Raw genomic sequence first — 52,992 nt, 5'->3', positions numbered from 1 at the left:
CAAAAATGCCAGAACATTTGTTCTGGCTTTTTTATATCTTCATATCTCAACGCTACGAATAAACGTTCTGAGTTACGCAGCACTCGGACGACGCGTGCGAACAAATGGCGTTCCATTTTCATCGGTAAGAACGTCAGCTTCCACATGATAAAGCTCGTGGATCAGTTCGCTAGTTAAAAGCTCTTGCGGGCTACCAAACGCTCTCAACTCACCCTGCTTTAATATCAGAAGATTATCGGCATATTGAGCTGCCAAGTTAAGATCATGCAGAACCATTAATGTGGTGTAGTTTTGCTGTTTGGTTTGTGTGACCAGATGGTTGAGCAAGACATGTTGATAGTGTAAATCCAATGCGCTGACAGGTTCATCAAGCATTAGAATTTCAGGACTACGCATCAATGCTTGTGCAAACAATATCATCTGACACTGACCACCACTCAATGTTCTCACATCTCTATTAGCAAGATGTTCTAAACCAATGCTCTGCAAAATGCCTAACGCCTCTTCCAACATTTTGGTTTCAATACGCATGCTAAGAGCATCAAGTCTACCCAGAAGAACAACTTCGATGACCGTCATATTCACATCAAGGTGAATATCTTGCGGCATATAACCAAACTTCGTACGCCAAGCACCAAGAGACTTTTTAGAAAGAACGTCTTTGCCGTACTGAATCTCGCCACTTTCGGTTTTGACATCGCCAAATAAGGTTTTCAGTAGTGTACTTTTACCAGTGCCGTTCGGGCCAAGAATAACGTTAACCTGCCCTTGTTTAAGCTTAAAACTGATATCTTTTGCTAAAACTAACTCACCTAACCGTACGTTAAGCTTCATTACTTCCAACATAGGGATTACTTCAAGCATCTTATCTTCTCCTTGCGATGATGAGCCAGAAGAAGAAAGGCACACCGATAATGGCGGTCACAATACCAATTGGGAACAGAGCGCCCGGTACAATCACTTTTGATAACACGGATGCAGTAGAAAGCAAAAATGCACCGATAAGGAAAGAAAGCGGAAGGAAGAAACGCTGATCTTCACCCACCAATATCTTGGCGATATTAGGTGAAACAATACCGATAAAACCGATGATGCCAACAAAACTGGTGACCGTTGCAGTCATCACAGCAACAATCAACAAGGTTTTTAAGCGCAGCTTGACGATGTTTACGCCAAGACTTTTTGCCCGCTCTTCGCCAAGTTTCAATGCGGTCAGTTTCCATGAGTCCTGAAGTAACAAGAACAAGCTAGCCATCACTACTGCTGCGGTAATCGCTAAGTTTGTCCACGTCGCTTTTGAAAGACTACCGAATAGCCAGAACAAGATCTGTTGGCTCAACTCAGGTGACGAAATAAACTGCACAAGAGATAACAAAGATTGGAATAGGAACAGCAGCGCGATACCAGCTAGGATCAATTGCCCTGAACCGATATGACGAACTGACGCCAGCGCAAAAAGAAAACACGCCGACAGCATACAAAAGACAAACGCGCCAATAGGTACGGCTATATTGCTATCGATACCCAAAGAACCAGTGTAAAGCATTAATGCTGCACCGAAACCCGCTGCTGCAGCCATACCTAATGTATAAGGGCTTGCCATGGAGTTATTCAGCAAGGTCTGCATTTCTGCCCCGCCCATTCCCAACGAGCCACCCACAAAAATCGCCATCAGAGCAATCGGCAAACGTAAGTTACTGACGATGACTTGCGTTGAATCATCCACTTGGAATGGTAAACCTGCCCACTGAAGCAGAGCGTAAATCACTGAGCTCGCATCAATCATTGAAGGGCCAGTCATAATATCGAGAACAAAAGAAGCGGCGAGTAAAACGCCAAAACTGGTTAATATCATTCCTCGACGCTTTTCGCTTTTTCGCTGCGCCTCAACGGCCTGCTGTAATACATCCGATAGCATCTTAACTCACCAAATTTATAGATAGTGCTTATTCTCCAAACCTTGTTTTCTATAGCTTCCAGCCTTAGATACGCCACAAGGTTCGGTTAAATTTTTACGGTCAGATGTTAACATTATGCAAATGATAATTGCTAGTATTTATAGTTTTATTCGCAAGCAAAAAAACGGCTCCAAAGTCTATTTTCATAGGTCTTTAGAGCCGTTACAGAGCTATACAGAAATTAACGTTAGAACATCACTTCAAGTGTTAGTCTCGTGTATATAACTGTTCTTGTACCGATTTGGAATTAGAGCTTAGTCACGCACTAAACATGGACGTTTAGGGTCGAATTTCCAATCTTTAATCAGATATTGCATACCGATAGAGTCATCACGCGCACCTAGGCAGTTGTCCATGTAAAGCTTGTGTGCTTCTTCCACTTTTTCCATATCCAGTTCAACACCTAGACCTGGTTTATTTGGTACTTGCACTTTACCGTCAACGATTTGGAAAGGCTCTTTAGTTAGACGTTGGTTGCCTTCTTGCCAAATCCAGTGAGTATCAATTGCAGTAATATTGCCAGGCGCCGCTGCCGCTACGTGAGTAAACATCGCAAGCGAAATATCAAAGTGGTTGTTTGAGTGTGAACCCCAAGTGTAACCAAACTCATGACACATTTGAGCAACGCGCACTGAACCTTCCATTGTCCAGAAATGAGGGTCAGCCAACGGGATATCGACTGATTGCAGGCTTAGAGAGTGACCCATTTGGCGCCAATCTGTCGCAACCATGTTCGTTGCTGTTGGTAGACCAGTACGACGTTTGAATTCCGCCAATACTTCGCGACCAGACATACCATTTTCTTCGCCACATGGATCTTCAGCGTAAGCTAACGTGTCTTTAAGCTCTAGACCAATGCGAATCGCTTCATCTAGAGACCATGCACCGTTCGGATCAAGAGTAACGCGAGCTTCAGGGAATGCTGCTTTGATTGCTTTTACAGCCAATGCTTCTTCATCTGCAGAAAGAACGCCGCCTTTCAGTTTGAAATCGTGGAAACCGTATTTCGCATGAGAAGCTTTTGCTAGATTAGCAACCGTTTCAGGCGTCATCGCTTTTTGGTGACGAACTCGATACCACTCACACTCGTCTTCATCTTGGTTTTGGTATGGCAGATCCGTTACGTCTTTATCACCGATAAAGAACAGGTAACCCAGCATTTCAACGAAATCACGTTGCTGACCGTCACCCAATAAAGACGCCACGTTAACACCAAGGTGTTTACCAAGAAGATCTAGTAATGCAGCTTCGATAGCCGTAACCACATGAATCGTGGTACGTAGGTCGAACGTTTGTTTACCACGACCACCAGAGTCACGGTCATTAAACGCTTTTGAAACTGCAGTCTTAATGTTTTTGTATTCAGCGATACCTTTGCCAACAATCAGTGGAATTGCATCTTCCAAAGTTTGACGAATTTTCTCGCCTCCCGGTACTTCACCCACACCTTGATTGCCCGACTCATCAGTAATAATAATGATGTTACGAGTGAAGAAAGGTGCGTGCGCACCGCTTAGGTTTAGCAACATACTGTCGCGACCAGCAACAGGAATAACTTTAACTTCGGTAACTTTTGGAGATGTCATGTCTTATACCTTTATGGTTAGGGCTCATGAATGAGCAATGACTCAGGTCGCCGTAGCAACCTACCATGAATTCTTAACTTACAAGCGTGTGTTTCTAATCTCTTTCACATTGCTTGTTTATGTTTAGCACTTCTTTATTCAAAAAGTGGTTTAAGCAAAAACTTATCTGTTCGTCATCACTTAAATGTTAGCGCAAACATTTATAACTTTTTGCCAAACGTAAAACTATGCTATCCGGTTAAATTTGCCTCAATGATCACAATTAAATCAGCTCACATATACCAAACCGTTACTCATATCTAATTTTAAAACTTACACCTGATGCATTTTGTTTATCGCTAACATTTTTGATGGTAATCATAGAATGCCTACATTGGTCTCAGAGCAACTGTGATAATATCTCCGGCAATTTGCTTAGAACGATAGATAAAGATGGGCTTCTTCTATCACCACTGGCTAACAGGAATTAATCTTTGAAAGCGAACAAATCCAAATCCCCTACATTAGAAGATGTCGCTCGCGTTGCAGGTCTATCAGCTATGACAGTTAGTCGAGCCTTAAACAACCCATCGGTTGTTAAAGAAGCAACACTCAACAAGGTGAAATCTGCCGTCGAAAGTACTGGCTATATTCCAAACAAAGCAGCTGGAGCTTTGGCTTCCAGCAAAAGTGGTTTAATCGGCGTCGTCGTACCGCAAATTAACAACAGCATGTTCGTGGAGACCGTCGAAGCACTTAGGGGATGTTTAGCTCAACGTGGCTATCACGTTTTGCTCAGTGTTTCAGATTACAGCGCTGCAAGCGAAGTCGACATAGTTTCGTCATTGATGTCACATCGCCCTGACGGCATTGTTTTGACAGGTGTTCACCACGATAATCGGTTGAAGAAGATCATACTTAATTCCTCAGTTCCAGTCGTAGAGATTTGGGATTCAACACCAACACCTATCGACATGCTGGTTGGTTTATCACATGACAAGATTGGTGAAGCAATTGGACACGAGATCGTAAAGAAAAAGCCCAAGCATGTTGGTCTTATTTGGGCAGAAGATTCGCGCGCGCAGAAACGCCTGCAGGAAATAATCAAAGTTTTAAAGCAAAACGAGATTAACCATACGGTCACTCAAGTTCCTAGCCCTGCCAAAATTCAATCTGGACGTACAGGAATGCAGGCATTGTTAGCATCAAAGCAACCGTTCGATGTTATCGCCTGTTCTTCAGACACCCTTGCACAAGGTTGTATCGCTGAAGCTCATAAGCAAAACATGAAGGTTCCTGACGATTTCGCAGTTATTGGATTTGGTGATTTAGATATTGCCGAATATAACGTGCCATCAATTACTACTGTTAACATTGACCGAGTTGGAATGGGCCAACGAGCTGCAAACATGCTCGCCGATAGAATTGAAGGAAATCTGCCTGAAAATCCAATCGTCAATCTAGAGTTTACTTTTAAGTACAGAGAGTCGTTTTAACGACTCTCTGTACAGCAAAATCAAAGAAGTTTTTTAGCTGTATGAACATCAATAATAAGGATATCGATATAGCCGCCAGTGAGCGCACCCTTAATTGCAGCTAACTTATCTAAACCTCCGGCTAAAGCCACCACTCTCGGGCAACGTTTGACTACTTCGAGATCCATGCCAATCACAGGGTCTTCATCCGGTCCAAGAACAGGCTTACCATTTTCATCGAAATAGTGAAGACAGATATCCCCTACTGCGCCACGTGCAGCAAGATCTTCCACCATATCGTCTTTGTAATAGTTACCCGACGATTTCAACAGGTGAGATGGCTCTAGCATACCAATGCCCACTAGAGCAAAATCCACTTCATCAAACATGTTTACTACTGAACTTACTTCATCTGTTTTAAGAAGCATTTGTTTGTAATCTACAGTTCGTTCAATACTCTGAGATGGCAGAAGGTACGCTTTACAGTTCAACATTTCTGCCAAAGAGTGAGTCAGCATCGATGCTTGAGCATTACCATTGACACCCACCCCTCCTAACAACTGGACAACGCCTTTCGCTTTAATACTTAACGGATGAGACTGCTCCACCATTTCTCGAATCGTGCCACTCCAAGCGGATACTCCAACTAATGAGTTAGCGGGTAACGAGGTTTGCATATAGTGGGCGGCTGCAGACCCAATTGCACGTTTGATATCATCGTCGCTTGCACTTTCCGTAACATCAACGATGATGGCTTGCACCAATGAGTATTTCTTTTGCAGCTCAGATTCGACGTTTAAGTAAACATTAGATGGTTGTACAACGGTAATCTTCACGATTCCTTCTTTAGTACAACGAGAAAGCGCTCTCGAAACAAAAGACTGTGAAAGATCAAGCTCTTTAGCGATATCAGACTGCTTTTTACCCTCGTTATAATAAAGTGTCGCAATTTTCACTAATAAGCGCTGTTCATCTCTCTTTAACATCCTATATCCTCTGCAATAAAGTACTCATCTAGCTAGCGCCGGCATTATATTCATTTTCGAATAAAAATTCATACTATGCTTCGTTTATACAAGAAAAAAGACCAACTTGCGATACAAGTTGGCCAAGTTTCATTAACCCCCAGCGGGTCAATTTGCCTCTAGGACAAAAAAGCTGAAATTAAAACAAAATTGAGGACTTTCAATTCGATGATTCAGCCTCAAAAGATCAGCAACATTGCTCTGGTTTATCAACTAAACTTAATGTTAAGTCACCTAGTTTATTCACTTGGAAACCATTCGCTTTGTATTCGTCGTAGTCAAATGCGTCCATCTCATCAACGGCGATTTTATGGTACTCATAAAAATCAGGCCACCACTCATGGTCATCACCAAATTTAGTACTTAAAAATGCGTCAACCGCAGCTTTACCCATCTCAGGAGCGACATACCATGCTCCTAGTGATAACACGTTAACATCATTACCTATCACACAACGACGAGCCGCAGGCACGCTTTCAACGACACCGCAACGAACTCCTGGGCATTTAGCAGCAGCAAGATGCACACCCATACCTGTACCGCAGAAAATAATGGCACGTTCAAATTCTTTCTCTGTGATCATTGAACCCGCACGTAAACCAATTCGGTGAAACATTTCTACGTTTGGATCATCAGGGTCTTTCACACCAATATCGGTTACTTCCCAGCCTTTGCTTTCCAGGTACTTAACAATGACTTCTTTCAGAGGGAAACCAGCCCAGTCAGCAGCAACTAAAATCTTTTTATCTTTAATTAACTTCATTTTTATTCTCCAAGATGTACTTCACGTAATGTAGGATTTGGGTTGATGTTTGCGTAAAGCTATTTACTAGCGACTAAACATCATCATAAATATTCTGTTGTAACCATTAGTTCGGACTGTAACGAGCTCTATCAATCGCTACTTTCCACAGTTTGTAGTTCTCTAGGACGACAGTATTTTCTGGATTAGGCTTAATAACTTGCACTTCTTTTGAAAGAGCATCTAAATCTCGATACTCAGGCCACCATTGCAACGTTCGCCCTGCCATAAATGCAGCACCTAGCGCAGAGACCTCTGTCGTTTCACTCCTAATAATTGGAACTTGCAGTAAGTCAGCTTGAAATTGCATTAGGTTTACGTTTTTAGACGGTCCACCATCTACTGACAACGCACTAAATTTCGCGCCACCAGATAGCTGCATAGCAAAGAAAAGATCCGCGACTTGATAAGCGACAGATTCAAAAGCAGCTCGGGCAATATGCGCTGGCGTAGCGGCATCCGTTAATCCCGTAATGAGCCCTCTTGCCTTAGCATCCCAATGGGGAGCGCCCAGTCCAGCCAAAGCAGGTACAAAAAACACACCGCTGCTATCTGTTACCGACCAAGCTAACTCACTGAGTTTTGTGATATCAGATATGCCCAAGATCTTTGAAATAAATTTAATCGCAGAGCCTGTATGCGTGATATTGCCTTCCATCGCCAGACTTGGTTTGCCATCATCCCAAGCTACGGTAGTGGAAACTCCATAGTCATTTTTGGGGAACTCATTGATCCTCACCATCAATGAGCTTCCTGTGCCGTAAGTTGCTTTTACCACGCCAGGATTGAAGCCCCCTTGGCCATAAAGCGCCGCGTGAGAGTCACCAGCTTGTGCAAGTACAGGAATGCCATCTTTTATCGTTGATAGGCCAACCGTCACACCTCTTTCACCTGTAGAAGCAATGACGTTAGGTAAACATTGTTGAGGTATCTGGTAGAGATCGAGCAACAATGGGTCCCAACTAAAAGTACTAATGTTAAACAACTGGTAACGTGACGCATTTGATGCGTCAGTGACAAATTGCTGACCACCTGTAAGCTTCCAAACTAACCAACTATCCACCGTGCCGACGCACAACTCACCATCGATTGCTCTTTGTGTTCCATTTTCTAAATGGTCCAAAAGCCAGCGAATTTTCGAAGCAGGAAAGAGTGGATCGATAACTGAGCCTGTTAATTTTTTAACTAACTCAGCTTCCGGCTTTTTAGCGATTTCAGCACAAATCTCCTCGGAACGACGACACTGCCAGCTCACTAGTGGCGTTAACGCCTGACCAGTACTTCTGTCCCAAATAAGAACAGACTCTCTCTGGTTACTAATTGCGATGCCAGCCAACAACTCTGCATCGAGTTGTTGCAAACAAGCTTCAATCGCTGATTGGGTCGCGTTCCAGATAGCGTCAGGGTCCTGCTCAGCCCAACCAGGGTTTGGATGAGCCAACTCTACAGGAACACTGCCTTTACTCAGAACTGCGCCCAATTTACTGACAGCAATAGCTTTCGCATTGGTTGTACCCTCATCAATAGCGAGGATAAATGGCTGAGACATGTTAGTTCTCCTTAACCATCTCAAGTGCTGTTTTACATATTCCGTTTGCATCAAAGCCGTGGTGTGCACGTAAAGATTTACGGTCTGCAGCAAGCGCATAATCGCCATCTGCGATGCCTAAACGTTTTAAACGATTGCCTGTTCCAAACTCTGCGATGACTTCTGAAACCAGCGCGCCTACCCCGCCATTAACGTTGTGTTCTTCAACTGTAATCACCGATTTGAATCCAGCGAGATTGGCCGCGATCTGGTTTACGTCACAAGGGCGAATAGAAGCTATGCACACGACTTGCGCTGAAACTCCTTGATCTTTAAGCATCGCTGCCGCATCCACAACTTCATGCATGGCTGATCCCATTCCGATAAGCAGGATATCTTTACCTTCAGACAATACGTCGATTTTTCCTGGCTCAAAGCGATAACCATCAACAAATAGTTCAGGTAGCTCTTTACCATCCATACGAATGTAAACAGGCCCCTGTTTTTCAATTGCGTAATCGATAATTTGGCGACATTGTGTTGGGGAAGCCGGAGCGTAAATTTCGATATTGCCAAAACCACGCATTACTGAAATGTCATCAATACTATGATGTGTGCTTGCCAAAGGCCCATAACTAGCACCAGAGTTCAGGCCAAACAACTTAACATTTGTGTTGTTGTAGCATACGTCCACTTTCACTTGCTCATTTGCACGAGAAATTAGAAATGGCGCAGCGTTACAAGTCACCGCAACTTTCCCCCCCAAAGCTAAGCCCGCAGCGGTTCCAACCAAAGCTTGCTCAGCGATCCCGACGTTCACTAGACGATCGGGGAATGCCTTGATAAAAGGTGCTATTTTTGCGGTAGAAGTTGAGTCAGCAACAACGGGAACAAGGTCTACACCTCTTTCTACTGCCGAGATAAAACGCTCGACCATAATGTTTGCAAAGTGTTCTGCATTACCCATGATTCAACTCCTCCAATGCCATTGTCACTTCATCACCTTTTGGCACACGGTGATGCCATTCTGGTCGCCCTTCTATAAACGAGATACCTGCACCTTTGATGGTATTGGCTATAACAACATGAGGTTTGCCCTCAGATTTTAAATTTTCGAGCGTTGAAACAACGGATTCCACATTGTTACCTTCACACTCTGTAACCTGCATTCCAAATGCACGCCATTTTTCATCTAGAGGATCAGTCCTCATAATGTCTTTCGTGAAGCCAGCAAGCTGCAACTTGTTCTTATCATTAATGATGATCAAGTTGTCCAAGCCGTAATGCGCAGCAACCAATGCCGCCTCCCAGTTACTGCCTTCAGCTAATTCACCATCTCCAGTAAGAACGTAAATTTTTCGTTTACTTCCTGACTTCTTAGCAGCAAGTGCTAAACCAACGGCAACCGGAAGACCATGACCTAACGCGCCTGTATTTAATTCCACGCCAGGGGTTTTGTGTTTCACTGGATGCCCTGGAAGTTTCGAATCTGCGTGTTGGTAACTCGATAACCAATCCGTTGGAAAATATCCAGCCTCAGCAAGACAGCAGTAGTAACCACCGGCCGCGTGCCCTTTCGACTGAATGTAAACATCTCGCTCTGGGTCATCTAGGCGATCGGGTGAACAATTTAAGATTCTAAAATATAACGATGTGACGATTTCAACTTGCGATAAGTCCGCGCCAGTATGACCACCAGCTGGGCTTTCAGAGTTCAACACCACAATTCGTTTGCGAATATCGGTGGCTTTCTTAGCAAGTTCATCAGTTGATAAACGATAAGGATTCATAACAACCTCCAATATATTCAATATTGAATATATATTCATAAGGAGCAAAAAAATAGCGTCAGTACATCAAAGTGTGAAGATTGCTAAATTTTGCGCCTTCTACACTAAACCTAGTCAACAGACTTTTGAGACGTAATTGCAGCCTTGTACTGCATCTTGCTTTGCATCTGATCGATAATGACAGCAATAATGATTACGATGCCTTTAATCACCATTTGCCAGAACTCACTTACACCCATCATAACCAAGCCATCGGCCAGAATACCGATAACGAATGCACCAATGATTGTGCCTGTTACCGTACCGCGACCACCGGCCAGAGAAGTACCACCGAGAACAACCGCAGCGATAGCATTCATTTCAAACGCTGTACCTGTTGCAGGGTGACTTGCAACAAGCTGAGAAGTTACAACAATGCCAGCTAATGCCGCACACAAGCCAGAGATGGTGTACACCCAGACTTTTACATTGTTCACTTTAACGCCTGAAAGTTCTGCCGCTCGCTCGTTATCACCAATAGCGTAGACATGACGTCCAAAAGGCAACTTCTTCGCAACGTAAGCGATGATCGCAGCGACGATGAACATCAACCAAATTGCGTAAGGAATACCAAACAGATAGCCAGCACCAATATGGTCAAATCCAGTATTGCCGAGCTGTGGATTACCTTGTAGGCCTGGGAAAGTTTCACCTCCCGATAGCAACATGGCTGCACCACGGATTACATACATAGTACCCAATGTACAAATGAAGGGAGCGACGTTGTATCGAGTAATAATCAAACCATTAAGTGCACCTATCAATCCGCCAATCACCAGAACCATAGGCACGATCACCCAAACGCTAGGAAAAATAGCAATTCCAAACATTGGTAACACGATACCTTTTGAAATCATGTAGCCAGCCACCATTCCACAGAAGCCTAACGTCGCCCCTATAGACAAATCAATGCCCGCTGTAATGATGACAAAGGTAATTCCCAACGCGAGGAAAGCGTTAATAGAGATATGCTTAACCATAATGATTAAACTGCTTGGTGCTAAAAACCCATCCACTGTGAATGAGAAGAACCCCAAGATAATAAATAACGCGATAAAAGTTCTTAACTTCAACAAGATCAAACCAATATTCGCGGAGTTAAATTGATTTTGTGGCATTGTCATGCCCTCAACTGCTTTGGCTTTCATAATTAAAATCCCTGCGCACTAGCTAGTACTAAATCTTCTTCGGTGGTTTCTCTACGAAGCACATTCGCGGTCAATTTGCCATTCGACATCACCAGTATTCGGTCAGACACTGCCATGATTTCTTTCAAGTCAGAGGTGGAAAACAACACCCCAATACCCTGCTGAGATAGCTTAACCATCATTTCGAATACATCTGCTTTAGCTCCCACATCGATGCCTCGTGTAGGCTCATCTAGCAAAAGAACCTTCGGCTCCGTTAACAGTGAGCGACCAATCACCACTTTCTGTTGGTTTCCGCCGCTCAACGCCTGAATTTCCACTTTTGGCGAAGAGACTTTTATCGACAGGCTGTCGATGGCTTCTTCCACAGCCTTCGCTTCTTCTTGCTCAGAAATCGCCATGCCTTTTAATCGCTTCCATAAACTTGAAATCGTTAAATTGCTTGCCACTGAACTAACCGGAAATATTCCAGACTGTTTACGATCTTCTGGTACTAGGCCGATACCCATTTTGACGCGATCTGGTGTCGTTGTTTTAGGACCAATGATTTTGCCATTCAGAGAGAAACGACCTGAATATCTCGCTTTGCCCACTAAACACTCAAATAGCTCTGTACGACCTGCGCCCATCAAACCATAAATGCCAACGATTTCTCCTTCACGGACATAGAAAGATACATCGTTCACCAAACTCGCTTCGGAGTCGTTAACGTATGTAATCCCTTCAGCTTCGAGGACTTTTACTCCGTACTCACGGTTTTCTGGTAAGAAATCAGCAACGGGATCACTGCCTAGCATCTGGCGAACAATCCAAGGCACGCTGATATCTTTTACCGCCGCTTCAGATTGGAATTTCCCATCTCGCAAAATCGTAATGTAAGTGCCAATTTCCATCAGCTCTTCTAATCGATGAGAGATGTAGATAATAGACACACCCTGAGCTGTTAAATCTCGTATTACGTCAAACAAGATATCGACTTCTTTCTTACTTAACGCAGAGGTGGGTTCATCGAGTATTAAGATATCGACTTTGCCTGATAACGCTTTTGCTATCTCTACCAGTTGTTTTTGACCCACTTTCAAGTTAGAGACCAATTCATTGGGATCGATATCCTGTTTGAGCCTCTTCATTAAATCAGTAGCAATCTGGCATTGAGTAGCGTTGTCTATAGGCGAAATACCTTTCTGCTTCTCTTTACCTAGGAAGATATTCTCCGCGATTGTTAGGTTATCCGAGAGATTCAGCTCTTGATGCACCATGCCAATACCATGTTCAGATGCGCCACGTGTGCTATCAAAAGCAACAGGTTTACCCTCAATATACATTTGCCCTTCGGTCTGTTGCTGAACGCCTGCTAGTATCTTCATCAAGGTGGATTTGCCCGCACCATTTTCACCGATGATGACGTTAACCGCGCCGCGATAAACATTGTAAGAAACGTTATCAAGTGCTTTGGTGCCAGGGAAAACCATAGAGATGTTTTCCGCTCTCATGATGATGTCTTTAGTATTCGGTTCCATAGCCGCTACCTCTTTACGATTTCTAGAGGAATGACTTCAGTAACATCTGTATCTTTGTAAGTTACTGCGGCCAACACATCGACTTGACTACCCGTCCATGAACTGTCTGGACGAGGGAAATTTTCCATTGCTTTTTTGTTTAACTCTTTTGATAAACGAGCAAACTGTACCTGATTCTTGAAATCGTCGAAGTTAATAAAACTAGCCGCGTCACGGATAGAATTTCCACGGATTATCGGACCAATTTGAAGTAGAAATTCTTTGCTACCCGTTTCTACTGTCATAGTCGCAGCCTTCTTACTGTCATCGACAGCACCAACAACACCACTTATTCTAACGAACGCGCTGTTTCGTCCGTCGTCATTTCGCTGCTCTATAGACTTGGAAACGGAATTTGCTTCGTTAAGAATGTCTCCCCAAAACTTTTCAGCAAGCGCTTCCGCCGTCAGGTTTTTAAGAGAAGCCGCTTCTTCAGCTGTCATAGGAATGATTGGCTTACCATTTTGATCCAGCTTTACTACGTCACACCCAAGAAGGGCTACACAGATCAAAGGTATCAGCGACCATTTTGTAAAATTCATTACACTCATGTTTCTCTATCCTTTAAACACCATTGGATATAGCTGAATGAAGGTGAGCTGGAGCGAACCTCAGCTCACCTTAATGGTTTATTTCATTGCAAAAGTGTCGAGTTTCTTAGCGTTAGAATCGTCAATCAAAATACAATCCATCAATTGCTTTTCATCCATACCGGTTGAACCAGTTTTGATGTACTTATCGGCTTGAACCATAGCCATTTGTGCTTGGTCCCAAGCTGGCTGTAGCACAGTTGCTTTGATATTTGCGCCTGCAATGATTGAATCGCGAACATAGTCACTTCCATCGAAACCAACCACAATTACATCCGTACGACCAGCTGCTTTAAGAGCCGCTTCTGCACCTAGAGCCATAGTGTCATTACCTGAAATAACACCTTTAATATCTGGGTTTGCTTGAAGAATGGATTCCATACGAGTGAACGCTTCTGGTTGACTCCAGTTTGCTGTTTGCTGAGCCACCATCTTCATGTCCGTATAGTCATCAATAACGTCATGATAACCTTGTGAGCGTACATGTGCGTTGGTGTCAGATTCACGACCGAGCAGTTCGACGTACTTGCCTTCACCACCCATCAATTCAACAAATTTCTCAGCGCCGAGCTGTGCACCTTGGTAGTTGTTGGAAACGATCTGAGAGATGGCTACGCCAGTTTTATTGATTTCTCGGTCAATTAAGAAAGCCGGAACACCTGCTTTCTTCGCTTTTTCTAACGCACCGATAGTTACGTCAGAACCTGCATTGTCGAGAATGATAGCTTTTGCTTTACGAGCAATCGCCGTTGAAATTAGCTGATCCTGCTTGTTTGCATCATCGTCATGAGACGCAACCAATGTTGTATAACCTAACTCTTCTGCTTTCGCCTGCGCACCCATAGCCTCCGCTTTGAAGAAAGGGTTGTCATGGGAAGGGGTAATAATCGCTATTAGTCCATTGTCAGCCATAGCAAAGCCTGAAAATGCTGTTGCCATCGCTAATGCGCTGATAGTTAGTATTTTATTTTTCATTATAATCACCTTATGAATATATATTCACTTCACGTTATTTATTCATAATCAGCTTAGTGACTCCTCAAAAATCTGTCTAGATCATGTTGAACAAAACCTGAGCATTGTCACAATGATCGGGCATTATTTACACATTCGAAAAAGTCCATGCGCTAAAGATCACATTCACATTTCAGTTGAAATGTGCCTTTAGATTTATTTATCCACCAACACCTTTCAATATCTATAACATTGATAATTAATGTTTTTATTTCATAAATTGAGATTGTAACGACAGGAAAATACGGAATGATATTTAAGTAGTTAAATGCTAGAATGTGCACTGGAATATATATGCGTAATTAAATTTAAATTCAGGACTGCGTCATGGCTCTAAGTAAAATAGAAGACATCATTGAAGATATCCGTCTGGGTAAAATGGTTATCCTAATGGATGATGAGGATAGAGAGAATGAAGGTGATATTTTAATCGCTGCCGAAAAAATCACTCCTGAGATCATCAATTTCATGGTCACACAAGGAAGAGGACTTCTTTGCCTGACAATAACGGAGCAGCGAGCGAAACAACTAAACTTGCCTGTTATGGTACGTAAGAACACCGAGCAATTCGGCACGAACTTTACCGTATCAATCGAAGCAGCAACTGGAATCTCGACAGGCATTTCAGCTCAAGACCGTGCACACACGATCAAACTAGCAACGAATCTAGACGCTAAAGCCTCTGACCTAGTATCTCCTGGTCATGTATTCCCCATTATTGCTAAGCCTGGTGGCGTACTCATACGTGCTGGTCACACGGAAGCAGGGTGCGATTTAGCAAAATTGGCAGGATTTGAGCCTTCCTGTGCAATTATCGAAATTCTTAATCCTGATGGCACTATGGCTCGCAGACCACAACTTGAGGAATTTGCTGCAGAACACGACATTAAGTTAGGCACGATCGCCGACTTAATTAAATACAGACTTCAAACAGAAAGCGTAATTGAATGTTTACTAGAACAAGAGCTTTTAACCAGGCAAGGGGCATTTACTCTTACTACTTATAAAGACACTATCAACAACCAACTCCATTACGCGTTAGCCAGCAAGAACTTGAACATCAATGATGAACAATGCTCTCCCCTTGTGAGAGTTCATGCTTTGAACTACCCGCTTGACCTGTTCAATGTTGACTCTAGCAAATGGAATATCCAAGATGCGATGGAGCAAATTCAATCGAGTCCAACTGGTGGCGTGTTAGTTGTTATTGGTAAACCATTATCAAACGATTCAATCATTGCTCATTTGACTAACGATTTATCTAAATGTCCAACCAATAATGCCAGCAGTGAAATTGGTATCGGTTCGCAAATTCTGCAACATTTAGGTATTCACAAAATGCGTTTATTGACCTCTACAGAAGTTAAGTACGGCGCACTCTCTGGATTTGACTTAACAATCGAAGACAGTGTTCAGAAAGAACCTAAGTAATTTATCTACAGATACGAAAACGCTCCTTTAACGGAGCGTTTTTTGTATCAAATTACTTATCGATGATAGTTGTGACTATTTGACGCCTACGGCCAAACCAACGCTTACCAAATACGTTAATCACTAACCCGACAGCAATAACGACCACACCAATAATTTGGTACAGGCTGAGGCTTTCGCCAAGTAGAATCCAAGCGCTTAGCAAACCAAATACAGGTACTAACAATGAAAGCGGTGCAACCATCGACGTTTCATAACGGCTAAGTAAATAACTCCACCCGCCATACCCTAAAATGGTGGCAAGCAGTGATAAATAAGCGATCGAAAAGACGTTATGCCATTTGATATTCACCAGTGATTCAACAATAAGCTCTGGTCCTTCAATCAAATATGACGAAATGAAGAACGAAACCATAGGTACTAGAGCACTCCAAACGATCAGTGACATCGTGGGTACTGGATATGTTTGCATGATGACTTTATTAACGATATTACCTAGTGCCCAGAAAGCAGCTGCACCGATAATCAATACCAGTGTAAATAGAGTAAGTGACGTTGAATCGTGTCCTTGTGCGGCAGCAAGTAGATAGATACCCACAGCAGCAACGGTAACTGCAATCATATTGTGAATTCTGACTTTTTCTTTTAGAAGTAAAACGCCAAAAGCCAAAGTAATGAACGCTTGAGCTTGTAAAAGTAATGATGCCAGCCCTGCTGCCATACCCACTTTTAACGCCCAAAACAGCAAAGAAAACTGCAAGAAGTTGATGGTTAAACCATAAGCCACCAGCCATTTCAACGGAACTTGAGGTCGCTTAATAAAGAAAATGGCGGGAAAAACCACAAAAGCAAAGCGCAAACCAGCCAATAGCATCGGAGGCATACCTTGCAAACCAACTTTAATTACTACGAAATTAACGCCCCACACCAATACGATAGCGAGAGCCAAAAACCTGTCTCGAAACGACATCCATTATCCTTACAACAATACCCAACGCGTCCCTGATACATCTTATCGATATGTCTACCTATCGATTTCAGTACATTTAGGTAAAGAAGATTTAACCGAAGTGAAACAGCAGATTGCCTCAAAATGTGATCTATGACAAGCAACAATCTGTCCAACTTTTATTCAGTCATGCACACCCAAGCTGCACCTTCACCACAAACAGCGCTCGATACTTTTTTTAAAGCGCCTGAACTCGGATTAATCGAATAGGCAGACAGCTCCTGAGAGAGCTCTCCACTGACTAGCATATATTGGTCATCATTGATGAGCATGAAGCTGCGCGGTTGGCGCTCCACCTGTTGATAGCGAAGAGATTGGGGAACAGGGTTTCCATCGGCTATTTCAAAACATGCAATAACACTCAATGTACGCTCTGAGACATATAAGAAATGACCGTTTTTCGCAATATGGATATCCGCTGTCCATACACGATCAACATCATTTTCGACTCTTTTTGAAGGTGGTAAACCTTTTTCTAAACCCAATTCACTTAATGGAAGAACTGGCGTTTCAGCGATAAAGGTTAAAGAACCGTTAGTGCTATCAAACTCAAAGGTTGTAATCGTTGCGCTCATTTCAGTTAGCACATAGAGAAATAATCCACATGGAGAAAACACGAAGTGGCGAGGGCCAGAATCTTTGGAAAAGTGATAACTAAAAACTGGCAAATCGACTGAACCTTCTTTATTTGGCCTCGGATAAACGTGTAGCTGATCTTGTCCAAATGCAGTGGCTATCATCCATCTATTGTCTCGACTAAAACGGAACATATGGCAAGGGCCTTGATGCTGAATCTCTGTAGATTCGTCAGTCAGTAAACCTAAATCATCGAGAGCTTTTACCGCGACTCTATGCTGATTAAACGATGCAGCGAGAAGCCACTGGTTATTGTTGTCTATGCTCAAGGTGACGATGCTTTCGTCCACTAAGGTTTCTCGTTTGATGGAAAGATCGCCCGTTAACGAATTAACTTTCATTTGTACAATTCGAAATGGCTCGCTTCGAACAGCGGCAAATAGGTAATTTTGACAAGGGCTTATTGTCATCGGCATTACCATATATCCCACCTCGGTTTCACCCAAAAACTTGAGTTCTCCTTGTTGGAAACTGTAACGTGAAATTGTCCCTGATAATGCGTTAGACAAATAAACAAACTGTGTCATTATTAGCCTTAATTAAGCGTTAAATAATAATAAGATAAGTCCGAACAACTTTACTGAAATGAGTAATTCCGAGCGGGCTAACACTATATCCCAGTTGAAACTATATCCTAGTTAAAATGGCGGGATAAAGTTGAAATTTGCTGATCTCTTGATCGGCAACATTGCACCAAAGCACTTGTGAGCACAATATAACCGTATGATTTTCTGTATAAACTAATCATTAGGATTGACTCTATGAATCACACTCAAGAACAGTCATGGGTTGATGTGTTAAAAGGACACTCAAACCAGCATCCCGTTATGGCGGGTGGATTGATTGTCTCTTTGCTCTTAATTGCCTTCTTCCTTTTTCACGCATTAACTGGCGAAAGACAGCTCAACGGACAATACGCGCTCGTTGGTGGTGGTATTGCATTTCTGGCGACGGCTGTGGGCACTCTGCCCGCTCTGTTTATTCGTGATATTCCGCAAAAGCTATCAGACTGCATGCTTGGCTTTGCGGCGGGTATGATGCTTGCGGCTTCTGCTTTTTCACTTTTATTACCAGGTATCGAAGCTGGTACAGAATTTTTTGATAGCGGATTTCTTGGCGGCATCATCGTAATTCTCGGCATGATCATCGGCGTCGCTTTAATGCTGGGTCTAGATGCCTTCACTCCTCATGAACACTTAGAGACTGGTCCTTGTGGGCCTGGCCACGACAGATGTAGTCGAGCTTGGCTATTTGTCTTTGCCATTGCCTTGCACAACTTCCCTGAAGGAATGGCGATTGGTGTCGGTTACGCACAAGGGGATTTATCTGTAGGCGTTCCACTGACTTCAGCCATCGCACTTCAAGACATTCCTGAAGGTTTGGCTGTTGCCCTGACACTAAGAGCTGCAGGCTTTAACGCAAAACTGTCTGTTTTAGTGGCAGCGTTAACTGGCGTTTTAGAGCCGATTGGTGCTCTACTTGGCGTAAGTTTGGCAGGTGGATTAATCATCGCGTACCCAATCGGGCTAGGTCTTGCTGGCGGAGCAATGCTGTTTGTGGTTTCACATGAAGTTATTCCTGATACTCATAGAAACGGACATCAAACACTCGCTACCATAGGTTTAATGATTGGTTTTGCCTTGATGATGGTATTAGATACCACACTAGGCTAAACATCCCACCGTTTAATCACTTCCGCCCAAAGCTTTGTTGTAGAGATTAAAAATTAAAAAGGAACCGCATCTTCGGTTCCTTTTTAATTTTCGCAATCTTTAAAGATAAAGCGTTTTGTCAGCTGTTTTGTAGGTAAATTCACTTTGCAGTGAAGAAAACAGCTCTTGCGTAATTTGAGCCAATATTGCGTAGTACTGACTAACTTCGTTACTTGCTAACAGTTCGAGATAGCGTTTTCCCCAAGGCATTAAATGCTCGGTGATAAGCTCCATACCTGCATCTGCATCCCCTTTTTCCAATAGTTGGCTCAAGGCTAACAGCATCAAACCAAATTGGTCTTCAGGCTCTTTCATCGCGCTATTGATTTCTAATCCATTCTCACGAAGGAAAGCTCGGTATTGAGCGGTTGACTCACCGAAGACAATATTATCTTTATCTAGATACACAGAGCCCCAAGGCGGACAAGGCATTTGCCCCTGACCTTCAAACAGCACTGAGAACTGGTATTCAAGCTCATCTAACTCCAACACTGGTAGACGTGAAATCAAGTCTGAAATTTTGCGTTCGTCAGACCAATTAAGTAACTCAGGTAGATGTTTGAGATTGTCACGAATAGGCTGATTTCCAGCGCTAGGACGTGAATAGTAGTTCTGACCAAGCAGTTGAAATACAACAATAAGAGGATTCATTACATTCGCCTTTTGCTTCGGAGCATAATTGGGGTTAAACGATAAGGTGCAGAGCAACTTCCCTGCACCATATTGATACATATCTCTGCTTAACAGCATACGCAATTAAGCAGAGCATGACATTTACATGCCAATTGCCCAAAGGTCATAGAAACCAATGCGACCAGCAATTTCACCCACCACAATAAGTACCGATGCTAGCGCTGCTAAACGAGTATTCTGTGTACCTTTAGCCATAAATGCAGCGGCAATTAACATCACTAGTCCTAGTGCGAGTAATGCGTATTTAGCACCCCAGAACAACATGTCCTGTTGATGGAACTGTACGTTCGCTTGCGACAAGAACGAGAAATAACCCGGTGTTAAGGCAAACAGTACTACAGTCGCAATCGCCGTTAACAGCCAAGCTTTTCCGCCAACATTGTTAGCCGTCATTATCGCACCGCCACAAATCACTGCGGTTAACACCATTTGCAATGAAGTAAACGAGGTGTTCCATGCAGGGATAGTATCAAGCTGGTAAACACTCGGAATGAGTATGATAAGGGCAAGCCCCGCAATCGCACCCAAGTAGCCGAAGATGTTGACCGTTGCCTCTGGAATGGTCTTCTTCAAATTGCCGACCACGTAGAGGAAAACTAAACCTCCGAACAAGCCACAGGTAATGATCTCATTACTCATTGGTGAACGTCCCATTCCAAACAGAGCATTAATCGCTCGCAGCGGTTGACCTAAGTGAGTTAATGCAGAGATACCCGCAATAACAACCATCACCAAAGAAATCAAAGCAATTTTATTGGCTTGATTTTGATTGATCTTCTTCATCGATGAGCAGATCTGCATCAGGATAAAAGCACCAGCGGAAGCCTGCGCTAATACCGTGAAGAATACTAACGGAAGTTCTTTCATGATTAGACCTCCTGTGGATTTAAGATTGAACCCGACATATCACCTGTTGGTCTTGCAAGCGCGTGCGCTTTAACCACTAGGTTTGGACGAGTCAGATGTGCTTTTGGTAACGGTGCAATTTCAGCTTGAGTACCATACTTCGCACGCAGAGTTTCGATTTCATCGAAATCCAGCGCTCGTTGCGGGCAAGAAGCGACACAAATTGGCTTTTCACCTTTTGCGACGTATTCATAACAACCATCGCACTTTGCCATCACTTTCTTCTCTTCATCGTACTGAGGTGCACCATATGGACAGCGCATTTCACAGTAACGACAGCCGATACACACATCTTGATTGACTACCACTAAACCATCTTCAGCACGTTTATGCATCGCGCCACTTGGACAACCTTCAACACACGTTGGGTTATCACAATGGTTACAGCTGATAGACAAGTAGTAGTTAAAAACATCCTGATCGAAGGTGCCGTCTGCATTTTTTACCCAAGCACCACCGCCATATTCATAAACACGGCGTAGCTTCGGACCGACATCGAGTTGATTGCGGTCTTTGCAGCTCACCTGACATGTTTTACAACCCGTGCATTTAGACGAGTCGACATAAAAACCATATTGAGTCATAACTTTATCCTAATTCTTTATGCACGTTTAATTTCGACAAGGTTCGAATGCTGAGGGTTACCCTTCGCCAATGGTGATGGGTGCTGTGTTGTCAACGAGTTGATACATCCACCAATATCGACACCATTGCGATTAGGCTGATACCAAGCTCCTTGAGGAACGGCTACTACTCCCGGCATAATGCGCTCAGTCACTTTGACTGGCATTTGAACTTGTCCACGGTCGTTAAAGATAATGGTCATGTCACCATGTTTGAGCCCACGCTGACTTGCGTCCATAGGGTTCATCCATACTTCATCTGGCACAGCTTCACGCAGCACTGCCACACTATGATAAGTCGAGTGAGTACGACGTTTAGTGTGGAAACCTGTCATCTGCAGTGGGAACTGTTTCATGCGTTCTGCATCACCCAAAGCTTCACGGGTTGGTAGATATTCAGCAACTGCAGGAATACGGTCACCTTCAGGCAACTCCCACTCTTTATCCAACGTGGCAAGCTGCTCTGAATAGATTTCAATTTTGCCAGACGGTGTTGAAAGCTTGTTCGCTTCAGGATCTTCTCTGAATTCTTTCAATGCGATATGAGATTCAATGTCTGCAAGTTCGCGGTCAATGATGCCCATATCATTGGTCTCACTGAACTCAGGCAAATACGGGCGTTTTTCACGGATCTTGTTGTAGCTATGTTCAATCCATTGATCGAGTGTGCGACCTTCAGTGAATTTCTCACCAATACCCAACTTATGTGCGATATCCGCAAGGACATCGTAGTTTGGACGGTTTTCCCACAGCGGAGTGATCGTCGGCTGCATACGAATCAGATAGTGATAAGGCCCTGTCGCATAGGAGTTGTTGACTAAGTCTGCCGCTTCTAACCAAGATACATCTGGCAGCAAAATATCCGCATAACGCGCTGAACTGGTCATGTGGTGATCCCACACTAGGATAAACTCACATTTGGATTCGTCAGACAGAATCTCGTGCGTGTGGTTAAGGTCAGAGTGCTGGTTCATGGTAACGCCGCTTGAATAATTCCAGAGGAATTTCACTCCAGTATCCAAACGTTCTTTACCTTTCACATAACTGTTTTTCGCCGTCATGTTTTCATGGTCTGCGATGGCTTTAGTCCACAAGAAACATGGAATAGAGGTTTTCACTGGGTTTGGAATCGCCAAACCTGCTACCGGATAGTTTGAGCTATAACCCCAGTTACCGCTGTTTGTACCTTGGCGGCCAAACTGTTTAGTGATGACTGGTAACATCATAATGGCACGAGCCGCTTGTTCGCCATTCATGCTGCGCTGTAAACCCCAACCTTGTGAGATCCATGCCGATTTTGCACCCACTAATTCACGAGCAAGCTGGCGAATACGTTTCGCAGGAATACCTGTGATAGCCGCAGCCCACTCTGGTGTTTTCTCCGTTTGGTCAGCACCCAAGCCTAAAATATAAGATTTGTAAGAGGCATTTTTTTCAGCTGATGCAGGTAGTGTCGATTCGTCCCAACCCACTGCATATTTGTTGATGAACTCATCATCAGCCATGCCTTCTTTGATCAGTGTATGGCCAATAGCCGCTACAAGCGCAGCATCCGTACCCGGACGAATCGGTAACCACTCTGCATTTAAACCTACAACAGAATCGGTACGACGCGGATCAATTATAATCACCTTTGCCTGACTTTCTTCTAAAGCACGATAAAGCTCTTGAACCTGACCACCGCCAGACATACGTGTCTCAGCGATGTTCTGACAGAACATCACCACCAGATCAGAATGCTTAATTTGCGCCATGTAGCTACCTTGCGGCTTGCCGTATACAAACGGCTCTACACGTCCAATCTGAGCGGTTGAATAGGTGTTATGTTGTTCTAAGTAACCACCAAGCAGATTCAATAAACGTTTACATGCGCTACGTCCGTGCAAGTTTGCTCCTGTTGAGCCTGAGCCGTATTGGTAATAAATGGCTTCATTGCCGTAGGTATCGATAGTGTGGCGTAACTTGTCGGCGATAATCGTAGTTGCTTCATCCCAGCTAATGCGTTTGAACTTACCTTCACCACGTTTACCAATACGTTGCATTGGGTATTTCAATCGGTCAGGGTTATACGTTTTGTAGCGATTTGAACGACCACGTAAACAAGGACGGATTTGATGCTGACCGAACACAGAGTCGTCAATACCATCTTCAGTGTTAATGCGGACAATTTGATCATCTTTGACGTGAACTTTGAGTGGACATCGGCTGCCACAGTTTACAAGGCAGGCACTCCACTTGATTTTCTCTTCTGAATCAGTCGCGGGCGTTGCCGCATGAGTCACCGAAGAAAATGGGAGGGTTAACCCAGATGTTAATGCAGCAGCGGTAGCGGTTGTCGCAGAGGCTTTCATAAACCCCCGTCGAGACAACTCACTATCTAATAATGTTTTATTTTTCATTGCTCTTTCCCATTTTAGTAAACCGGTTACATTTCCAGTTAATTCAATAGTGATGTTGTAATTGCGTTGACAGGACAGTGGTATTGGCAGGAATTGCAGCCATTACAAAGATCCAAATCAATCGTTGGTTTGTTGTTCTTTTGGATAGTAATTGCGCTGGCCGGACAGCCATGCTGACATTCAGCACAATAGAATGCGGTTTGTGGATTACAGTTTGACGTGATGGTTGGGCGCACGTGGCAATCGCTGACGGTATGAGAGAGCGCCGATGTTGGACACACGTCATTACACTGATGACAGTGAGAACAAAAGCTCAGATCCAAATCGAGTTCAGCCAGCTGATTTTTTACGACAATAATTCCGTTCGGGCATGCAGAGACACATTCACCGCAACCCGTACAAGTTTGAATAAAATCTTTTTCTTCCAACGCTGTTGGAGGACGCGGCACATTTCTAGGAACAGAATTAGACTTGTGCGCATGTCGAACAATATTACGAAAGAAGTTACGTTTTCCTACATCCATAACGCACCCTCACCTACCACTTTGTGGCTATAGTGTAGGATTGCGTTCGGTAACGAATTGATGAATATCAATTCAAAGTAACTAAATATAAAAATATGTAACTAGATGATTATCATTCTCAAAAATAAACGAAAGTAATAGGAAAAGACGGACAAAGCCCTAAGATTAGAAACGTTTGTTCATATGCTCTAAGCAACCAACTCTTGTTGGGCTTCGGTTTTTAAACGGTAGGAAATCAAGTCAGCAATAGTACCGAGTTTGATGTGGTGTTGCTTTGCAAAAACTTCTAAATCTGACCGACGTGACATCGTTCCATCGACATTGAGTACTTCAATAATTGCACAGGACGGTGCCAAGCCTGCCAATCTGGCTAAGTCACATCCAGCTTCCGTATGACCGGGACGAACTAAAACTCCGCCCTCCCGTGCGACAACAGGAAATACATGCCCCGGAGAGACCAAATCGGTCGGCTTTGAATTTGGAGAGACAACAGTCTGAATCGTCACCGCTCTATCATGCACTGAGATTCCCGTTGTCACGCCTTTGGCTGCTTCTATAGACACCGTAAAGTTAGTGCCAAATTGTTCGGTATTGTTTTTGACCATTAAGGGAAGTTCTAGTTGCTGAGCCATCTGCTCTGTTATCGTCAGACACAGCAAACCTCTTCCTTCCGTTACCATAAAGTTGACGATTTCAGGTGTAATTTTGTCGGCGGCGACAATGATATCGCCTTCATTTTCCCGGCCTTCGTCATCCATTAGGATCACCATTTTCCCTAAACGGATATCCTCAATGATCTCTTCAATTGAACTCAGTTTCATTTTTAATTCCTTTTAAAAATACGCTGGTTTGATGCGGTGTCAGTAGAAATCAGCTTTCGCGATAGATAGCAAAAGGATTCCACGCTTGTGCGGTAGGCATCACTTCCATTCTGTTGACACACATATGGGCTGGAAGCGTTGCAAGGTAGAACATGGTGTCAGCGATATCTTCAGCCGTTAATGCTTGCGTATTTGCATACAGAGCGTCTGACGCTGCTTGATCCCCTTTGGTTCGCACTAAAGTAAATTCCGTTTCCGCTATGCCGGGAGCGAGATCAGTCACTCGAACTCCAGTCCCTAATAAGTCACAACGCAAGTTATAGCTGAACTGCTTCACAAATGCCTTGGTTGCACCGTAAACATGGCTGCCCGGATATGGCCACTGACCAGCGATTGAACCGACGTTGATAATCGACGCACCTTTACCCACTTCAATCAGAGTTGGAAGCAGCGCATGGGTAACATTCACTAACCCCGTTACGTTGGTATCAATCATGGTGTGCCAATCTTGGATATCGACTGTTTGAGCTGGGTTTGGTGATAGTGCAAGACCAGCATTGTTCACCAAACAGGTTATCTTTTTAAATGATTCAGGTAATGATTTCACAAGACTATCGACGTCTTCTTTGCTGCGTACATCCAACGTTTGATAGTGCACAGGAACGCTATCACAAAGCTCCTCTGCCAGTTCTTTCAGGCGATCTTCGCGTCTTCCCGTAATCACAAGTGCCCAGCCTTCAGACGCGAATTTTCTCGCTGCTGCTCGTCCAAAACCTGACGTTGCACCAGTAATAAATACCACTTTACCCATATCAATTTTATCCATTAAATCTTGAGTGAATTAAGGGTATAGGATGAATACCCCATACCCTTCCAATAAATGTTTATGCTTTCTCTAGCTCGGTTTTCATCACAACCTGTGGTGAGAATTTACAAATAACGTAGTACAAAATCGCACCACTGAATGCACCTGTAAACCAACCATAGTCATAGAACCAAGTCATCACATTGAAGAAAATCGCCATCATAGTGAAACAAACAGGGATGAGTAGAGCGATGAAACCAGCCCAGTTGAATGCCGGATAGGCATCTTCCTTATACAGCGCCAATACATCTAACTTCTGCTTTTTGATAAGGAAGTAATCCACAATCATGATGCCAGCAATCGGTCCTAGCAAACTTGAGTAACCCAGTAGCCAGTTAGAAATATAGGCTTCAACGCTAACGTCTGATTCGATCATGCCCACTTTTTTCATCAGTTCCCAAGCCATCATCGCAATACCGATCGCACCTGTCAGTAGCACGCCTTTAGTATGGTCAATATGTTGTGGAGAGATGTTTTGGAAATCGTTGGTTGGCGAAACGATATTCGCAGCTGTGTTAGTAGACAGCGTCGCGATGACAATCATCACCATTGCAACAGCCACTAAAAACGGACTGTCTATCTGACCAATCAGTGTAATTGGGTCTGAGATTGTTTGACCAAACATGGTCTCTGATGCTGCTGTCATAACTACGCCTAGTGACGCAAACAAGAACATCGTCAGTGGTAATCCCATGATTTGCCCAATCACCTGATCTTTCTGCGATTTTGCATAGCGGCTAAAGTCAGGAATGTTCAGAGATAACGTCGCCCAGAAGCCAACCATAGCAGTCAAACCTGACATGAAATACTTCGCGAAACCATCGCCTTCAGGACGGTTTGCTGGCGTAGAAAGCAATTCAGTGTAAGAGACTTTATCACTTGCCCAGAACAGCAGACCTAAAGACACAATCAGCAATAGCGGTGCTGATAAGGTTTCAAGCCACTTGATGGAGTTTGCACCTTTAAGCACAACGCCAATATTCAGCGCCCAAAAGATAAAGAAGCCAATCACCTCACCTACGCCACCTAATGATGCCCATGCTGATGAGATCTCAGACAAAAATAGATGAATCGCCAAGCCACCAAACATGGTTTGAATACCGAACCAACCACAAGCGACAAAGCCGCGAATCACACATGGTACGTTTGATCCCATAATGCCAAACGAAGAACGAAGTACGACTGGGAACGGCAAACCATATTTCGTTCCTGCGAAGGCGTTCAGCGTTAGAGGCACCAATACAATAATGTTCGCAATAAGAATGGTGAGTAGTGCCTCAACCACAGATAAACCAAAGTAGTTGGTTAATATGCCGCCCAACGTATATGTCGGCACACATATCGAAATACCCACCCACAGAGCAGCAATATTGAACTTGCTCCACGTGCGTTCTTTGATTTTGGTTGGTGCCAAATCACTATTAAAATTCTTGCTAGAAATGAGGTCTTCACCGACTTCTAACTCGTAGAATTCCCCCACTTGCTTCATTTCCGTTTTCATTTGAATCCCCTCTCTTCCTAATTGAGTTAAGGTTTGTTGACCCTAGTTATTTCCCTTCGGCTTTATGCTGCTACCTATCCAAATAAATCAAATGAACCACTAAACCACTCGTTTAATTCTGGAAAACATGAAACATGAAGATAAAAATCACTGTTACTGATTGTTCATATCGTTAAAACAAAATCCGTACAGGTAATACGTATCCATAGAAATCGTCATTATTCACTTCCTTTTTCTGATTTCCGCCGTTACTGATATCCACTTTTAAAATAAGCCAGCTTTGCAACTATTCCTGCTATACAAGGCTGTGATACTTACGATTGAAATAGACAAGATTCGACGCTTGTTCAGACTGACCAATTCCGAGCACTTCACAGAAGAACACATCATGAGTTCCCACTGAAGTACGCGATGAAATGCGACAATCGAATACGGTTGAAGCGGCATCAAGTACAGGCGAACCTGTGACAAACTGTTTCCATTCGACTGACTCAAAACGTTCTGCTTGGCTAAGTTTGCTGGCAAATGCGCCAGAAACCGCTTCTTGTCCCGCTGCTAGCGTGTTAACGCACAAAAACTCAGCCTTATCAAACACAGAAAATACGGATGACGAGCGGTTTAAGCACACCAACAGCGTTGGCGGAGCATCGGTAACACTGGTGACGGCGGTTGCAGTGAACCCCGCAGGTTTGCCATCTAGCATAGTGGTAATAACATTCACTGAAGCACCAAGCCCAGACATGCCATCGCGGTACAGCTTTACACCTTTGTCGTCTGTAGATGTGAACGGGGTAAAAGTAAGTTCGTTTTCCTTTGCTAAAGAAAACGGAATATTGATAGCCAAATTAGACATACAAACACGCCTCTTCTAAAGGTAAACGAGGTAGGCGACCATACAACTTAGCTGCGTCTCCATAACCGATGTTGATAATCAGGTTGACGCTCCAACTTGTTCCAGCAAAAAACTCCTCATCCACCGCTTTAGCGTTAAAACCAGAGAGTGGTCCGGTATCAAGCCCCATTGCTCGCGCTGCCAAAATCATATAAGCCGCCTGCATGGAGCTGTTTCTCATCGCAGTTTCTAAAGCCAATTCTTCACTAGAGGTAAACCAGCTTTTCGCATCGCCATGAGGAAAGAGTGTAGGCAATGCGTCATAAAATTTTCGGTCATAAGCAACGATAACAGTCACCGGCGCTGTCATAGTTTTTTCTAAATTGCCGCTTGATAATGTCGGCGCTAAACGCTGCTTGCCTTCTTCAGAAGTAATAAAAACAAAGCGTGCTGGAGAGCAGTTTGCCGAAGTAGGACCTAGACAGGTCAGTTGATATAGCTGTTCAATTTGTTCTTGGCTCACTTTCTTATCCAGCCAGCCATTGTGCGTTCTCGCTTCTGTAAACAGTTGCTTTAACGCTGACGTATCCATCGTCTCGTTCATTCGAACGTCTCCTTAAATCTCTTTATAAAAATCAAGCATCGTTTTATTAAACGTTACAGGGTCAGACACATTGCAGGCATGTCCCCCTTTCTCTAATAAATAAAACGAAGAATGGCTGAGTTTTTTATGTAGGTTTGCCGAGCAGGAATATGGCACCAACAAGTCGTCACAGCTTGCAATAACCCCAGTGAAGCATTGAACCGAGTCAATGCTTTTAGAGATATCGAAACTTTCAACAGCACCAATCCTTCTCAATAAGTTGCTTTCATTGAAAGGTGAAGAAAGAACCTTGTCAGCTTCCTCCTTCAACAGAGCAGCGTTGTTTTTCATCCATTCAGCAGGGTACAAAAACAGAGGCTGTGCCTTGAAGAACATCTCTACACCAGAATTGCGCAGCAGAGATTTTCTAATGTCAAAACACAACTTGGTATGATCATCAGTTTTTTCCCAAGCGTTAATGAGCAATAAGCTCGACACTCTTTTGGGAAAATCAACCGCAAGTTGTAAGCCAATAAGACCACCTAACGCATGACCGATGAAATGAACTCGTTCGCTATCTGTTTGATCCAGCAGCGTGACGACTTCCTTTGCCATGTCCGCGATGCTGTAACCTTGCGGAATATCGCCATGGCTTTGCCCTGTCCCAAAGTGGTCATAGACAATCACTCGAAATCGGCTTTTCAACAGTGGTAGCTGATGATGCCAATAATGATGAGAACCGCCCAAGCCTGAAGACAGAATCACTGTCTCTTTGTATTGCTGACCATCATCATGAATTTCGTAATACATTCTCTGCTCTACCTTCCAATGGTTTAATGGTGCTGTTAAGCCTTTCCGACATGAGCAATTGATGCAATTTCAATCAATGCTTCTTCTTTCACCAATCCACATTGAATGCAGTAACGTGCAGGTTTTTCTCCTGGGAAGAAATCCGCATACACCGCATTGATGGCAGCGTAATCAGCCCAGTTTTTAATCATGATCATGTTGAAGGTGACGTCATCCATCGTGCCGCCCGCTTCTTCAACTACCCCTCGAATCGTGTTCAATACATGACGAGCTTGAGCGGCTGCATCACCGGGAAAAACGACATTGTTTTCACTATCAAAAGGTAGCGTTCCTGAAACATACAGAACACCATCAGCCATAGAGCCAGGAACATAAGGCGCAAGTGGTTTACCAGTTCCAGCAGGAAGTACGGTTTGTTTAGGCATAGTAATCTCCTTATTTAGCCAAAGCGTTTGAATAATCTTCCAGAGTTGTTACCCATCCGAAGAAGGTTCGGATGTTGAGTAGTGCTGCATCGTGCGCTGAGCGCGGTCCCGCCTGATGTGTGGCATCGGAAAGCACGACACCAAAGTATTCGAGATGGAAACCGTCTCTTAATGTCGATTCGACACAAACATTCGTTGCGATACCGGTGAAAACAAGATTTCGTATCCCGCGCGAGCGCAGCATAGTGTCTAGGTTGGTGTTAAAGAAGCCGCTATAACGGGTTTTCGGAATGATCCAATCTCCCTGTTGAGGTTCTATCTCTTCAACTAGCTCGTAATCCCAACCGCCTTTTGAAAGAAATCGACCAGATAGCTCTGGTTGCTTACGCATCGTTTTCAGAGCGTTGGACTTATGCCAGTTTGGCGAACCTTCGCCACCCGCTTCGACATACTTGTTATCCCAACCGTTTTGCAGAAAAACCACTTGAATACCCGCTTTGCGCGATATTTCGATAGTTTTGTTGATGTTTTCAATCACAGGTCCAGTACCTGAAACATCAAAGCCCGCCAAGTCCAGATACCCTTCTTTGCTGGCATATGCATTCTGTATATCCACCACAATCAAAGCCGTTTCACTGGCTTTAATCGCCAGATTTTCTGGTTCAGCTTTTAATACAACTTGTGGAGATTCACCTGTATTCAGTGAGTAGCCGGTAATCATGCTGCGTACGCTCCCTGAACTGTGACGTGTTGACGAGTTTTCATTAACGGTTGAATACGTTCACCAAACGCTGTGACGCCTTCAACAAACTCATCGAATGTCAGTAGAACACCACCAGTGCCTTCAACTTCATCAACTTCATCTAGCAGACGAGCAACCGTTTCGTAAGAACCCACTAACGTGCCCATGTTGATGTTTACCGCTGAAGTCGGGTCAGACATTTGGCGTACGTTAGTATCGCTACCCGATTTGGTATCCTGAGCGGCTTGAACGCCCAGCCATTCTAAAGCTGCGTCATCTTTGCCTTCTTTGTAATGTTCCCATTTAGCGCGAGCCGCTTCGTCTGTTTCATCAGCGATGATCATAAAGAGAACAAATGAGCTAACGTCACGGCCGGTCTTTTCTGTCGCCTCAATCAAACGGCTGGCTTGAGGTGCAAATGCTTTAGGCGTGTTGACACCTTTACCAAAAATGAAGTTGTGGTCAGCGTATTTTGCTGAGAATGCCATGCCAGCATCACTAGAACCGGCACAGATGATTTTCATTTTTTCCTGAGGTTTAGGACTTACTCGGCAATCTTCCATGGTGAAGTAGTCACCTTTAAAATCTGAAGAACCGGTATCCCACAAATCACGAAGCACTTGAGCGTATTCAGATAGGTAGTCATAACGAGAAGAGAAAAACTCATCGCCCGGCCACAAGCCCATTTGCGTGTATTCCGGCTTTTGCCAACCTGTTACCAAGTTAACGCCAAAGCGACCGTGGGAAATCGAATCAATGGTGGAAGCCATACGTGCCACAATCGCTGGCGGCAACGTTAAAGTTGCAGAGGTTGCGAACAACTGAATTTTTGAAGTAACAGCAGCAAGACCCGCCATTAAACTGAATGACTCTAGGTTGTGTTCCCAGAACTCTGTTTTTCCGCCGAAGCCGCGTAACTTAATCATCGATAGAGCGAAATCTAATCCGTAATGTTCTGCTCGTAATACGATCTCTTTGTTCAGGTCAAAAGTCGGCATGTATTGAGGCGCGTTTTCCGAGATCAACCAACCGTTATTTCCAATAGGAATGAAGACACCAATCTGCATATAAAACTCCTTGTAATTAACCATGCATATATTTACTTCCTCGCATTGATCTAAATCAAAGTTTGTGCCAATAAATTATTTCCGTTAATTAACAATTGGTTAACCAATTATCACCTCAAAAACCAGACCAAATGGTCTGTTTTAAAACATCTGGATTGGTGCAAAAGCACTAATCGAGTGCACAAAAAACGCACAATCAGAATGCAAGTAGAGATAAAGAAGAGAGTTATAAACTGCGGAAATGAAGACAAAATGAGCAATGTTGGGCAATAAAAAAGGTCACTTATAAGTGACCTTTTAGAGACTTCTCGAAACAACTTGTCGAACGCTTAACAAGGCTCTATGCAATGCCATTGAAGATGATGTTTTGAATGGACTGGCAAGTTTCTTCAAAGAACTTCTTATTGGATAGGTCTTTCCCCGTTATCGCTTTCACCTGAACACTAAAGTCTGCATAGTGCTGTGTTGTTGACCAAATTGTGAAGATCAATTGTGTGGGATCGATTGGCTTGATTTTACCTTGGCTTATCCAACGCTCGATGACTTTAGATTTTTCATTGATGATATTTTTCAACTCACCATTGAGATAATTCTTGAGAATTGGTGCACCTTGAATGATTTCCAAACAGAACAAACGTGAAGCTTCAGGTTGATCGCGTGACAGTTCCATCTTGAGACGAATGTAGTTTTCAATTGCGGTCTTAGGGTCGTCCACTTCGTCAAAGCCTGCAATTGGCGCAAGCCAATCGTTTAGGATGTTTTCTAAGATGGTTAAATAAAGCTCTTCTTTGCTTTTGAAGTAATAGAATAAGTTTGTTTTGGAAATATCTGCGCTATTGGCAATTTGTTCAATCGTCGTTCCATGAAAACCGTATTGAGAAAACACCGCTAAAGCAGTTTCCAAAATAAACTGTCTTTTATCATCAAACTTCTTTCGTCTACGAACCCCTGGCTCAACCGTTGTACGACTTTTTTTCAACGGGCTCACTTTCGTCCCTTTTAGCGATATAACTGCTTTAGCCATCTGTCTTCCTGACACCTTCTCAATACTGCTGAATTGCGGTCATACTAACACTTTCGAATACGAATGTGTCTCTAGACCTTCGTTAATGCAAACCGCGACTCAATTGGACCAGTACTTCATCCTCTTAATTGAATTTAATTCATATACAACATGATCAAAATGCGATTGAGTTCACATTAATAAAGCTCAATCATTTAGCCATCTAGACGTATTCAATTTTGTGTATTTAGAGGTAACCAGATGTCTGAACATATTAATCCGTTAATAACTCCTTTCTTCGCTGACCAAGTTGGTAGCCTACTACGCAGTGACAAACTCAAAGCAGCTCGCTTACAAAAACAAAACAACGAAATAACTGCAGAGCAACTCATTAAAGTTCAGAGAGAAGAAACTCGTTTGCATGTTGAACAACAAAAGTTGGCTGGTCTTACATCTATTACTGACGGTGAATACTCACGAGCATGGTGGCACTTTGATTTTCTTGAAGGATTAAACGGCGTTGAAGGCTACACACCAGAAGTACCGCTCAACTTTAAAGGCACCAAGCCAAAAACTCACAGTATTAGAATAATCGACAAAATTAGTTTTAATTCTAACCACCCGTTTCTTAGCGATTTTGAATTCCTAAACTCATTGGTTGAACCAGAACAACATGTAGCGAAACAAACGATACCAAGTCCCAATATGCTATTCCTTCGTGGTAAAAATGTAGCTGAATGCTATCGAGAAAATGAAGAGCTATTTATCAAAGACTTAATTCAAACCTATCAGGACGCAATCCAAGCTTTTTATGACAAAGGCTGCCGTTACCTACAACTCGACGATACGTCTTGGGCTTCCTTCTTTTCAGAAGATGGAGTTAATAGCCTTAAAGAGCAGGGGTACGATACCAATAAGCTACTTGTGGTTTTCGAACACCTGCTAAACGAATCGATTAAAAACAAGCCTCACGATATGCTGATCACCATGCACATTTGCCGAGGAAACTTTAGATCGACTTACTTTGGTTCTGGTGGCTATGAAGCAGCCGAAGAAACCATATTTGGTCGACTCAAAGTTGATGGATTGTTCCTAGAGTTTGACGATGAACGCTCAGGTGGATTTGAACCGTTAAGACATGTAACCAGAAAAAATCTGTTTATCGTACTTGGTCTCGTGACATCTAAAACGCCAGAGCTGGAGCCGAAGGAACACATCAAATCACGAATTCTTGACGCAGCGAAATACATCCCACTTGATCAGTTGCGATTAAGTCCGCAATGTGGGTTTGCCTCTACTGAAGAAGGCAATATTCTCTCACAACAAGAGCAGTGGAATAAGCTCAAACACGTCGTAGCGATTGCTGAAGAAGTTTGGGGATAAAAAAGAGCCGCATAATGCGGCTCTTTCTATTTCTACGTCTATACAACGCGAATATAAGTTTACTCTTTACCGTAAACGTTGTTCTCTTGCTCTTGCACACGGATGAAAGTTGTACGCTTCGTTAGCTCTTTAAGCGAGGCTGCGCCTACGTATGTACAAGTTGAACGCACGCCACCAAGTACATCTTGAATGGTGTTTTCAACAGGACCACGGAATGGAATTAATACGGTTTTGCCTTCAGCTGCACGGTAACCAGCAACACCGCCAGAGTGCTTGTCCATCGCGCTCTTAGAAGACATTCCGTAGAACTTAACACAAAAACATATTATCTTTATATTTCAACATGTTAATTATTTTTAACTGTATATAAAAACAGTAAGATCAGCGATATTTCACGTTATTTGTCGCCATAATCTGGCGGCTGTCGCCATTTTTGTCGCCACTTTTTCAGGCGCGTATTGAGAGGTTTTCATCAAACTCATGGCTTAGAAGTTGGTGAGCATCGTGTCCTGTTCCGCTTATCCAAGTCACGATTGCGTCGCTCGGGATTAACAACGGCATACGATGATGGTACTCACTGCATTGTTGGTTGGGTTTGGTGGTTAACGTCACTAGCTTTGAGCTGCCTTCGAGTGCGATGCCCGCCATATAGAGAACGTCTTTCTCGCCTAGGCTGAACAAATACTTCACTTTCTTGCCCTGCTCTTCTCGCCATTCATACCAACCTGAACATGGAACAATCACTCGGTTGTATTCAAATGCCTGCGCGAACGTAGGTTTCACTGAAACGGTTTCAGCTTGTGCGTTAATGATGATGCGTTTTGCCCAATCGGGTTTGATACCCCAAGGTAAATCGAGTTGTTTTAGCTCACCGTGTAGCACGCCAATGGTGGCAACGTCTTGCGTGGGACGAAGGTCAGTATTGCTTGAGGTTTTGAAATTGATGCCAAGCTTCTCGCAGACTACTCTACAGAGCGGATCATCAATTACATTCAGCCTGCCACACATTTCCCAACCTCCATACTTTTATGTAATTAACAGTTTAGGAGTATTTTTAGAAGGCGTAGTCTTAGCCCGACTCTTTATTTATTCCTTGAATATTTAGTTGTTTTGGTTGGGTTTGATGGCATGTCTAACCCGACCCTTTTTCTAGACCTCGCTCCAAGTTCCTTCTTGATAATTTCATTTGTTACATCAATGTAATTGAATCTATAATTCTTCAACATTTTGCACGCAATAAGTTTTCTATGCTGAGCCCAATAGCGACAAGGGATTTGACAGATAGATTATACTGCCAAATGAAACACTTATTTTACATTTTGGTGTTATCACACCAAGGAAGGAAAATGAAAAAGCGAACGTTATTTTTACTGGCAGTGGTTCTAACTTTAACAGCTTGTTCAAATTGGACGCCGTTATCTTCAGCTGCTTATGATGGTGACATTGCTGGAATGCAGAAAGCACTAGATTCTGGTGTTGATGTAAATGACCAAGATGGTTTCGAATCAGATGCTATGTTTTGGGCAATTCAAGGAAAAAAAATAGCAGCGGTTTCTTTTTTATTAGATAACGGTTCGAAAATAGATCGCATTGATTTTTATAATGCTGGATTTGTTGGCGATGAAATGTTGAAAACAATTTCATCGCATTTAAAGGCAGGTGACCCCCAACTTGAAGAGTTGATGTACTTTGCATTGGCATTTGGTCATAAAAAAACATTTTTTGATTTATTAGGCAAAGGAGTTGCTGTACCGCTCCCAGATCCAAACTACCTCGGTCAGGAAATGAAAGATACCGTTATCGCGGATAACGTATTGAAGTCTACTGTCACTTCTTTACCTAAATATGATGCATTAACTTTAGCTCTAATAGGAGGAAGCAACAGCATAGTCCATCATCTACTCTTAATGCCTGTTGATTGGAGACTTGATTCCAATCGTAATGTCTCAAGCTATAATTTGGTGGGTTATAATCCAAACTGGATTAAAAAAGAGGCAAACCTTCTGTGTGTTTGGAGCAGAGGTCAATTCTTTTTTAATTCAGAAAGTGGCAAGCTTTTCTATTATACGGTTCCACCAAAACCTGACGATGAAGTCCTAACAATGGATACATTGAGTTATTTTGTAAATAAAGACTCTATCAATTCAATATGTGAGAGTAGCTGGAACACACCAGTTGCCTCTGCGGCTAGTCGCTACCGCTCTACGAAGATGGTAAAGCAACTTATTGCCTTAGGCGCTGATCCATATGTTATCTCAACGTCTGGTTCTACTTTACTCCACTATTCGACCAGATTGTACAGCCCTGAACTTGTAAAATATTTGATTGATATTGGTATTGACCCTAGAGCTAGAAACAACGATGGGCAAACAGCATACGATTTAGCTGGCTTGCGCAATATGACTGATATTCAAAATATCCTTGCCCCGTATACCCCTAGACAACAATCGGATAATAGCAATAGCGACTTAATGGGTAAGTTGGCAGCTACGGCAGGCTTAATCGCAGTAGGTAGCCAAGCTAACCTATCGTCAGAACAGATGAGTCAGTTTGTAACGGCAGCCACTCAAGATGTTTGGCTTAACGATGGTAAGAGCAACAACCTTGCTCAGTTGCAGCAATCTGCTATGGCATCTTCAAGTAAATCAGCGTCTAGTACTTCGAGTAGTTCTAGTAGCACTGGAATCAACAAAGCACACGGTCCTAAAAAGCCATTACGCAATCAGGGTGTCTGCAAAGACTATACGATTGATAACTACAAAGATGCAAACCTAATTGGTGAGCCTCAAATCGATACGTTATGTGCAACAGGTATTGTTCACTACAGAGTTTACCTAGCGAACTATGGCCGTAGCGATGCTGATGCAAAAGAGTTAGAAAAAGTATACCAAGCGCATGTTTACTCGATGGAAACTGCGAACAAAGTAGACAAAGCGACTCAAATGCCTTCAGGCTAATCTGAACTTTTAACAACAAATATAAGCAAGCGGGCTCACTTTGATGAGCCCGAATTTTTTACCATTGGCTGTTGCTCAAGGCGCTGTTGTTTCTGCTGAGTTTCATTACACCATCCACCAAATTATCTATCTGGCTTTGCTGCATTTGCATTCTGCCCAAGAACGCGTTGAATTCGTCCTCTTCAATTAAGCGATAACCTAACGCTTTGGCTTGTTGCTTCAGGAGCATTAATTCTGGTGTGTTGAGTTTCAGTTCATTCGCTAGGTTATTTCGCATCATGCTTTTTGCCATGGCTTGTTCAAAGCCACGATGGGTAAACCATGCTTCACTGCTGAATTGTGCGGTGTAGTAATGGCAGATTTCTTGAGTGCTTACCTGACGCACTTTCGCCAGTTCGCAAATAAGGTCGTTGAGTGATAGTTCGGTGTTGGCTGGAATGATGTTGGCAGGTAACTGAGGCTTTTGTTTGCTTTGAAGGAAAGCGCGGTTTACTTCGAGTTGGAATTTAGGGCTTATCCATCCGGCATAGGAAATCGCTAATAACTCATCAACGAATGTTCCGGGTGCTTGACCTCCTCGAATTTTGCTTACAACACCAATCCTCAGATCTGAGGATTGCTCTAATTCATTAATCAGTTCTTGGGTTGAATCCAGTCTTAGCCAGTTGTTTGGCTGCTTTGATTTACCTTCACCACTAGAGCGATGCAGTGCATTTAAATTAACGCGATTATCAGAATCAAAAGGGATGACTGTGTTTGCGATGATCAGTTGATTAGGCATGATTGCCTCCTAGAGAGTAATTCGTTTTATCACCACTCAAAGGTTCCAATCAAAGGGTGGTGAACTGGACAAGGTTGGAACTACCGCTCTCTAGGAAACGGCGCGCCGAAGCGCCCCTGCCCAGCCCACCATAATTCAGATAGTACGTTTTCTACACGAAACGCCTATGTTTAGATGCGCCAAGGCTGCACATAAAAAAACCAGCAAAAAGCTGGCGTCTATGCGCCTAGAGAAATCAAAAGCGGGGTTCCAATCCCGACACCGGATTTTGCCAGTGCTCCGATAGACTACGGTGTAGCCCGTTTTGTGTCAATTAGTTGCCCAGATTTCTAATCGTATAGATGTACAAAAAGCAGGTTTGCAGCAAACTTTTGAAAAAGCATATTCAATTAATATAACAGCTGCTTGCGTACAGTCTAAAGTTATCTATATCGAAGGACCTGGGGCTTGAAATGGAACAAAATCAACTAATTCTTAAAGATACTGCTAGTTTGTTAGAGCGACCAACAAACAAATTGTTAGATGACTTTGGCGCAGGACGAGCATCTCCTGGCTCTGGAAGCGCTGCGGCCTTACTTGGAATATTGTCCTGCAAGATGATCACAACTGTGTGTGATATCAGTGAGAGTAAAGATACATGTAGTAACAAGCACAAAGACTTCGTTTTCATTAAAAGTAAAGTAAAAGAAGAGATAGAACCAAGGCTTAAGGAATTGTTTGAAGTAGATGCAAAAGACTTTGAAGAGGTTGTTAACTTAAGAATCCTTCGTGACAAAACTACTGATAGCTCTGAGAAATCAAAGTATTCACGTCAATCTATGGAATTGCTCGAAAAAGCAACTGATTATACTTTTGAGGTGGCTGAAAGATCTCTGACGCTGATGGACTATGGTATTGCAATGTTCGAGCATGGTTGGCACGCTATACGTGGTGACTCGGGAGTATCTATAAGTGCCGCAATGTCTGCGGTAATGTCTTGTATTTTCATTATTAATTTGAATCTGAAAACACTGAGTAAGCGCAAATACGCATCAGAAAAGTTGAAAAAGGTAGAAGAACTACAGTCTAAGCTTGAAAAATTGCAGGCTAAAGCCTTTTCTTGTGTTACATCTATTAGTTCAGAGTCCATTAATGCAATTCAATTAGAGTTAGGAAACATCTAAAAATTAATTACATAAATTGTTCTAAACATGATTATCAACAAAAATAATTTTAATACATCAAATGGCTAACGTATGGCAGTAACTAAAGGTCAAGGTAACCCAAAGTGGACTAGAGACGAGACAATTCTGGCGCTTGAGTTATATCTAAGTTGCAAGGACCAAGTTCCTTCAAGTAATGATGCTAGAGTGCAGGAGCTATCTGCGCTTTTAAGGTCATTTCCTTTTCATGATGAATTCGCGAAAAACGATACATTCAGAAACCCGGACGGTGTCGCTTTTAAGCTCCAAAACTTAAAAGCCGTTGCTACAGGTAAAGGGCTATCAAACGCTTCGAAAACCGATCAGGCTGTTTGGGAAGAGCTCGGAGATAATCCATCTTTGGTGGCGAATACAGCTGAGAACATCAAAAAAGGGCTGAGAGTTATCTCCGCAGAACGGGAAGAAAGTGATAACGAAAAGGAACATGAAGAAGGCAGTGTGACTTATCGTGTTCATGCGAAACGCGAACGCAGTATTGGTTTGCGAAATAAATTTATCAAAAAATGCAAATTAAATGGGGAACTTAGTTGCGAGTTGTGTAGCACTCAAGCCGCGAACATTCCTGCTGAACATCGGGATGCTGTGTTCGAAGTCCATCATTTAAATCCGCTAAATAACACAGGTAACACAAAAAACAGCTTAAAGGACCTCGCGTTACTGTGTGCCACTTGCCACAGAGTGGTACATAAGTTAATTCGTGATCGCGCTGAGCCAATGACTTTAGAAACTGCAAAAGTAATGTTGGGTATTTAAACCCAACATTTTCCTACTTACGCGTCTAATAACTAAACCCCAAATCCCCTACGTTAAGATCAATGTCAGTTCCTTTCTCACTCTTCATATTGTCCACGGTCATTGGCTTATCAGACTTAACGGTTAACGCTATTTCAGCCTTGCTGTTGAGTGTTTGACTCTTTAGTGGTTGGTATTGACCGTAGGCACTTGGCGTTTTCAGGCTGTTGTTTTGATAGTCGGCATAGGTTTTCTTGCGTTCGGTTTGGTTGTGGGTTTCATTGGTGGTGATGCCCAACGTGGCGTTCTTGTCTTTGATGCTATCGAGTTTATTGGCTAGGTTATCAACTTCACTCCCCGCTTCACTAATGCCCGTTTTCCAACCATCGGGAATGAGCGAATCTGGCAGCATGTTGATGAGTTTTTTAATGCCGTTCCATAGGCTATTAAATTGCTCTTTCACCCAGTTAATCACTTTGTCTAAGCCTACGAACTTATCGACTAAGTAAGTGATAGCTATAATCGCGGCACCAACGGCAGCGACCATCATACCGATAGGGTTTGCCATGATCACCGCGTTAATGCCAATCAACGCAACTTTAAAAATTGCCAGCGTGGCAATAATGCCTTTGAAGTTTTGCGATACAAACACAAGCCCTTTGCCTAAGAACTCGAGCGCTTTGTATAAGCCGTTCACGGTTTGAATCACTTTATCCATAAACTCGGTGCGCCACTCGGTATTCTTGAACTTGTTGGAAAACTCAGTAAACAGTTTGGTGGCTTTCTCCATCACGGGTGCAAGCGCGGCAAACTTAATGGAGCGAATGCTTTCCTGAATTCTCTGCATTGCATCGTTATAGGCTTCGGCTTTGGCGGCATCTTCTGCGGTTGCTCCGCCACCTAGTGCGTTCAGTTCTTCACGGGCAGCTGTTAAGCCTTGAGTACCTTCCCGCAGCATGATGAGCATTTCACGCCCACTGTCACCGAAGGCAGCATCGGCAAACGCCATTTGCTCTTGCGCTGTTTTCAGCTTAGAGAAAGATTCGAGCAGCATTTCATAAGCTTGTTGGTTGTTTTCCGCACCTTTTAAGTCTTTAAACAGCCCGTTCTTACTCTGCTTGAGGTAGCTGCCTAATGCGCCTTTGCCCGTTTGTTGCAACACACCCAAACGGCGAGTGAAACGCGTCATCGATGCGGATAGGCTATCAGCACTTACGCCTGCGTGTTCGGCTTGCGACTGCATGGCTTGCAGTTCACTAATAGGCAGTTGCAAGTTTGCTGATTTCTTAGCGAGCTTATCCATTTCGGCGGCGGTGCTGTTAATGGTGCTGGCAAAGCCTGCCAAACTTAACCCACCAATTAAGGCAGAACCTTTACCAATGGCAGAGGTGGCAAGGTTAGGCAGACGAATGGCGCCATTGAGTTTTTGCAGCGGTGACATCGCACCTTTTAAGATCGCGTACTTCTTACTGAGCTTGGTGACTTCTGCACCATGCTTTTTGTAACTTTTCTCTAGCCGTTTATTTTCGCCATCAAGGTCATGAACTTTCACACCTGTCTTTTTCAGTTCAGAGCCTAACTTCACCAAGTGGCTTTTGTAGCTGTCCTGTTCTTGGTTGAGTTTATCTACCCTCTGTTGTTGCTTGGTGATTTTCTCTGTGAGTGCTGCCGTTGGCTTACCCGCTGCGGTCGCTTTGGCTTGCAGCTCTTTAAGCTTTTCACTGGCGGCAGCAATAGCGATGGTGTTTTGGTTCATCGCCTTTTTGGTGTTCTGGAATGAGCCAATCATACCCATAGCGGCAGAGTCATCGGCTTGAGCTTTCTGAATTTTCTTGATGGCTTTGGCGTAGTGGTCTGACTCACTTGCCATGCCTTTCAGTGGTGCGGATACCTTATCTTTCATCCCCATCACCACAGACAGGTTCATTTTCATATCAATGCCCTTAATACAAAGAAGAGAGCTAATCGCTCTCTTCTGGTTGGGTTCTCTGCCGTGCGAGTTCGCGGAACAGTAATAAATCTTCGTAGCTGAGTGCGTCTATTTCGCTTGGCGGCCAATGAAAGGCAACGGCGATGTCTGCGTAATAATCTTCTACTCGTTCTATCAGAGTTCCGTGTTCACGAAAAAAGAGGCGATGGTAGTAAGCAGCGGCGCCCAGTTCTCTGGCGCTAGGTTCAGCACGTCTCGCTCGTTGAGTGATGAGATACGTGGAAGCAACACTTCCCCTGCTTCAAAGTTCATCCCACATACATCAATCAGGCTCAACCCACGAAGATGACCAGAGTTCGGCTTGCGAATTTCAACGGTTTTGATTTCCACATCGTCTTTGATGATGGGCGTTGCCAATGTTGCGATGCGCGTTTGTGATTGGTCTTTAATTGCTGTCGCCATAGCCCAGTTCTTCCATCAGTTCGTTGAGTTTGGTCTTACGACCGCCTTTATTTGGATCAAGCTTCATCACGGTTTCAAACAAGGCATAGGCTTGTTCTTTCTCACCGTTTTCATAGTGCCAGTCGCCAACTAAACGGAACATTTTCACTTTTAGTGGTGCGTTGGTTGCCAGCTTGCCTTCTTGCAAATCACTCACAGCTTGAATGAGATAGTTGCGATTAAACTCATGCTTCTGTTCGTAGGCTTTATGGGAGTACTGAAACACGATGTCGCAGTAACCTGTTTCGCCATTCACTTTCCATGAGTTCGGTGTTTCTAAGCCTTTGTCGATCGCTTCACGCAGTTGGTCGTGCACTTCTGGCAACTTGCCAAGGTCGATTTGCCATTGATAGAACCACCAGATCACATCGAGGTTTTGCAGGTTACCGTGCGTGGTTAGTAGCCTTTCAACAATCGGTTGGTACTTCTTCACCAATTCTTCTTTGTATGGGTCTTTCTCTTGAGAGCCAGCCAGTGTGCGCAAGTACTCTAAATCTCGCTTGAGCATGGCTTGAGTCTCTTCCCATGGTTTATCGGCAATCGCTGACGGCTTGGTAACAATCACCTCTGGAATTACCAGAGGCTGAGCTTTCTGCTGCTGCATTGCCTGACGCTTTTTCAAAATGGATAGCATGACCGCTCCTTATTGTGGGATGAGTTCGTAGCCGTTAAACAGCACTTCGAGCTGACCGTCTTTCACGTTGAGGCTTAGTGGGTCTACCGTCCAAGCATCGGTAAGTGTGTACACTTTGCCGCTGTTGGTTTCGAGCGTGATGCTTTCATCCAAAAACGCTTTGATTGCGTCTTCGTCGGTGGTTTGGGCGTGAACGATGGTGCACTTGATGAATGGCGCATCCGAGTATTCTTCGCTGTGGCCAAGAACGCCATCATCACCCATGACTGCTTCACGCTTGAGATTACCGAAGCCGATTTCTGCGCCTTCTTTAATAGGAAGGCGACCTAATGAGCCTGCGTTTAGTACTGCGCGGCTAGTGATTTTTGTTCCCATGGCTTACTTCCTAAATTGAATTTTGCCTGCAACGATAATCAAGCCGTTCACGAACTGCGGTGAATCTTGATAGTTGATACGCTGCTTGTTGGTGTCGTCCAGCTCAACGATGAGTGACTTCTTGTAGCCGTCAAAGTCCTGCACAATGCCGTTGTATTCAAGCTCTCGATATAGTGCCAACAGCTCGGTTTTGAACATGCTCGGCGTAACAATCGCCTGACCGGGTGCAAAGCGAGTTCCGTCTTTTGCTACTTTGAAACGTGCGTATTTACTCAGGATGCGAGAACGCTGCTTCTGGCGGAAATACATGGCGGTGGCTGGCGTCATGATGTCGAGGTAGCTGTTGTCGGCTATGCCTGCTGCATTTTCGGTGTAAGCGGTGACTGCTCGTTCAACCAACACTTCTTTGGCGGTGTTGACGGTGTAAGTGCCCATACCTTCATGCAGCAGTAAGTTACGTTCTGCCCAATCGAATTCGGTTTCAGCAATGGAATACAAACCACTCATTTTCAGTGTTTGAAGTGGACGACACGGGTCATTCGCTAGAGAAGGTGCAATCTGCCCTGCCCACGCGCCAATCGCAGCCGCATCAGATAGAGCAACATTTGCTGAGTTACCTAACGCGTTAACCGGCATAAAGCTGATAAGCGGACAGTTACTCTTGTTAGCGAATGTCACGAGTTCGGCATTGGTTCCCTTTTTCGGGATGTAGGCCAAACCGGGGATTTGTTGCAACGCTTCATAACGCTTTTCCAAGAACTCGCCTAAATCACGAATGGTGGTTTCGTCATTGAGCGAGCAAATGATGTGGTGATACTGCACATCATCAAGGGCAGCTAAAGCAGACATAGTATCTGCCGCATCCACACTCACAGCGTAGATAGGCATGGATTCATCTTGCTTACGGAAGTAAGTAATCATCTCTACGATGTCTGATACGCCGAACTGTTCTTGCGCTTTGGTTTCATCCATACACAACACTACTGTGTTTGGGTTAACCGGTGCACCTGCTACTGCGTTGCCGATCACTAAGCAGATTTGTTGGTCTTCTGCGCTGTTTGCCAAGCTGTTGTCGATTTCGACATACATGCCCGGAACGTAAGCACTGTTTGGTACTTCATTAAAGCTGATACTCATTGGTCAGCCTCCTTAGTGGTTGCCGTTTTGACCGTTACTTCCACGACAGATTTATCTTTGATGCGACGCAGCCAGTAAGGGTTACGTGGCTTTTCTTCACCCGTTGCCTTTAGCGGCTGCCGAGTCTCTGGGTCACGAACCAGTAACCCTTTTTGCGGTTTGACTTTGATGGTTTGCATTTAACTTTCCACGTCTGTTGTAAAGTGTTCGGCAACTATGGTTAGCAGCTTGCGTTCTAATGCAGGCGTCCAACCTATGAATGTTCGTTGTGGCATTTGGTAGTTGTGTTTTACTCGCATCCCACCTTGCCAACGCCCTGTTCGGCTATCGAAAAAGCCTTTTACTTGAGTGGTGAAACTCAACTGACTGCCTTGGTTATGTTCCTGACCAATTCGCCCGACCACACCCGAAAGACCAACTTCAAAGCTTTTGTCGTCTGCTTGAGTTCGCAGTGCTTTGGATATCCCCATCAACATGTTCTTGTTGTTGACAGTGTTCTGCGCCGCTAAGCCTTTGCTGAGTTCTATTCGTTTGCGCCTTGTTCGGCTTTGGTACGGGTTGTTATCGATATCTCGCTGCGCGCGTATCTGAGCTCGAAAGAACTGCCGTGCGTGATTCGCCATGCGGCGGTTCAGGTCTAACTTGTCACTGGCCGTCATCACTAAATGCTCGATAACTTGGGTGAGCTGTTCTGGCGTTCTTAGGGTTAACTCACTCATGGCAGGTCATCCAAATGACCAACGAATAAGATCAGTTCGCCAAGGTCGTCCTCATCCACACGGGCTTTGAACTCGCTGATACATTCGTATCGTTCACCGTTTTGTTTCCAGTCGCCTTGTTCGTTTGGCTCAAGGCTGAATTCTTCCCGAAGATCGAGTTTTATCTTGATGTCACAGCGACCTTTATCGAGCAGCTCTGTGGCGAAACTTGGGAACGCGAGCCCCTTTTCCTGACGATGCGGGTCATAAGTGTTGAGCCAAGAAACAAGGTGCATCATTAAAATGTGCGGCTGAACTTTAACGTCCTGCATGTACACGATGGCGGTGTATTCAATTTCAAAACCATCGACAAACTCATCTTGGCCACAGAACAACGCTCCATCTTCCGCCCAGACAGCAAAGTTCTTTGCATCCACAATGTGCTTTTTGAACAGGTCCGTCAGGCTTTGAAGTGCTTTCATCACACCACCTCAAAGCAGTAGGTTTCTTTACCATGCAAAAGCAAATCGACCGCTTGTCGATACTGCACTTCACAGTGATACTTTTTGCTGCTAAGTGCCTCTTGTCTGTCCGCGGCTTCGGCTGTGGAATCTGTGCTGAGCTTGATACCAATCAGCTCACTGGCAGTGAGTGCAAATACCGCTTGTGTGTACAGCGTAGTCCCTGCTTCTTCGTCACCAAACTTATCGACCGATAGCGCGGTTAAATCGTCGTACTGCGCAATGGTGTCTACGAGTTCACGATGTACTTTGATGCGCGATACTTTCGCCTGTTGCAGAATGCCTGCCTCTGTTTCATTGCTGAGGAAATTAAACAGAGACTGAAACTCTGAAATTTTGAGTTCAGGGAAGTTATCCGTTGCTGCCAGCACGGAGGTGTACGTTTCGTTTTTATTACCTACGTATTCCATAAATCACCTTGAGGGAATGCAGGCATACATTGCACGAATAACAATCTGAGCCAGAGCTTGATTGATAACGTGAAAGAGCCTGCATTGGTGGGGTGTTAGTTAAGGGTGATTACACCCAAGCGCCATTAATCAGAATTTTCACGTTGTCGAACTCTACTGCCGCCACTTTTTCTAGCTGCTCGATAACGTAAGCCATGTTCATAGACTCAAAGTTTTCCATCTGGTCTTTAGCGTCGTTTTTCTTACCAACGGTACGACGAACTGAATCTTCCTGAATGTAGATAGAAAGGTTGTCGTAGCTTGTGACCATAATGCCGGTAGACGGGAAACCCGGAACGGATACCGCAGGCAAACCACCGTAAGTACCAATTACTTGGCGCTCTTGAATCTTGCTCTTTTCGCTTGGCATGTTGCCGTGCGAGTCATAGAACTTCGCTTTCTCGTAAGCCAATAAATCAGAGCCCACAATCGCAATCAGATCAGAGTCATTTTCACATGCTGGATGCAGCATGTTTTTTAGGTTCAGAACTGCAAGGTCGAGGTTTTTAAAGTCACCTCCTTCACCGATTTTGATAACACCAGAAGCTTCAACACCTTCGGTGATCAAACGTTCTGCGTTGTGGTCACGCATTGCTTGGAACCAGCCTTTGTTGACGTCTTCACCGTTCGGGTTTGCTGCTGCATCCGTATTTGCTGCCGCTGATTTGCCGTACCAACCGACCGTAATTTTGTTCGCGTCAATCTGCTCACGGGTATGCTTCGACACAATGGTGTTGAAGTTTTTCATGTGCGCCCAGGCATCAAGCTTGGCGTAGCGAATAGCCGTATCAAAGTTGGTTTGCACACAGGCATACGGCATGGCTTGCATGCCGTGGTAGTCTTTTGGCTTACGCTCACCATCGCCAGATGTGTCGGTGCGGCTGGCAATCATGCCACTCACACCCAAACCAATGGCTTCACCAATCTGGTTTTTCACTGTGATGATGTTGATGCGGCTCAAGAACCAGTTACTTTCACGAATCGCTGCGATGATGCGCTGCGTACCGTTTGGTGAGACGTTAAACATCTCTGTGGCGTCATCGACACCGTTTTGTTTCGCTACCGCTTGAACGTAAGCGCTGAGCTTTTGCTTCGTATGTAGTTGCATGACTTTACCTATACAAATTGAATGAGTGAGAAACCTGAGTGCTTACAGGTAGCATTCAGTTTCAGAATCTTGCCCAGCTAGCTTTCGATCTTGTTCATCAGTGATGGTGCTGAGCTTGGTGGTGAGGTCATTGAGCTGAGTGGAAAGTAATTCGACTTTCTCTTCCAATGGGTTCACTTCAGGATCAGTTTTGGTTTCTGGCTCTTGAGGCTTGTCTTTGCTGCTCAGCGTTTCAACCAACTGACCAAGTTGTGTGCTTAGTTTGTTGGTCTGCTCTATGCTCTGCTTTAGCAGCTCTTCAGTTTCTTTACTCATTTCGTCTTCTTCCTCTTGTTGGGAAAGCTGCTCAGTCGGCTTTTCACCGTTGAGCCAGTTTTTGAATTTCTGGAATAGCGAGACTTCTGCCCCATCGCTTTCTACCGAGAACTGTTCAGGCTTTAAGGTGAAGTTAGAAACGACATGCACCTTGCCATCCTCTTTGCTCGATAGATGAATTTGGGTTGTGCCAAGCGAGGCAGGTTTATCGGTTAAAGCCAAACCCGTTAAGTAGGCTTTGCCTGTGTCTGAGAACTTTTCTACGAACTCACAGGATGTGTGCAATAACTGCCCTTGCTCGATGGCGCGGAGTAAGTAGGAATTGGGTTTCACCACGGCAAAGAGTTTGTCTTCACGCTTTTCCACTGAAAGCACTGAGCCGTACTTGATACTCCAGTCGTAATGTTCTTCATTGATTCGAGCGGTGTACTTCTCTGGGTTATAGCTCTCTGCAATTTCGTCAATGATGTTTTGCTCAATCACACGTCCGTCGACGGTCGTGCCTGCCTGCAAAATACAAATGGGTTGTGATTGAAACATGCCTAAACGCTCCTAAATTCGATGATTCCAATCTAACTAATGACCTTAACTTTTTGTATTTATGAAGATTCTAGATAGGTGATTTAGAAACCTTGCTAGCTGAGGAATGGCGGGCGCTGTAGCACTATGCAAACATGAAAACGAATCTAGCTATTGAGCAAACCTCACCCTTGTACACCGCAGACCAAACCAAAGCGCTTGGGCTGTATTTGCGTCAGTACAAACCTGCTGAAATGGCAGATGCCGTGGGCGTTGCAGTGCGAACCATTCAACAATGGATTTCGAAATTTAACTGGAAGGAATTGCGGGACGATGCACCGGTAGAACTGATGCTGCGCCAACGTATTGCGTATCTGATGTGGATAGACCGCAAGCACGATGACCAGTTGAAAGAATTGGAAATGCTGCTGGCACAAAAGCGCAAACGCGATGAAGCTGATGGCAAGCAGAACCCCCGACGCAGTTTCAGTGATGGAGAAGAAAATAAACGCGGTCGTAAGCCTAACAAGGTTAAGAACGATATTTCGCACATCACCAAGGAAGTGCTGGACGAGTTCCGCGAGAAGACTTTCTTCGACTACCAGAAAGAGATCCACGCGCATAAGTGCAACAGTGAACTCAATGAGTTCCGCTTCTACCTGAAATCTCGCCAGATTGGTTTAACGTATTACTTTGCTTATGAAGCCTTTGAAGATGCGGTACTCAATAAAGACAACCAGGTGTTTTTATCTGCATCGCGCAAGCAGTCTGAAATCTTCAAAAACTATATTCGCCGCTTTGCTTTGGAGATTGGTGACGTTGACCTGAAAGGCAAAGACGAACTGCAATTGTCTAACGGTGCTACGTTCTATTTCCTTTCGACCAATGCTCGAACATCGCAAGGCTTTAACGGCCATGTGTACTTTGATGAAGTGTTCTGGATACCTAAGTTCGGTGAGCTGGACGACTACGCAGGCGGTATGTCGATTCATGAGAAATATCGCACGACTTACCTATCAACACCTTCAACTGTAGCTCACGAAGCCTACCCTAAATGGCAGGGTAAGAAAGAGCTCGGCATCGATGTTAGCCATGCGGCACTGAAGAACGGTTCTCTCGGTGATGATGGGATCTTTCGTCAAATCATCACCATTGATGATGCGATTGCCAAAGGTGCAACGTTCTTTAACTTGGACAAACTGCGCCGGAAATATCCCGATAAAACCGTGTTCGATAACTTGCTGCGTTGCGTGTTCTTGGATGACTCCGCATCGATATTTTCACTTAAAGCGCTACTCGCATGTAAAACGGATTCATCACGCTGGAAGGACGTTGACCACAATAAAGCGCGCCCTGTTGGCAATGCGGAAGTATTGGTGGGTTATGACCCTAGAGGCGGAGGACAAGGTGAAGGTTCCGACGATGCAGGTTTAGTGGTTGGCTTGAAGCCTAAACGTAAAGGCGGCGTGTTCCGACTAATTGAATATGCACGTTTAAAAGGCTCTAGCTATGAGCAGCAAGCACAAGCGATTAAAAGCATCACCGAAAAATACAACGTGGTCCATTTGGCGATTGATGTGAGTGGTGTTGGTTCAGCCGTTGCAGAGCTAGTTCGTAAGTTCTACCCAAGTTTGATTGAGCTGGATTACTCGCCCGAAGTGAAACGGATGATGGTCTATAAGGCGCGAGAAATCATCAATGATGGCCGACTGCAATTCGATGGTGAATGGGACGATTTGGTTCATTCATTCCTAATGATTCGCCAGCAAACCACCAAAGCGAGCAACCAAGTAACCTTTATTTCTAACCGCAGTAAAGTTGGCTCTCATGCTGACCTTGCCTGGGCTTCGATGCATGTGATGCATTGGGAGCCAATTGATATTCATTGCGAAGACGATACGACCGTGTCGTTCTTCTAGGAGATGCATAGTGATTGAGATTGAATTTTCTAACCCTGTCAGCGTAATGAATAGCGATATTCTGAATTACCTTGAAGTAGCTTTGATTGATGGTTTGTATGAGCCGCCAATTCAGCTCGACACGCTCGCCAAAGCGTTACGGGTGAACCCGATGCATTCGAGCGCGATTGAATTTAAGCGTAATACCCTCACCTATGCTGTGACTGTAGGAGAGGTTTTGTCTCGCCGTGACCTAAAGCGTTTCATTCAAGACTACTTAACCTTCGGTAATGGCTACTTTCACGTTGTGCGAAATTTGTTAGGGCAAGTGATTCGCATCAAGCATATTCCTGCACTCTACATGCGCAGGCGTGAGGACTTGGGATACACCTATAAACCACGCGCATACGATGACGAAGGTCGTGTGAACTTCCGAAATGGTCAGATTTTTCACTTGGCTGAATATGATGTGGCGCAGGAGCTTTACGGTCTTCCCCAGCATGTGAGTGGATTAACTTCAATTTGGCTGAATGACGATGCCACCCTATTCCGTCGCCAGTACTACCGCAATGGTTCACACGCAGGTTACTTGCTGTATATGAACGAGCCCAGCATGACCAAAGAAACGGAGAATGACATCCGTAATAAGCTACAAGCAAAAGAAGGTATGGCGTTCAAAAACTTGTTTGTAAATGCCAAAGGTAAAGACACCAAAGCCCCTGAGTTGAAACCGATCGGGCAAGTGGAAGCCAAAGACTCGTTCAAGGATGTGATGAACCAAACGACCAATGATGTGCTATCTCTCCACCGCGTTCCGCTTGAACTCATGAGCGTAAAACGAGAAGGCATTGCCGCAAGTAGTGACCTAAACAAAGTTGACCGCATCTTTCACAAGAACGAGCTGCTGCCACTAATTGATTCGCTCAGTGAATTGAATGAGTTTGTTGGGATAGATGTGATTAAGGCTAATGAGTATGAGAGTTTGGAGTGAACAATAAACAAGGTCACTAGTCACAACAAGTAGGCGAATATGTTTGCCTACTTATTCAAATAAATACTAATTTTTACTTATAAGTGATTTGAATAAAGATCCCTGAGTCCAATCTAATCCATCACCATATGCCAAAATAATATTGTTTATTGCCTTCGTCTTTTCTTGACCTGAAGCGTATGTATTACAACTCTGGCACTCACATAAGTACATCGTTTCTTTCAATTTATAGACATGAAGGGTGTTTTCTCCACACTGGAGACACTCTTCTATTGATTCAAGGTACTCTTCTTTCTCTTTTTGTTCAGCTAGCTTAGCTTTTATCATCGCTTGTTCAATTAGAGCAAAGGCATCCGCATTAATAGCTCTTATTTCGTTATCAAGTCTTTCTTTTGCTAGCTCAGCTTCGCTCGGTGGTTGAGGAGCTTCCTCTGGATAATCTTCAAAATAGTCAGACCACTCACCCATAACATATTCCCTCTTAGAGTTTTTTCGCTAGTTGCTCTTTAGCCATATAACCGTATTGAGATCTTGGGTGTTGTTCAACTAAGTAGCGATACAACGCTTCCTCTTCATCGTATCTACCCATTTTCTGATAAGTAAGAGCTTTTAAGTACGTAAGTTCTGCATGCATTTCTGGAGTTGTATTTCTTACTTTCTCCGCTTGGTTTATGTACTTCAACGTATCTTCATAATCTCGGTCTTCGAAATTTGAATATGCTAAAGAAATAGAGCCCTGCTGTACTTGAGATGAACAAGCCACCACTAAGGTAGTTGCTAAAACCAATATTAACTTCTTCACAATCACTCCTTTGATGTGTCCATATGCAACTTTGATTTACTAATTTTAGTATGATCTGGTTTTTATAGAATTCCATGTCTTATATTGAAATTGTGATGAAAGACAAAAAGATACCGCCCATTTCAGGCGGCATTTTTAAGTAGTGAATGAATCCTATCGAACTCTTTAACCATACTTCGCTCAATACGGTCACCAAGTTCTTTGACATCATCTTTGGTGGCGTAGGTTTCAGCTACGTGGGTTTTGTATTCACCTAGTTCTTTGGATAGGCGAAATAGGTAGCCGATGAGCAAACTTAAGATCAGCGTGACAAAAGTACCAAAGGCCAGAACTGCATTCACCCAACTTGGGTCTAGTGTCATTCCCATTGCTCTACCTCTTTCAGTTTTTTACCTTTGAGCGACATGATTATGTCGTCTACTGTTTCTTGGGTGACATCGTTGGTCGACAGGTTTTTGATTTTCTCCAACCCCCAAATCACCAAGCGAGAAGCGAAGCGTTCTAAAATCACTTTCCATGCAACTTGAAAGAAAAGACCTTTAAGCACTTCCCATAGGGTTTTTCCGAGGATGTTGGTAATAAAGTTCATGACCGATTCCTTAGTTAATTTCTGTTCCGAGACGCATCATTTCACTGAGCGTGTTTGCACGTTTGCCGACCTGACGCGCCCAGCGACTGTTCAGCATTTCATTCGCGGCGACTTGCCAGTGCTCACGCTCAATCGCGGCAATCATTTTTTTGAACATGCCAAAGCGTGGTAAGCCCATGTTGAAAATCATATCGACGATGACTGCCTGGCGAGGTTCATTTAGTGAAGCGAAGAACGGCAGTGATTCTGCGTCTTTAATCGCGCTGTCGAGATCATGTTGAAGCAAGGTATCCGCTTCTTCTTGGCTGATGCCGTTGTCTTGCAGATTTCGACCGTAGCCAATGGTGATTTTCTGACTGCTGCAGCGGTAGGGTTTTAAACGTAACCCTTCATGT

At 43.9% G+C, this 52,992-nt stretch carries 56 protein-coding genes and 2 pseudogenes; 9 read left to right on the top strand and 49 right to left on the bottom strand.

Annotated features, from left to right (window positions below):
• Positions 1–72: 72 nt before the first annotated feature.
• From ACOSVQ_RS19650 to ACOSVQ_RS19640, 3 genes are all read right to left on the bottom strand, one after another.
• The gene (locus ACOSVQ_RS19650; protein WP_491984129.1) at positions 73–864 is read right to left on the bottom strand and encodes an ABC transporter ATP-binding protein; all 792 of its coding nucleotides are present in this window, start codon (positions 862–864) and stop codon (positions 73–75) included.
• A gap of 1 nt (position 865) precedes the next feature.
• On the bottom strand, positions 866–1,918 hold the full coding sequence (locus ACOSVQ_RS19645) for a FecCD family ABC transporter permease (RefSeq protein WP_165314090.1): 1,053 nt from the start codon (positions 1,916–1,918) through the stop codon (positions 866–868).
• Between the two features lie 294 nt (positions 1,919–2,212).
• On the bottom strand, positions 2,213–3,544 hold the full coding sequence (locus ACOSVQ_RS19640) for an enolase C-terminal domain-like protein (RefSeq protein WP_491984128.1): 1,332 nt from the start codon (positions 3,542–3,544) through the stop codon (positions 2,213–2,215).
• Between the two features lie 473 nt (positions 3,545–4,017).
• On the opposite strand from ACOSVQ_RS19640, the gene ACOSVQ_RS19635 reads away from it, so the two are divergent.
• Complete coding sequence (locus tag ACOSVQ_RS19635; protein ID WP_491984127.1) at positions 4,018–5,019, top strand: LacI family DNA-binding transcriptional regulator; 1,002 nt, start codon at positions 4,018–4,020, stop codon at positions 5,017–5,019.
• A 20-nt stretch (positions 5,020–5,039) separates the two neighbouring features.
• On the opposite strand, the gene ACOSVQ_RS19630 is transcribed toward ACOSVQ_RS19635, so the two are convergent.
• The 9 genes from ACOSVQ_RS19630 to ACOSVQ_RS19590 form a co-directional block, all read right to left on the bottom strand.
• Complete coding sequence (locus ACOSVQ_RS19630) at positions 5,040–5,984, bottom strand: sugar-binding transcriptional regulator (protein WP_102955510.1); 945 nt, start codon at positions 5,982–5,984, stop codon at positions 5,040–5,042.
• 226 nt (positions 5,985–6,210) lie between these two features.
• The gene (locus ACOSVQ_RS19625) at positions 6,211–6,786 is read right to left on the bottom strand and encodes an RpiB/LacA/LacB family sugar-phosphate isomerase (RefSeq protein WP_102955509.1); all 576 of its coding nucleotides are present in this window, start codon (positions 6,784–6,786) and stop codon (positions 6,211–6,213) included.
• Between the two features lie 106 nt (positions 6,787–6,892).
• Positions 6,893–8,374, bottom strand: coding sequence for an FGGY family carbohydrate kinase (locus tag ACOSVQ_RS19620; RefSeq protein ID WP_491984126.1), 1,482 nt, complete (start codon positions 8,372–8,374; stop codon positions 6,893–6,895).
• Between the two features lies 1 nt (position 8,375).
• A complete protein-coding gene (locus ACOSVQ_RS19615; protein ID WP_491984125.1) occupies positions 8,376–9,320 on the bottom strand; it encodes a transketolase family protein in 945 nt (314 codons plus the stop codon).
• Positions 9,313–10,143, bottom strand: a complete 831-nt coding sequence (locus ACOSVQ_RS19610; RefSeq protein WP_491984124.1) for a transketolase — start codon at positions 10,141–10,143, stop codon at positions 9,313–9,315. The genes ACOSVQ_RS19615 and ACOSVQ_RS19610 overlap by 8 nt, the downstream gene beginning before the upstream one ends.
• Positions 10,144–10,253: 110 nt before the next feature.
• Positions 10,254–11,330, bottom strand: a complete 1,077-nt coding sequence (locus tag ACOSVQ_RS19605; RefSeq protein ID WP_102955505.1) for an ABC transporter permease — start codon at positions 11,328–11,330, stop codon at positions 10,254–10,256.
• 2 nt (positions 11,331–11,332) lie between these two features.
• Positions 11,333–12,850: a sugar ABC transporter ATP-binding protein gene (locus tag ACOSVQ_RS19600; RefSeq protein WP_491984123.1), complete on the bottom strand. Its 1,518-nt coding sequence runs from the start codon at positions 12,848–12,850 to the stop codon at positions 11,333–11,335.
• Positions 12,851–12,855: 5 nt separating this feature from the next.
• Positions 12,856–13,440 carry a DUF2291 family protein gene (locus tag ACOSVQ_RS19595; RefSeq protein WP_491984122.1) on the bottom strand — a complete coding sequence of 195 codons (585 nt, stop codon included), beginning with the start codon at positions 13,438–13,440 and terminating at the stop codon, positions 12,856–12,858.
• A 78-nt stretch (positions 13,441–13,518) separates the two neighbouring features.
• Complete coding sequence (locus tag ACOSVQ_RS19590) at positions 13,519–14,454, bottom strand: D-ribose ABC transporter substrate-binding protein (RefSeq protein ID WP_102955502.1); 936 nt, start codon at positions 14,452–14,454, stop codon at positions 13,519–13,521.
• Positions 14,455–14,820: 366 nt separating this feature from the next.
• Between ACOSVQ_RS19590 and ribB (ACOSVQ_RS19585) the strand changes: the two genes are divergently transcribed.
• Entirely contained in the window at positions 14,821–15,924 is a 1,104-nt protein-coding gene (ribB, locus tag ACOSVQ_RS19585) for a 3,4-dihydroxy-2-butanone-4-phosphate synthase (protein ID WP_491984121.1), read from the top strand.
• Between the two features lie 52 nt (positions 15,925–15,976).
• On the opposite strand, the gene ACOSVQ_RS19580 is transcribed toward ribB (ACOSVQ_RS19585), so the two are convergent.
• Complete coding sequence (locus ACOSVQ_RS19580) at positions 15,977–16,894, bottom strand: EamA family transporter (RefSeq protein WP_491984120.1); 918 nt, start codon at positions 16,892–16,894, stop codon at positions 15,977–15,979.
• 158 nt (positions 16,895–17,052) lie between these two features.
• Positions 17,053–18,096, bottom strand: coding sequence for a lactonase family protein (locus tag ACOSVQ_RS19575; protein WP_491984119.1), 1,044 nt, complete (start codon positions 18,094–18,096; stop codon positions 17,053–17,055).
• A 234-nt stretch (positions 18,097–18,330) separates the two neighbouring features.
• Here ACOSVQ_RS19575 and ACOSVQ_RS19570 point away from each other — a divergent pair, with 234 nt between their 5' ends.
• Entirely contained in the window at positions 18,331–19,242 is a 912-nt protein-coding gene (locus ACOSVQ_RS19570; RefSeq protein WP_491984118.1) for a ZIP family metal transporter, read from the top strand.
• Positions 19,243–19,341: 99 nt separating this feature from the next.
• On the opposite strand, the gene ACOSVQ_RS19565 is transcribed toward ACOSVQ_RS19570, so the two are convergent.
• From ACOSVQ_RS19565 to rutR, 15 genes and pseudogenes are all read right to left on the bottom strand, one after another.
• Positions 19,342–19,932 carry a TorD/DmsD family molecular chaperone gene (locus ACOSVQ_RS19565; RefSeq protein WP_491984117.1) on the bottom strand — a complete coding sequence of 197 codons (591 nt, stop codon included), beginning with the start codon at positions 19,930–19,932 and terminating at the stop codon, positions 19,342–19,344.
• A 123-nt stretch (positions 19,933–20,055) separates the two neighbouring features.
• Positions 20,056–20,841 carry a dimethyl sulfoxide reductase anchor subunit family protein gene (locus ACOSVQ_RS19560; RefSeq protein WP_491984116.1) on the bottom strand — a complete coding sequence of 262 codons (786 nt, stop codon included), beginning with the start codon at positions 20,839–20,841 and terminating at the stop codon, positions 20,056–20,058.
• 2 nt (positions 20,842–20,843) lie between these two features.
• Positions 20,844–21,464: a DMSO/selenate family reductase complex B subunit gene (locus tag ACOSVQ_RS19555; protein ID WP_491984115.1), complete on the bottom strand. Its 621-nt coding sequence runs from the start codon at positions 21,462–21,464 to the stop codon at positions 20,844–20,846.
• 17 nt (positions 21,465–21,481) lie between these two features.
• On the bottom strand, positions 21,482–23,902 hold the full coding sequence (locus ACOSVQ_RS19550) for a DMSO/selenate family reductase complex A subunit (protein WP_491984114.1): 2,421 nt from the start codon (positions 23,900–23,902) through the stop codon (positions 21,482–21,484).
• Positions 23,903–23,940: 38 nt separating this feature from the next.
• On the bottom strand, positions 23,941–24,426 hold the full coding sequence (gene napF, locus ACOSVQ_RS19545; protein WP_491984113.1) for a ferredoxin-type protein NapF: 486 nt from the start codon (positions 24,424–24,426) through the stop codon (positions 23,941–23,943).
• A 191-nt stretch (positions 24,427–24,617) separates the two neighbouring features.
• Positions 24,618–25,247: pseudogene (gene ribB, locus ACOSVQ_RS19540) on the bottom strand (3,4-dihydroxy-2-butanone-4-phosphate synthase); the annotation flags it as partial.
• Between the two features lie 49 nt (positions 25,248–25,296).
• Entirely contained in the window at positions 25,297–26,073 is a 777-nt protein-coding gene (locus tag ACOSVQ_RS19535) for an SDR family NAD(P)-dependent oxidoreductase (protein ID WP_491984112.1), read from the bottom strand.
• A gap of 58 nt (positions 26,074–26,131) precedes the next feature.
• The gene (locus ACOSVQ_RS19530) at positions 26,132–27,613 is read right to left on the bottom strand and encodes an NCS1 family nucleobase:cation symporter-1 (protein ID WP_165314111.1); all 1,482 of its coding nucleotides are present in this window, start codon (positions 27,611–27,613) and stop codon (positions 26,132–26,134) included.
• Between the two features lie 295 nt (positions 27,614–27,908).
• Positions 27,909–28,466 carry a flavin reductase gene (locus tag ACOSVQ_RS19525; RefSeq protein ID WP_219725408.1) on the bottom strand — a complete coding sequence of 186 codons (558 nt, stop codon included), beginning with the start codon at positions 28,464–28,466 and terminating at the stop codon, positions 27,909–27,911.
• On the bottom strand, positions 28,459–29,049 hold the full coding sequence (locus ACOSVQ_RS19520) for a malonic semialdehyde reductase (RefSeq protein ID WP_165314114.1): 591 nt from the start codon (positions 29,047–29,049) through the stop codon (positions 28,459–28,461). The genes ACOSVQ_RS19525 and ACOSVQ_RS19520 overlap by 8 nt, the downstream gene beginning before the upstream one ends.
• 12 nt (positions 29,050–29,061) lie before the next feature.
• Complete coding sequence (gene rutD, locus ACOSVQ_RS19515; RefSeq protein ID WP_491984111.1) at positions 29,062–29,838, bottom strand: pyrimidine utilization protein D; 777 nt, start codon at positions 29,836–29,838, stop codon at positions 29,062–29,064.
• A 35-nt stretch (positions 29,839–29,873) separates the two neighbouring features.
• Positions 29,874–30,263 (bottom strand): pyrimidine utilization protein C, encoded by a 390-nt coding sequence (gene rutC / locus ACOSVQ_RS19510; RefSeq protein WP_165314116.1) that lies wholly within the window; start codon positions 30,261–30,263, stop codon positions 29,874–29,876.
• A 10-nt stretch (positions 30,264–30,273) separates the two neighbouring features.
• Positions 30,274–30,984, bottom strand: coding sequence for a pyrimidine utilization protein B (gene rutB / locus ACOSVQ_RS19505; protein WP_491984110.1), 711 nt, complete (start codon positions 30,982–30,984; stop codon positions 30,274–30,276).
• Entirely contained in the window at positions 30,981–32,072 is a 1,092-nt protein-coding gene (gene rutA, locus ACOSVQ_RS19500) for a pyrimidine utilization protein A (protein ID WP_491984109.1), read from the bottom strand. Before rutA ends, rutB begins: the two co-directional genes overlap by 4 nt.
• Before the next feature lie 340 nt (positions 32,073–32,412).
• The gene (gene rutR / locus ACOSVQ_RS19495) at positions 32,413–33,096 is read right to left on the bottom strand and encodes an HTH-type transcriptional regulator RutR (RefSeq protein ID WP_491984108.1); all 684 of its coding nucleotides are present in this window, start codon (positions 33,094–33,096) and stop codon (positions 32,413–32,415) included.
• 240 nt (positions 33,097–33,336) lie between these two features.
• Between rutR and ACOSVQ_RS19490 the strand changes: the two genes are divergently transcribed.
• Positions 33,337–34,458: a 5-methyltetrahydropteroyltriglutamate--homocysteine S-methyltransferase gene (locus ACOSVQ_RS19490; RefSeq protein WP_491984107.1), complete on the top strand. Its 1,122-nt coding sequence runs from the start codon at positions 33,337–33,339 to the stop codon at positions 34,456–34,458.
• A 59-nt stretch (positions 34,459–34,517) separates the two neighbouring features.
• Here the strand turns inward: ACOSVQ_RS19490 and ACOSVQ_RS19485 are convergent.
• Together ACOSVQ_RS19485 and ACOSVQ_RS19480 are read right to left on the bottom strand one after the other, a co-directional pair.
• A pseudogene (locus tag ACOSVQ_RS19485) lies at positions 34,518–34,772 on the bottom strand (IMP dehydrogenase); the annotation flags it as partial.
• Between the two features lie 133 nt (positions 34,773–34,905).
• Positions 34,906–35,466 (bottom strand): SOS response-associated peptidase, encoded by a 561-nt coding sequence (locus ACOSVQ_RS19480; RefSeq protein WP_491984106.1) that lies wholly within the window; start codon positions 35,464–35,466, stop codon positions 34,906–34,908.
• A 338-nt stretch (positions 35,467–35,804) separates the two neighbouring features.
• Here ACOSVQ_RS19480 and ACOSVQ_RS19475 point away from each other — a divergent pair, with 338 nt between their 5' ends.
• Complete coding sequence (locus ACOSVQ_RS19475) at positions 35,805–37,415, top strand: ankyrin repeat domain-containing protein (RefSeq protein WP_491984105.1); 1,611 nt, start codon at positions 35,805–35,807, stop codon at positions 37,413–37,415.
• Between the two features lie 58 nt (positions 37,416–37,473).
• Here ACOSVQ_RS19475 and ACOSVQ_RS19470 read toward each other — a convergent pair whose 3' ends face one another.
• The gene (locus ACOSVQ_RS19470; RefSeq protein ID WP_491984104.1) at positions 37,474–38,196 is read right to left on the bottom strand and encodes a KilA-N domain-containing protein; all 723 of its coding nucleotides are present in this window, start codon (positions 38,194–38,196) and stop codon (positions 37,474–37,476) included.
• A gap of 452 nt (positions 38,197–38,648) precedes the next feature.
• Between ACOSVQ_RS19470 and ACOSVQ_RS19465 the strand changes: the two genes are divergently transcribed.
• Positions 38,649–39,359, top strand: coding sequence for a cyclodeaminase/cyclohydrolase family protein (locus ACOSVQ_RS19465; protein ID WP_491984103.1), 711 nt, complete (start codon positions 38,649–38,651; stop codon positions 39,357–39,359).
• A gap of 72 nt (positions 39,360–39,431) precedes the next feature.
• Entirely contained in the window at positions 39,432–40,151 is a 720-nt protein-coding gene (locus tag ACOSVQ_RS19460) for an HNH endonuclease signature motif containing protein (protein WP_491984102.1), read from the top strand.
• Positions 40,152–40,176: 25 nt separating this feature from the next.
• Here the strand turns inward: ACOSVQ_RS19460 and ACOSVQ_RS19455 are convergent, their stop codons facing one another.
• The 12 genes from ACOSVQ_RS19455 to ACOSVQ_RS19400 all read right to left on the bottom strand — a co-directional run bounded on the left by ACOSVQ_RS19455 (position 40,177) and on the right by ACOSVQ_RS19400 (position 48,338).
• Entirely contained in the window at positions 40,177–42,063 is a 1,887-nt protein-coding gene (locus ACOSVQ_RS19455; protein WP_491984101.1) for a hypothetical protein, read from the bottom strand.
• A 28-nt stretch (positions 42,064–42,091) separates the two neighbouring features.
• A complete protein-coding gene (locus ACOSVQ_RS19450) occupies positions 42,092–42,205 on the bottom strand; it encodes a GpE family phage tail protein (RefSeq protein WP_491984130.1) in 114 nt (37 codons plus the stop codon).
• A gap of 29 nt (positions 42,206–42,234) precedes the next feature.
• Positions 42,235–42,522 carry a phage tail assembly protein gene (locus ACOSVQ_RS19445; RefSeq protein WP_491984100.1) on the bottom strand — a complete coding sequence of 96 codons (288 nt, stop codon included), beginning with the start codon at positions 42,520–42,522 and terminating at the stop codon, positions 42,235–42,237.
• A complete protein-coding gene (gpM, locus tag ACOSVQ_RS19440) occupies positions 42,506–43,195 on the bottom strand; it encodes a phage terminase small subunit (protein ID WP_491984099.1) in 690 nt (229 codons plus the stop codon). Before gpM ends, ACOSVQ_RS19445 begins: the two co-directional genes overlap by 17 nt.
• 9 nt (positions 43,196–43,204) lie before the next feature.
• Positions 43,205–43,570, bottom strand: coding sequence for a phage tail tube protein (locus tag ACOSVQ_RS19435; RefSeq protein WP_491984098.1), 366 nt, complete (start codon positions 43,568–43,570; stop codon positions 43,205–43,207).
• Positions 43,571–43,573: 3 nt separating this feature from the next.
• The gene (locus ACOSVQ_RS19430) at positions 43,574–44,707 is read right to left on the bottom strand and encodes a phage tail sheath subtilisin-like domain-containing protein (protein WP_491984097.1); all 1,134 of its coding nucleotides are present in this window, start codon (positions 44,705–44,707) and stop codon (positions 43,574–43,576) included.
• Positions 44,704–44,886 carry a DUF2635 domain-containing protein gene (locus ACOSVQ_RS19425; protein WP_491984096.1) on the bottom strand — a complete coding sequence of 61 codons (183 nt, stop codon included), beginning with the start codon at positions 44,884–44,886 and terminating at the stop codon, positions 44,704–44,706. The genes ACOSVQ_RS19430 and ACOSVQ_RS19425 overlap by 4 nt, the downstream gene beginning before the upstream one ends.
• Positions 44,887–45,426, bottom strand: a complete 540-nt coding sequence (locus ACOSVQ_RS19420) for a phage virion morphogenesis family protein (protein ID WP_491984095.1) — start codon at positions 45,424–45,426, stop codon at positions 44,887–44,889. It lies immediately after the preceding gene.
• Positions 45,423–45,887: a phage tail protein gene (locus tag ACOSVQ_RS19415; RefSeq protein ID WP_491984094.1), complete on the bottom strand. Its 465-nt coding sequence runs from the start codon at positions 45,885–45,887 to the stop codon at positions 45,423–45,425. The genes ACOSVQ_RS19420 and ACOSVQ_RS19415 overlap by 4 nt, the downstream gene beginning before the upstream one ends.
• Entirely contained in the window at positions 45,887–46,336 is a 450-nt protein-coding gene (locus ACOSVQ_RS19410; protein ID WP_491984093.1) for a head completion/stabilization protein, read from the bottom strand. The genes ACOSVQ_RS19415 and ACOSVQ_RS19410 overlap by 1 nt, the downstream gene beginning before the upstream one ends.
• Positions 46,337–46,445: 109 nt before the next feature.
• Positions 46,446–47,483: a phage major capsid protein, P2 family gene (locus tag ACOSVQ_RS19405; protein WP_491984092.1), complete on the bottom strand. Its 1,038-nt coding sequence runs from the start codon at positions 47,481–47,483 to the stop codon at positions 46,446–46,448.
• Positions 47,484–47,525: 42 nt separating this feature from the next.
• Entirely contained in the window at positions 47,526–48,338 is an 813-nt protein-coding gene (locus ACOSVQ_RS19400; RefSeq protein WP_491984091.1) for a GPO family capsid scaffolding protein, read from the bottom strand.
• Between the two features lie 134 nt (positions 48,339–48,472).
• Between ACOSVQ_RS19400 and ACOSVQ_RS19395 the strand changes: the two genes are divergently transcribed.
• Both ACOSVQ_RS19395 and ACOSVQ_RS19390 read left to right on the top strand, forming a co-directional pair.
• Positions 48,473–50,236: a terminase large subunit domain-containing protein gene (locus ACOSVQ_RS19395; protein ID WP_491984090.1), complete on the top strand. Its 1,764-nt coding sequence runs from the start codon at positions 48,473–48,475 to the stop codon at positions 50,234–50,236.
• A gap of 10 nt (positions 50,237–50,246) precedes the next feature.
• Positions 50,247–51,206, top strand: a complete 960-nt coding sequence (locus ACOSVQ_RS19390) for a phage portal protein (protein ID WP_491984089.1) — start codon at positions 50,247–50,249, stop codon at positions 51,204–51,206.
• Positions 51,207–51,272: 66 nt separating this feature from the next.
• On the opposite strand, the gene ACOSVQ_RS19385 is transcribed toward ACOSVQ_RS19390, so the two are convergent.
• From ACOSVQ_RS19385 to ACOSVQ_RS19365, 5 genes are all read right to left on the bottom strand, one after another.
• The gene (locus ACOSVQ_RS19385; protein WP_491984088.1) at positions 51,273–51,674 is read right to left on the bottom strand and encodes a hypothetical protein; all 402 of its coding nucleotides are present in this window, start codon (positions 51,672–51,674) and stop codon (positions 51,273–51,275) included.
• Between the two features lie 13 nt (positions 51,675–51,687).
• A complete protein-coding gene (locus tag ACOSVQ_RS19380; protein ID WP_491984087.1) occupies positions 51,688–52,008 on the bottom strand; it encodes a tetratricopeptide repeat protein in 321 nt (106 codons plus the stop codon).
• Positions 52,009–52,130: 122 nt separating this feature from the next.
• Complete coding sequence (locus ACOSVQ_RS19375; protein ID WP_222735324.1) at positions 52,131–52,376, bottom strand: hypothetical protein; 246 nt, start codon at positions 52,374–52,376, stop codon at positions 52,131–52,133.
• On the bottom strand, positions 52,367–52,597 hold the full coding sequence (locus ACOSVQ_RS19370) for a hypothetical protein (protein WP_491984086.1): 231 nt from the start codon (positions 52,595–52,597) through the stop codon (positions 52,367–52,369). The genes ACOSVQ_RS19375 and ACOSVQ_RS19370 overlap by 10 nt, the downstream gene beginning before the upstream one ends.
• A gap of 10 nt (positions 52,598–52,607) precedes the next feature.
• The coding region (locus ACOSVQ_RS19365) for a glycoside hydrolase family protein (RefSeq protein WP_491984085.1) at positions 52,608–52,992 on the bottom strand (385 nt) is incomplete at its 5' end.

It is taken from the genome of Vibrio sp. HM8-C, assembly GCF_058630515.1.
Note: the sequence above shows the minus strand (reverse complement) of the source record. Positions and strands in the feature narration are given on the sequence as shown.

What these genes read in the sequence shown, in the direction of transcription:
- ACOSVQ_RS19650 (WP_491984129.1), bottom strand. Translation starts at nt 864, where the DNA reads ATGCTTGAAGTAATCCCTATGTTGGAAGTAATGAAGCTTAACGTACGG.
- ACOSVQ_RS19645 (WP_165314090.1), bottom strand. Translation starts at nt 1,918, where the DNA reads ATGCTATCGGATGTATTACAGCAGGCCGTTGAGGCGCAGCGAAAAAGC.
- ACOSVQ_RS19640 (WP_491984128.1), bottom strand. Translation starts at nt 3,544, where the DNA reads ATGACATCTCCAAAAGTTACCGAAGTTAAAGTTATTCCTGTTGCTGGT.
- ACOSVQ_RS19630 (WP_102955510.1), bottom strand. Translation starts at nt 5,984, where the DNA reads ATGTTAAAGAGAGATGAACAGCGCTTATTAGTGAAAATTGCGACACTT.
- ACOSVQ_RS19625 (WP_102955509.1), bottom strand. Translation starts at nt 6,786, where the DNA reads ATGAAGTTAATTAAAGATAAAAAGATTTTAGTTGCTGCTGACTGGGCT.
- ACOSVQ_RS19620 (WP_491984126.1), bottom strand. Translation starts at nt 8,374, where the DNA reads ATGTCTCAGCCATTTATCCTCGCTATTGATGAGGGTACAACCAATGCG.
- ACOSVQ_RS19615 (WP_491984125.1), bottom strand. Translation starts at nt 9,320, where the DNA reads ATGGGTAATGCAGAACACTTTGCAAACATTATGGTCGAGCGTTTTATC.
- ACOSVQ_RS19610 (WP_491984124.1), bottom strand. Translation starts at nt 10,143, where the DNA reads ATGAATCCTTATCGTTTATCAACTGATGAACTTGCTAAGAAAGCCACC.
- ACOSVQ_RS19605 (WP_102955505.1), bottom strand. Translation starts at nt 11,330, where the DNA reads ATGAAAGCCAAAGCAGTTGAGGGCATGACAATGCCACAAAATCAATTT.
- ACOSVQ_RS19600 (WP_491984123.1), bottom strand. Translation starts at nt 12,850, where the DNA reads ATGGAACCGAATACTAAAGACATCATCATGAGAGCGGAAAACATCTCT.
- ACOSVQ_RS19595 (WP_491984122.1), bottom strand. Translation starts at nt 13,440, where the DNA reads ATGAGTGTAATGAATTTTACAAAATGGTCGCTGATACCTTTGATCTGT.
- ACOSVQ_RS19590 (WP_102955502.1), bottom strand. Translation starts at nt 14,454, where the DNA reads ATGAAAAATAAAATACTAACTATCAGCGCATTAGCGATGGCAACAGCA.
- ribB (WP_491984121.1), top strand. Translation starts at nt 14,821, where the DNA reads ATGGCTCTAAGTAAAATAGAAGACATCATTGAAGATATCCGTCTGGGT.
- ACOSVQ_RS19580 (WP_491984120.1), bottom strand. Translation starts at nt 16,894, where the DNA reads ATGTCGTTTCGAGACAGGTTTTTGGCTCTCGCTATCGTATTGGTGTGG.
- ACOSVQ_RS19575 (WP_491984119.1), bottom strand. Translation starts at nt 18,096, where the DNA reads ATGACACAGTTTGTTTATTTGTCTAACGCATTATCAGGGACAATTTCA.
- ACOSVQ_RS19570 (WP_491984118.1), top strand. Translation starts at nt 18,331, where the DNA reads ATGAATCACACTCAAGAACAGTCATGGGTTGATGTGTTAAAAGGACAC.
- ACOSVQ_RS19565 (WP_491984117.1), bottom strand. Translation starts at nt 19,932, where the DNA reads ATGAATCCTCTTATTGTTGTATTTCAACTGCTTGGTCAGAACTACTAT.
- ACOSVQ_RS19560 (WP_491984116.1), bottom strand. Translation starts at nt 20,841, where the DNA reads ATGAAAGAACTTCCGTTAGTATTCTTCACGGTATTAGCGCAGGCTTCC.
- ACOSVQ_RS19555 (WP_491984115.1), bottom strand. Translation starts at nt 21,464, where the DNA reads ATGACTCAATATGGTTTTTATGTCGACTCGTCTAAATGCACGGGTTGT.
- ACOSVQ_RS19550 (WP_491984114.1), bottom strand. Translation starts at nt 23,902, where the DNA reads ATGAAAAATAAAACATTATTAGATAGTGAGTTGTCTCGACGGGGGTTT.
- napF (WP_491984113.1), bottom strand. Translation starts at nt 24,426, where the DNA reads ATGGATGTAGGAAAACGTAACTTCTTTCGTAATATTGTTCGACATGCG.
- ACOSVQ_RS19535 (WP_491984112.1), bottom strand. Translation starts at nt 26,073, where the DNA reads ATGGATAAAATTGATATGGGTAAAGTGGTATTTATTACTGGTGCAACG.
- ACOSVQ_RS19530 (WP_165314111.1), bottom strand. Translation starts at nt 27,613, where the DNA reads ATGAAAACGGAAATGAAGCAAGTGGGGGAATTCTACGAGTTAGAAGTC.
- ACOSVQ_RS19525 (WP_219725408.1), bottom strand. Translation starts at nt 28,466, where the DNA reads ATGTCTAATTTGGCTATCAATATTCCGTTTTCTTTAGCAAAGGAAAAC.
- ACOSVQ_RS19520 (WP_165314114.1), bottom strand. Translation starts at nt 29,049, where the DNA reads ATGAACGAGACGATGGATACGTCAGCGTTAAAGCAACTGTTTACAGAA.
- rutD (WP_491984111.1), bottom strand. Translation starts at nt 29,838, where the DNA reads ATGTATTACGAAATTCATGATGATGGTCAGCAATACAAAGAGACAGTG.
- rutC (WP_165314116.1), bottom strand. Translation starts at nt 30,263, where the DNA reads ATGCCTAAACAAACCGTACTTCCTGCTGGAACTGGTAAACCACTTGCG.
- rutB (WP_491984110.1), bottom strand. Translation starts at nt 30,984, where the DNA reads ATGATTACCGGCTACTCACTGAATACAGGTGAATCTCCACAAGTTGTA.
- rutA (WP_491984109.1), bottom strand. Translation starts at nt 32,072, where the DNA reads ATGCAGATTGGTGTCTTCATTCCTATTGGAAATAACGGTTGGTTGATC.
- rutR (WP_491984108.1), bottom strand. Translation starts at nt 33,096, where the DNA reads ATGGCTAAAGCAGTTATATCGCTAAAAGGGACGAAAGTGAGCCCGTTG.
- ACOSVQ_RS19490 (WP_491984107.1), top strand. Translation starts at nt 33,337, where the DNA reads ATGTCTGAACATATTAATCCGTTAATAACTCCTTTCTTCGCTGACCAA.
- ACOSVQ_RS19480 (WP_491984106.1), bottom strand. Translation starts at nt 35,466, where the DNA reads ATGTGTGGCAGGCTGAATGTAATTGATGATCCGCTCTGTAGAGTAGTC.
- ACOSVQ_RS19475 (WP_491984105.1), top strand. Translation starts at nt 35,805, where the DNA reads ATGAAAAAGCGAACGTTATTTTTACTGGCAGTGGTTCTAACTTTAACA.
- ACOSVQ_RS19470 (WP_491984104.1), bottom strand. Translation starts at nt 38,196, where the DNA reads ATGCCTAATCAACTGATCATCGCAAACACAGTCATCCCTTTTGATTCT.
- ACOSVQ_RS19465 (WP_491984103.1), top strand. Translation starts at nt 38,649, where the DNA reads ATGGAACAAAATCAACTAATTCTTAAAGATACTGCTAGTTTGTTAGAG.
- ACOSVQ_RS19460 (WP_491984102.1), top strand. Translation starts at nt 39,432, where the DNA reads ATGGCAGTAACTAAAGGTCAAGGTAACCCAAAGTGGACTAGAGACGAG.
- ACOSVQ_RS19455 (WP_491984101.1), bottom strand. Translation starts at nt 42,063, where the DNA reads ATGAAAATGAACCTGTCTGTGGTGATGGGGATGAAAGATAAGGTATCC.
- ACOSVQ_RS19445 (WP_491984100.1), bottom strand. Translation starts at nt 42,522, where the DNA reads ATGGCGACAGCAATTAAAGACCAATCACAAACGCGCATCGCAACATTG.
- gpM (WP_491984099.1), bottom strand. Translation starts at nt 43,195, where the DNA reads ATGCTATCCATTTTGAAAAAGCGTCAGGCAATGCAGCAGCAGAAAGCT.
- ACOSVQ_RS19435 (WP_491984098.1), bottom strand. Translation starts at nt 43,570, where the DNA reads ATGGGAACAAAAATCACTAGCCGCGCAGTACTAAACGCAGGCTCATTA.
- ACOSVQ_RS19430 (WP_491984097.1), bottom strand. Translation starts at nt 44,707, where the DNA reads ATGAGTATCAGCTTTAATGAAGTACCAAACAGTGCTTACGTTCCGGGC.
- ACOSVQ_RS19425 (WP_491984096.1), bottom strand. Translation starts at nt 44,886, where the DNA reads ATGCAAACCATCAAAGTCAAACCGCAAAAAGGGTTACTGGTTCGTGAC.
- ACOSVQ_RS19420 (WP_491984095.1), bottom strand. Translation starts at nt 45,426, where the DNA reads ATGAGTGAGTTAACCCTAAGAACGCCAGAACAGCTCACCCAAGTTATC.
- ACOSVQ_RS19415 (WP_491984094.1), bottom strand. Translation starts at nt 45,887, where the DNA reads ATGAAAGCACTTCAAAGCCTGACGGACCTGTTCAAAAAGCACATTGTG.
- ACOSVQ_RS19410 (WP_491984093.1), bottom strand. Translation starts at nt 46,336, where the DNA reads ATGGAATACGTAGGTAATAAAAACGAAACGTACACCTCCGTGCTGGCA.
- ACOSVQ_RS19405 (WP_491984092.1), bottom strand. Translation starts at nt 47,483, where the DNA reads ATGCAACTACATACGAAGCAAAAGCTCAGCGCTTACGTTCAAGCGGTA.
- ACOSVQ_RS19400 (WP_491984091.1), bottom strand. Translation starts at nt 48,338, where the DNA reads ATGTTTCAATCACAACCCATTTGTATTTTGCAGGCAGGCACGACCGTC.
- ACOSVQ_RS19395 (WP_491984090.1), top strand. Translation starts at nt 48,473, where the DNA reads ATGAAAACGAATCTAGCTATTGAGCAAACCTCACCCTTGTACACCGCA.
- ACOSVQ_RS19385 (WP_491984088.1), bottom strand. Translation starts at nt 51,674, where the DNA reads ATGGGTGAGTGGTCTGACTATTTTGAAGATTATCCAGAGGAAGCTCCT.
- ACOSVQ_RS19375 (WP_222735324.1), bottom strand. Translation starts at nt 52,376, where the DNA reads ATGGGAATGACACTAGACCCAAGTTGGGTGAATGCAGTTCTGGCCTTT.
- ACOSVQ_RS19370 (WP_491984086.1), bottom strand. Translation starts at nt 52,597, where the DNA reads ATGAACTTTATTACCAACATCCTCGGAAAAACCCTATGGGAAGTGCTT.